52 protein-coding genes and 1 pseudogene (1 of these 53 only partly in view) are annotated in these 56,136 nt (G+C 70.2%); 28 read left to right on the top strand and 25 right to left on the bottom strand.

The features are described 5' to 3' along the window. A protein-coding gene (locus Adu01nite_RS22360) for an RNA polymerase sigma factor (RefSeq protein WP_203728885.1) crosses the window boundary here: on the top strand, positions 1 to 243 show its 3' portion. It extends 324 nt beyond the left edge of the window; the window shows 243 of its 567 coding nt (coding positions 325-567); the start codon falls outside the window, past its left edge; its stop codon occupies positions 241 to 243. Here Adu01nite_RS22360 and Adu01nite_RS22355 read toward each other — a convergent pair. Further along, positions 240 to 443: a hypothetical protein gene (locus Adu01nite_RS22355; RefSeq protein ID WP_203728884.1), complete on the bottom strand. Its 204-nt coding sequence runs from the start codon at positions 441 to 443 to the stop codon at positions 240 to 242. The two genes, Adu01nite_RS22360 and Adu01nite_RS22355, sit on opposite strands and share 4 nt — an antisense overlap. A gap of 178 nt (positions 444 to 621) precedes the next feature. Between Adu01nite_RS22355 and Adu01nite_RS22350 the strand changes: the two genes are divergently transcribed. Further along, positions 622 to 1,716, top strand: coding sequence for a hypothetical protein (locus tag Adu01nite_RS22350; RefSeq protein WP_239132619.1), 1,095 nt, complete (start codon positions 622 to 624; stop codon positions 1,714 to 1,716). 330 nt (positions 1,717 to 2,046) lie between these two features. Here the strand turns inward: Adu01nite_RS22350 and Adu01nite_RS22345 are convergent, their stop codons facing one another. Both Adu01nite_RS22345 and Adu01nite_RS22340 read right to left on the bottom strand, forming a co-directional pair. Then, complete coding sequence (locus Adu01nite_RS22345) at positions 2,047 to 2,667, bottom strand: hypothetical protein (RefSeq protein ID WP_203728883.1); 621 nt, start codon at positions 2,665 to 2,667, stop codon at positions 2,047 to 2,049. Then, a complete protein-coding gene (locus Adu01nite_RS22340) occupies positions 2,664 to 2,840 on the bottom strand; it encodes a hypothetical protein (RefSeq protein WP_203728882.1) in 177 nt (58 codons plus the stop codon). The genes Adu01nite_RS22345 and Adu01nite_RS22340 overlap by 4 nt, the downstream gene beginning before the upstream one ends. Before the next feature lie 110 nt (positions 2,841 to 2,950). On the opposite strand from Adu01nite_RS22340, the gene Adu01nite_RS22335 reads away from it, so the two are divergent. Next, a complete protein-coding gene (locus tag Adu01nite_RS22335) occupies positions 2,951 to 3,688 on the top strand; it encodes an IucA/IucC family C-terminal-domain containing protein (RefSeq protein ID WP_203728881.1) in 738 nt (245 codons plus the stop codon). 1 nt (position 3,689) lies between these two features. Here the strand turns inward: Adu01nite_RS22335 and Adu01nite_RS22330 are convergent, their stop codons facing one another. Beyond that, positions 3,690 to 3,827 carry a hypothetical protein gene (locus tag Adu01nite_RS22330; protein ID WP_203728880.1) on the bottom strand — a complete coding sequence of 46 codons (138 nt, stop codon included), beginning with the start codon at positions 3,825 to 3,827 and terminating at the stop codon, positions 3,690 to 3,692. Between the two features lie 83 nt (positions 3,828 to 3,910). Between Adu01nite_RS22330 and Adu01nite_RS22325 the strand changes: the two genes are divergently transcribed. Continuing rightward, the gene (locus Adu01nite_RS22325; RefSeq protein WP_203728879.1) at positions 3,911 to 4,519 is read left to right on the top strand and encodes a hypothetical protein; all 609 of its coding nucleotides are present in this window, start codon (positions 3,911 to 3,913) and stop codon (positions 4,517 to 4,519) included. Here Adu01nite_RS22325 and Adu01nite_RS22320 read toward each other — a convergent pair. Further along, complete coding sequence (locus Adu01nite_RS22320) at positions 4,475 to 4,852, bottom strand: NUDIX hydrolase (RefSeq protein ID WP_239132618.1); 378 nt, start codon at positions 4,850 to 4,852, stop codon at positions 4,475 to 4,477. The two genes, Adu01nite_RS22325 and Adu01nite_RS22320, sit on opposite strands and share 45 nt — an antisense overlap. Positions 4,853 to 4,954: 102 nt before the next feature. On the opposite strand from Adu01nite_RS22320, the gene Adu01nite_RS22315 reads away from it, so the two are divergent. After that, positions 4,955 to 5,551: a DUF4291 domain-containing protein gene (locus tag Adu01nite_RS22315; protein ID WP_203728878.1), complete on the top strand. Its 597-nt coding sequence runs from the start codon at positions 4,955 to 4,957 to the stop codon at positions 5,549 to 5,551. A 149-nt stretch (positions 5,552 to 5,700) separates the two neighbouring features. Here the strand turns inward: Adu01nite_RS22315 and Adu01nite_RS22310 are convergent, their stop codons facing one another. The 6 genes from Adu01nite_RS22310 to Adu01nite_RS22285 form a co-directional block, all read right to left on the bottom strand. Further along, entirely contained in the window at positions 5,701 to 5,997 is a 297-nt protein-coding gene (locus Adu01nite_RS22310; RefSeq protein WP_203728877.1) for a hypothetical protein, read from the bottom strand. A gap of 441 nt (positions 5,998 to 6,438) precedes the next feature. Next, positions 6,439 to 8,667: a TIR domain-containing protein gene (locus Adu01nite_RS22305; RefSeq protein WP_203728876.1), complete on the bottom strand. Its 2,229-nt coding sequence runs from the start codon at positions 8,665 to 8,667 to the stop codon at positions 6,439 to 6,441. Further along, on the bottom strand, positions 8,648 to 9,268 hold the full coding sequence (locus Adu01nite_RS22300; RefSeq protein WP_203728875.1) for an HD domain-containing protein: 621 nt from the start codon (positions 9,266 to 9,268) through the stop codon (positions 8,648 to 8,650). Before Adu01nite_RS22300 ends, Adu01nite_RS22305 begins: the two co-directional genes overlap by 20 nt. Positions 9,269 to 9,293: 25 nt before the next feature. After that, positions 9,294 to 11,000, bottom strand: a complete 1,707-nt coding sequence (locus Adu01nite_RS22295; protein WP_203728874.1) for a B12-binding domain-containing radical SAM protein — start codon at positions 10,998 to 11,000, stop codon at positions 9,294 to 9,296. 736 nt (positions 11,001 to 11,736) lie between these two features. Beyond that, entirely contained in the window at positions 11,737 to 13,551 is a 1,815-nt protein-coding gene (locus Adu01nite_RS22290; protein WP_203728873.1) for an anthranilate synthase family protein, read from the bottom strand. Between the two features lie 175 nt (positions 13,552 to 13,726). Next, on the bottom strand, positions 13,727 to 13,957 hold the full coding sequence (locus Adu01nite_RS22285) for a hypothetical protein (RefSeq protein WP_203728872.1): 231 nt from the start codon (positions 13,955 to 13,957) through the stop codon (positions 13,727 to 13,729). 208 nt (positions 13,958 to 14,165) lie between these two features. Here Adu01nite_RS22285 and Adu01nite_RS22280 point away from each other — a divergent pair, with 208 nt between their 5' ends. Together Adu01nite_RS22280 and Adu01nite_RS22275 are read left to right on the top strand one after the other, a co-directional pair. Continuing rightward, positions 14,166 to 14,540, top strand: coding sequence for a response regulator transcription factor (locus Adu01nite_RS22280; RefSeq protein WP_203728871.1), 375 nt, complete (start codon positions 14,166 to 14,168; stop codon positions 14,538 to 14,540). 26 nt (positions 14,541 to 14,566) lie between these two features. After that, a complete protein-coding gene (locus tag Adu01nite_RS22275) occupies positions 14,567 to 15,445 on the top strand; it encodes a sensor histidine kinase (RefSeq protein WP_203728870.1) in 879 nt (292 codons plus the stop codon). Here Adu01nite_RS22275 and Adu01nite_RS22270 read toward each other — a convergent pair. Genes Adu01nite_RS22270 through Adu01nite_RS22260 form a run of 3 tightly spaced genes read right to left on the bottom strand, consistent with a single transcriptional unit; the run spans position 15,420 to position 17,767 of the window. Continuing rightward, positions 15,420 to 16,064, bottom strand: a complete 645-nt coding sequence (locus tag Adu01nite_RS22270) for a DUF3159 domain-containing protein (RefSeq protein WP_203728869.1) — start codon at positions 16,062 to 16,064, stop codon at positions 15,420 to 15,422. The two genes, Adu01nite_RS22275 and Adu01nite_RS22270, sit on opposite strands and share 26 nt — an antisense overlap. 32 nt (positions 16,065 to 16,096) lie before the next feature. Next, entirely contained in the window at positions 16,097 to 17,554 is a 1,458-nt protein-coding gene (locus Adu01nite_RS22265; protein WP_203728868.1) for a GGDEF domain-containing protein, read from the bottom strand. A 12-nt stretch (positions 17,555 to 17,566) separates the two neighbouring features. Next, positions 17,567 to 17,767 carry a hypothetical protein gene (locus Adu01nite_RS22260; RefSeq protein WP_203728867.1) on the bottom strand — a complete coding sequence of 67 codons (201 nt, stop codon included), beginning with the start codon at positions 17,765 to 17,767 and terminating at the stop codon, positions 17,567 to 17,569. A 103-nt stretch (positions 17,768 to 17,870) separates the two neighbouring features. On the opposite strand from Adu01nite_RS22260, the gene Adu01nite_RS22255 reads away from it, so the two are divergent. The 3 genes from Adu01nite_RS22255 (at position 17,871) to Adu01nite_RS22245 (ending at position 23,247) form a co-directional block, all read left to right on the top strand. Next, a complete protein-coding gene (locus Adu01nite_RS22255) occupies positions 17,871 to 19,472 on the top strand; it encodes a methyl-accepting chemotaxis protein (protein ID WP_203728866.1) in 1,602 nt (533 codons plus the stop codon). 111 nt (positions 19,473 to 19,583) lie between these two features. Then, positions 19,584 to 21,611 (top strand): endo-1,4-beta-xylanase, encoded by a 2,028-nt coding sequence (locus Adu01nite_RS22250; protein WP_203728865.1) that lies wholly within the window; start codon positions 19,584 to 19,586, stop codon positions 21,609 to 21,611. Between the two features lie 88 nt (positions 21,612 to 21,699). Further along, entirely contained in the window at positions 21,700 to 23,247 is a 1,548-nt protein-coding gene (locus Adu01nite_RS22245; protein ID WP_239132617.1) for a M20/M25/M40 family metallo-hydrolase, read from the top strand. Here the strand turns inward: Adu01nite_RS22245 and Adu01nite_RS22240 are convergent. Further along, entirely contained in the window at positions 23,237 to 24,802 is a 1,566-nt protein-coding gene (locus Adu01nite_RS22240) for a methyl-accepting chemotaxis protein (RefSeq protein WP_203728863.1), read from the bottom strand. The two genes, Adu01nite_RS22245 and Adu01nite_RS22240, sit on opposite strands and share 11 nt — an antisense overlap. 98 nt (positions 24,803 to 24,900) lie before the next feature. Here Adu01nite_RS22240 and Adu01nite_RS22235 point away from each other — a divergent pair, with 98 nt between their 5' ends. The 10 genes from Adu01nite_RS22235 to Adu01nite_RS22190 all read left to right on the top strand — a co-directional run bounded on the left by Adu01nite_RS22235 (position 24,901) and on the right by Adu01nite_RS22190 (position 35,393). Next, entirely contained in the window at positions 24,901 to 25,962 is a 1,062-nt protein-coding gene (locus tag Adu01nite_RS22235) for an NAD(P)/FAD-dependent oxidoreductase (protein WP_203728862.1), read from the top strand. A 305-nt stretch (positions 25,963 to 26,267) separates the two neighbouring features. Continuing rightward, positions 26,268 to 26,714 (top strand): DUF6918 family protein, encoded by a 447-nt coding sequence (locus tag Adu01nite_RS22230; RefSeq protein ID WP_203728861.1) that lies wholly within the window; start codon positions 26,268 to 26,270, stop codon positions 26,712 to 26,714. Between the two features lie 182 nt (positions 26,715 to 26,896). Beyond that, a complete protein-coding gene (locus tag Adu01nite_RS22225) occupies positions 26,897 to 27,889 on the top strand; it encodes a LacI family DNA-binding transcriptional regulator (protein ID WP_203728860.1) in 993 nt (330 codons plus the stop codon). A gap of 1 nt (position 27,890) precedes the next feature. After that, a complete protein-coding gene (locus Adu01nite_RS22220; RefSeq protein WP_203728859.1) occupies positions 27,891 to 29,087 on the top strand; it encodes an extracellular solute-binding protein in 1,197 nt (398 codons plus the stop codon). Further along, positions 29,084 to 30,121: an ABC transporter ATP-binding protein gene (locus tag Adu01nite_RS22215; RefSeq protein WP_203728858.1), complete on the top strand. Its 1,038-nt coding sequence runs from the start codon at positions 29,084 to 29,086 to the stop codon at positions 30,119 to 30,121. Before Adu01nite_RS22220 ends, Adu01nite_RS22215 begins: the two co-directional genes overlap by 4 nt. Next, a complete protein-coding gene (locus Adu01nite_RS22210) occupies positions 30,118 to 31,017 on the top strand; it encodes an ABC transporter permease (RefSeq protein ID WP_203728857.1) in 900 nt (299 codons plus the stop codon). The genes Adu01nite_RS22215 and Adu01nite_RS22210 overlap by 4 nt, the downstream gene beginning before the upstream one ends. Beyond that, complete coding sequence (locus Adu01nite_RS22205) at positions 31,014 to 31,847, top strand: ABC transporter permease (RefSeq protein ID WP_203728856.1); 834 nt, start codon at positions 31,014 to 31,016, stop codon at positions 31,845 to 31,847. The genes Adu01nite_RS22210 and Adu01nite_RS22205 overlap by 4 nt, the downstream gene beginning before the upstream one ends. Next, entirely contained in the window at positions 31,844 to 33,049 is a 1,206-nt protein-coding gene (gene manD / locus Adu01nite_RS22200; protein ID WP_203728855.1) for a D-mannonate dehydratase ManD, read from the top strand. The genes Adu01nite_RS22205 and manD overlap by 4 nt, the downstream gene beginning before the upstream one ends. 98 nt (positions 33,050 to 33,147) lie before the next feature. Then, positions 33,148 to 34,320, top strand: coding sequence for a GAF domain-containing sensor histidine kinase (locus tag Adu01nite_RS22195; protein ID WP_203728854.1), 1,173 nt, complete (start codon positions 33,148 to 33,150; stop codon positions 34,318 to 34,320). A 119-nt stretch (positions 34,321 to 34,439) separates the two neighbouring features. Continuing rightward, positions 34,440 to 35,393 (top strand): ABC transporter substrate-binding protein, encoded by a 954-nt coding sequence (locus Adu01nite_RS22190; RefSeq protein WP_203728853.1) that lies wholly within the window; start codon positions 34,440 to 34,442, stop codon positions 35,391 to 35,393. Here the strand turns inward: Adu01nite_RS22190 and Adu01nite_RS22185 are convergent. Next, complete coding sequence (locus Adu01nite_RS22185) at positions 35,390 to 36,010, bottom strand: TetR/AcrR family transcriptional regulator (RefSeq protein WP_203728852.1); 621 nt, start codon at positions 36,008 to 36,010, stop codon at positions 35,390 to 35,392. The genes Adu01nite_RS22190 and Adu01nite_RS22185 overlap by 4 nt on opposite strands. Beyond that, complete coding sequence (locus Adu01nite_RS22180) at positions 36,003 to 36,812, bottom strand: alpha/beta fold hydrolase (protein ID WP_203728851.1); 810 nt, start codon at positions 36,810 to 36,812, stop codon at positions 36,003 to 36,005. The genes Adu01nite_RS22185 and Adu01nite_RS22180 overlap by 8 nt, the downstream gene beginning before the upstream one ends. Before the next feature lie 124 nt (positions 36,813 to 36,936). Between Adu01nite_RS22180 and Adu01nite_RS22175 the strand changes: the two genes are divergently transcribed. Both Adu01nite_RS22175 and Adu01nite_RS22170 read left to right on the top strand, forming a co-directional pair. After that, positions 36,937 to 38,415, top strand: a complete 1,479-nt coding sequence (locus Adu01nite_RS22175) for a tetratricopeptide repeat protein (protein WP_203728850.1) — start codon at positions 36,937 to 36,939, stop codon at positions 38,413 to 38,415. 131 nt (positions 38,416 to 38,546) lie between these two features. Beyond that, positions 38,547 to 39,077 carry a DUF5134 domain-containing protein gene (locus tag Adu01nite_RS22170; protein ID WP_203728849.1) on the top strand — a complete coding sequence of 177 codons (531 nt, stop codon included), beginning with the start codon at positions 38,547 to 38,549 and terminating at the stop codon, positions 39,075 to 39,077. 471 nt (positions 39,078 to 39,548) lie between these two features. Here the strand turns inward: Adu01nite_RS22170 and Adu01nite_RS22165 are convergent. From Adu01nite_RS22165 to Adu01nite_RS22145, 5 genes and pseudogenes are all read right to left on the bottom strand, one after another. Further along, a pseudogene (locus Adu01nite_RS22165) lies at positions 39,549 to 39,836 on the bottom strand (methyl-accepting chemotaxis protein); the annotation flags it as partial. Between the two features lie 5 nt (positions 39,837 to 39,841). Then, positions 39,842 to 40,873: an MBL fold metallo-hydrolase gene (locus tag Adu01nite_RS22160; RefSeq protein WP_203728848.1), complete on the bottom strand. Its 1,032-nt coding sequence runs from the start codon at positions 40,871 to 40,873 to the stop codon at positions 39,842 to 39,844. 192 nt (positions 40,874 to 41,065) lie between these two features. Next, entirely contained in the window at positions 41,066 to 42,904 is a 1,839-nt protein-coding gene (locus Adu01nite_RS22155) for a protein-arginine deiminase family protein (protein ID WP_203728847.1), read from the bottom strand. Positions 42,905 to 42,967: 63 nt separating this feature from the next. Further along, a complete protein-coding gene (locus tag Adu01nite_RS22150; protein WP_203728846.1) occupies positions 42,968 to 44,155 on the bottom strand; it encodes a zinc-dependent alcohol dehydrogenase in 1,188 nt (395 codons plus the stop codon). Then, positions 44,136 to 45,062 carry a LysR family transcriptional regulator gene (locus Adu01nite_RS22145; RefSeq protein ID WP_203728845.1) on the bottom strand — a complete coding sequence of 309 codons (927 nt, stop codon included), beginning with the start codon at positions 45,060 to 45,062 and terminating at the stop codon, positions 44,136 to 44,138. Before Adu01nite_RS22145 ends, Adu01nite_RS22150 begins: the two co-directional genes overlap by 20 nt. A gap of 15 nt (positions 45,063 to 45,077) precedes the next feature. On the opposite strand from Adu01nite_RS22145, the gene Adu01nite_RS22140 reads away from it, so the two are divergent. The 4 genes from Adu01nite_RS22140 to Adu01nite_RS22125 all read left to right on the top strand — a co-directional run bounded on the left by Adu01nite_RS22140 (position 45,078) and on the right by Adu01nite_RS22125 (position 49,690). Continuing rightward, positions 45,078 to 45,983: a LysR family transcriptional regulator gene (locus Adu01nite_RS22140; RefSeq protein ID WP_203728844.1), complete on the top strand. Its 906-nt coding sequence runs from the start codon at positions 45,078 to 45,080 to the stop codon at positions 45,981 to 45,983. A 95-nt stretch (positions 45,984 to 46,078) separates the two neighbouring features. Further along, a complete protein-coding gene (locus tag Adu01nite_RS22135) occupies positions 46,079 to 47,941 on the top strand; it encodes an autotransporter outer membrane beta-barrel domain-containing protein (RefSeq protein WP_203728843.1) in 1,863 nt (620 codons plus the stop codon). 40 nt (positions 47,942 to 47,981) lie between these two features. Continuing rightward, entirely contained in the window at positions 47,982 to 49,025 is a 1,044-nt protein-coding gene (locus Adu01nite_RS22130) for a hypothetical protein (RefSeq protein ID WP_203728842.1), read from the top strand. 41 nt (positions 49,026 to 49,066) lie between these two features. Further along, positions 49,067 to 49,690 carry a maleylpyruvate isomerase N-terminal domain-containing protein gene (locus Adu01nite_RS22125; RefSeq protein ID WP_203728841.1) on the top strand — a complete coding sequence of 208 codons (624 nt, stop codon included), beginning with the start codon at positions 49,067 to 49,069 and terminating at the stop codon, positions 49,688 to 49,690. A 9-nt stretch (positions 49,691 to 49,699) separates the two neighbouring features. On the opposite strand, the gene Adu01nite_RS22120 is transcribed toward Adu01nite_RS22125, so the two are convergent. The 3 genes from Adu01nite_RS22120 to glpK (Adu01nite_RS22110) are packed head-to-tail and all read right to left on the bottom strand — an operon-like array spanning position 49,700 to position 53,666. Next, on the bottom strand, positions 49,700 to 50,473 hold the full coding sequence (locus tag Adu01nite_RS22120) for a DeoR/GlpR family DNA-binding transcription regulator (protein ID WP_203728840.1): 774 nt from the start codon (positions 50,471 to 50,473) through the stop codon (positions 49,700 to 49,702). A 2-nt stretch (positions 50,474 to 50,475) separates the two neighbouring features. After that, entirely contained in the window at positions 50,476 to 52,173 is a 1,698-nt protein-coding gene (locus Adu01nite_RS22115) for a glycerol-3-phosphate dehydrogenase/oxidase (RefSeq protein ID WP_203728839.1), read from the bottom strand. A gap of 14 nt (positions 52,174 to 52,187) precedes the next feature. Continuing rightward, positions 52,188 to 53,666 (bottom strand): glycerol kinase GlpK, encoded by a 1,479-nt coding sequence (gene glpK, locus Adu01nite_RS22110; RefSeq protein ID WP_203728838.1) that lies wholly within the window; start codon positions 53,664 to 53,666, stop codon positions 52,188 to 52,190. A gap of 118 nt (positions 53,667 to 53,784) precedes the next feature. Between glpK (Adu01nite_RS22110) and Adu01nite_RS22105 the strand changes: the two genes are divergently transcribed. After that, positions 53,785 to 54,552: an IclR family transcriptional regulator gene (locus Adu01nite_RS22105; protein WP_203728837.1), complete on the top strand. Its 768-nt coding sequence runs from the start codon at positions 53,785 to 53,787 to the stop codon at positions 54,550 to 54,552. Continuing rightward, positions 54,549 to 56,042: a glycerol kinase GlpK gene (gene glpK, locus Adu01nite_RS22100; RefSeq protein WP_203728836.1), complete on the top strand. Its 1,494-nt coding sequence runs from the start codon at positions 54,549 to 54,551 to the stop codon at positions 56,040 to 56,042. Before Adu01nite_RS22105 ends, glpK (Adu01nite_RS22100) begins: the two co-directional genes overlap by 4 nt. Positions 56,043 to 56,136: the final 94 nt, after the last annotated feature.

Genomic DNA, 56,136 nt, shown 5'->3' with positions numbered 1-56,136 from the left:
CCGACCGAGCCCACCCTGGAGGACGACGTGGTCGGCGCCGCCCAGGCGAAGGCGGTCCGCGAGTGCGTCCGCGACCTGCCCCAGCTCTACCGCGACGCGATCGCCCTGGCCTACTACTACGGCCTTTCCTACCGCCAGGTAGCGATCGAGCTGGGCGTCCCCGAGGGCACCGCGAAGTCCCGCTTACGAAGCGGCCTGCGCCTGCTGGCCGAGCGCATGGAAGCGGCCGGCTACCCGAGCTAGAAGGTCAGCCCGCGCGCCTGCATCTCGCCTTCGACGGCTTCCCGCCGGAGCCGCCAGTCCCGCCTCGCCTTGGGGTTGCGCGGCGGCTGCATCGAGGACCGCTCCCGCACCCGGGCCAGCTCGAGCCGCTCGGTCAGCTGCGCCGCGGTAAGCCCGGGCAGATCCCGATCCCAGGTCTCCAACATCTTCCACCGCGACACACCGCGGACCTTACTGACCACCCGACGCTCTCGCTTCGGGTTTCTCGGGAGCTCAGCGGCCATGTTGCTCACCGCATATGGAACACGGAGCTCTCGCATATGTAACACGGGGCCGTCGCAGATCGAACATGGCGCACAAGAATCGAGGCCGCGCCGTGGCCGACGGGGTTGAGCGGGCGTGCTCGAATGGGAACCGATGATTCTTCGCGGGGTTTCGGTGCTGGCGGCGGTGGTGCTGGCGGTCGGTGTGCCGGGGGTGGCGTTCGGGGCTGAGGCCGCGGCCGGCGCGCAGCAGGTCTGCAAGGCCGGGGACAAACGGCTGACCGAGCTGTCCGGGCTGGCCGCCACCGGCACCGGCTATGTGGTGGTCAACGACGGCTCCGACGAGGGGTCGCACCGGAAGATCTTCTACCTGGACCGGAAGTGCAAGGTGGTCCGGACCCTCTCCTACCCGTCCCGGCCGCGCGACACCGAGGACCTCGGGCTCGCCACCGACGGCACGCTGTGGGTAGCCGACATCGGCGACAACGGGGAGAACCGCGAGACGATCGGCCTGTGGCGCCTGGCGGCCGGCGCGAAGACCCCGAAGCTCTACCGGCTGACCTATCCGGACGGCGCGCACAACGCCGAGGCGCTGCTGCTCACCCGTTCCGGCACGCCGATCGTGGTGACCAAGACGGTGGGCGCGGCGAGCCTGTACGAGCCGGACGGCGAGTTGCGGGCCGACCGGACCACCCCGTTGCGCGAGGTCGGCACGGTCTCGCTGCCGGTGACCAACACGGCCAACCCGTTCGGCCTGGCCGGCCGGCTGGTGATCACCGGCGGCGCGGTGAGCCCCGACGGCAAGCACGCGGTCCTGCGGACATACGCCGACGCGTTCGAGTTCGAGGTGCCCGGCGACGACCTGGCCAAGGCGATCACCGACGGCACACCGACCCCGATAGAGCTGCCGGACGAGCCCCAGGGCGAGTCGATCAGCTACACGACGGACGGCACCGCCTTGCTGACGGTTTCCGAGGAATCCGGCGGCAAGCCTGCGGTCCTGCAGCGCTACGCCCTGCCGAACCGCCCGGCCGTGACCACCCCGGCGACGTCCACCGCGCCGTCCGCGACGTCGGCCGCTCCGGCGAGGGCGCAGAGCAGCGCCCAGGCGGCCATCGTCCCCACGGTAACGATGGCCCACGACCTCCCGGCCGGCTTGCTGGTGACGGGCGGCGTGCTGGTCCTGTCCGCCACAATCCTCGGCGCCTTCCTACTGCGCCGCCGCGGCTGACCACCGCGGTTGACCCGCCGCACGCCGGTCGCCGGTGCCGTGCTGCCACAGCGCTTTGCCGGCGGTGTTGCCGTAGCGCCGTGGATCTCCCAGGGGTCCGGTCGCGGTCGCGCGTCGCCGTCCCGCGTCGCCGTCTCGCGTCGCGGGCACGCTCCAGCTAATGGACGCAGCCTCCGCGCGGCGAAAGTGTTCGCACCTCAAGGGTCATGACATGCCGTATATATCGGTCGGCTTTTCCCCGCTTCCACTGGACCTAGAGGAATTTCGGTCATCGCTGAGCAGGAGATCTACAAGATTGCTCAGGGGCGGCGGTGACTGGCCCGGGCTGCGTCAGCTCTGGGCGGCGGCTCGGGCTTTGGCGGTCAGGTCTGTCAGCCACGCGGCCTCTGATGACGGCACCAGCTCCGTTGTTGCCCAGAAACGGCGGGCCTCGTCGGCTGCGGTCAAGGCGGCCTGGCTGTCCGCGGTGAAGTAGGCGGTGCGGTGCCGGGCCGTCGGGTCGGTGGTGGTGGGGAGGTGCTCGTCTCGTACGCAGAGGGCGTTTGTCATGCCTTTGGTGTCGGTGCAGGTGGATGTTGGCTCGGTGGCGATCTCGACCACCGCGAACAGGCGGGTGTTGCCGGCGGTGAAGTGGTAGCCGTCGATTGTTCGGCCCTCGGTGGACGGTAGGAGGGTGTCGCCGTTCAGTGGTGGCGGGTTTCCTGGGTCCATGCCGGTCAGGCCGGGTGGGCGGGTCTTCGGCACGTAGGCGAAGCCCGCGGGTTTGCCGAACTCTCGCCACTGGTCCAGGTAGAGCACGCTGGTCAGCAGCTTGGCCTCGGGGACCGATGGGTCGATGGTCTTGAACTCGGGGGCGGTCGCCGCCTCATGCCTGTCGAGGCGGATGAAAGGGACCGTTGCCGCCGCTGCCAGGGCGATCGCCGACGTCGCCGCCCACCGTTTCTTGATCATCGATGACGGAGATTACCGGAGGCATTGCGGCGGGCGCGGGCCGCGCGGAAGGCGGCGCCGCCGAAGCCGAAGCCGCTGCCGGCGAGGGCCAAGGTCACCAACTGGGGCAGGTAGCCGGCGACGCTGTGCCGGCCCAACCGCACGTCGACCACCGTCTCGATGGTGACGCTCATGGGGCCGTACGGTACGCCGGGGCGCGGCCACGTGGTGCTCGAAGAAGCGGGCGGCGGCGTCGATGCGTTTGTGGTGCGGTCCACCGCGTACAAAAAGATGCTTTCGGGGTATGAAGGTGGGGGTGAGTGATGCGCATCCGCTGGGGCCGGTCCTCAGCGTGCTGCGCTCGATCTTCGGGACCGTTGATCGCCTGCCGGGCGTGGCTCCCGGGCTGTTCGTGCCGGATGACACCCGCTGGACGCCGGCCGCGCGGCTCGCCGATGATCTTCTGCCGATGCTGCTGGAGCGGGCGGCCCGGCGCTGGCAGGCGCAGCCGCACGCCGCCGCCTCGCTCGCCTGGAAGGCCTACACCTACTGGCTGGCGCTGCCGGGGGTGCTCGGGTTCGCGGTGGCCCGGAGGGTGCCGCTGCTGACCGGGTACGACGTACTGGTCAACTTCGACGATCCCCGGCCGCTGGTCACACTCGGGCTGCGACCCGGGATCGGGGTGGCCGTCCTGCCGGCCGATCCGCTGGCCGGGAGGCCGGGGACCGTGGTCGTAGCCGATGAGGACGAACTGCTTCGCGCGCTGCGCCGGTCGCTGCTCGACGAGCATCTGACGCCACTGCTCAACGCGATGCACGGGTCGGTCCGGATCGGGCGGCGAGTGCTGCTGGGTTCGCTGGCCTCCGGAATCGCGTACGGGTTGTTGCGCACGCCGGAGCCACCCGGCCGGGTTTTGCACGCCCTCGGCCTCGACGATCTTGTCGAGTTGGTGCCGCCGGCCGGGGTGCGGCGGCGGACCTGTTGTCTCGCCTTCACCCTGCCGGCGCCGAAGATCTGCACCGACTGTTGCATTCGCCTGTAGTTCAACCGGCTCGGATGGGCCGAGAGTCGTGGCGGACGTATGCGCTGCCCTTGGGCCAGCGGGTCACGAACTGGTCGCCGGCCCGGTCGGTGATCACGCTGTGCACCAGGATCCGGGGGTCCCGGTCCAGCCAGCGCATGAACTTAAACCTACTCGCGGGTATTGCGGTGGACCTCCTGGTAGCTACGATGCTGGTCAATTCTGGGAATTAGGTGGGGGTCGATGCGGACCGTACTCGTCCGGCTGGTTCAGGTGGCACTCGCCGTGGTGGTGGCGTTCGCCGGTTACCACCTCTATCAGGACACGACGTCGGCGCAGACCCATCACCGGGCGGCGATGGCCGTGATGGCCGCCAGCATCAGCGACTACTCGGTGCTCGGGCCGACCGGTCTCGGCCGGCTGAAGCTGGGGATGAGCCCGGCCGACGCCGGCGCCGCCAAGCTGGTCACCATCGACCCCGACTGGACGAAGACCGGCACCGCGAAGTGCCTCGCCGTCAGCTCGCACGGCAACCGCGCGCACTTCGCCCGCGACCACGGGCTGGCCGCGATCACCGCCGCCAGCACGGTCCGGACGCCGGAGGGCATCGGCGTGGGCGCGAGCGTCGCCGACGTGAGCAGGGCCTACCCGAAGCTCAGCCTGCCCGGCACCACCACGGCCGAGCAGCAGGAACAACTTGTCGGCTACCTGGTGGCGTCGGCCCCGGGCAACCCGGCGGCCAACTACGTCTTCGTCTTCCACGCCGGCGGGGGCGGCCCGAAGCCGGCCAAGGTGCAGACGGTCGCACTAGCCCTGGCCGCCCAGGACGACCAGTGCACGGTGGCGCACTAAAACCGGCGCCCGGCCACGGTGTCGGCGTGGTCGGGCACAACGAGGAGCGCACGCCGCGTCCTCGCCGGGGTCGATCAGGCCGCCAGGCAGTTCCCAGGCCCACTGCGCCGGCACGAAACGGTATCTACGAAGTAGCAGGACCCTGTCGTCGTGGTCGACCACCGCGGCCACCGCGGCGGCGTTAAGCCGAACCACATGATGTTCGAACCGTTCGAGGCCGGGGGGCTCCACGTCCACGGACACCAGCCGCACCCAGCGGCTGTCGTAGATGCTGCGTTCGCCGTGGACCCGCCACGGCTCGGTGGCATGCGCGCCCTCGGTCAGGTCCCCCACGGTGTCAACGTAGCGGAATGGATCTCCCGCGCCGCTCGTCCTCGCGTCGCGACGGCCTGAAATCAGGTGCGTGACACACTCCCGGCGGTCATCATCCGGTGCGTGCACATTCCGCTTCGACAGGTACGCGCCAGTTACACCGAGCGCACGATCACGGTTTATCAGGCGTACTCGGCCGCGATCGCCGGGCCGGCGCTGGCCGCCGGGACCTTCGTCGCGCCGTTCAAGCGGGAGCGGATGACCTGGATCAAGCCGTCGTTCCTCTGGATGATGTATCGCTGCGGGTGGGCGGCCAAGCCCGGCCAGGAGCATGTGCTTGCCGTCGAGATCACCCGGGACGGCTTCGAGTGGGCGCTCGCCAACGCGGCGCTCAGCCATTTCGACCGGAAGCTCCACTCGGACAGCAAGGCCTGGGCGCAGCAGGTCAAGAGCACGCCGGTGCGGGTGCAGTGGGATCCGGAGCGGTCGTTGCGGCTGGCGCCGCTTCCGTACCGGTCGCTGCAGGTCGGGCTTTCCGGCAAGGCAGTCGACCGGTACGTCGATGAGTGGCTGGTCGGGATCACCGATGTGACCGACCTGGCCCGCACGATCCATGCCCGACTGACCGACGGCGACCATGAGGCCGCCGCCGAAATGCTGCCGGCGGAGCGCCCGTACCCGCTCCCGCCGGAGGTGGCCCACCGGCTCGGCGCCGAGTAGGCCGGCGGCACCTGCGTGCCCTGAAATCTGGAAGTTCAGCCCATCGATGGTTTCTTATCGAAACTCCCTGGCAGGGTGAGTTTATGGTAGGGCAGACCGTAGGCGCGCGGCCCGCTGGCGCTTGCGGACCGGGTGATGCGAGACGAGATCTAGCGCGGGCGGGGGAGGTCTCGGGTGTCGGCGTTGGCGACGATTTGTTCGGCCACGTGGCGCAGCTGGGACAGGTCGGGGCGGAAGCCGTCGGCTATGTCGTGGTGCAGGCCTGATTTTGTGCGTTCCAGCAACGTTTCGGTCACCTGGTCGAGATCCTCGCCGGCGTACGTCTTTCTGGTCTGCTCGGCTGCGGCCTGCAGGGCCGATGTCAGCTGCTCCTGCAGTGGGCCGCGCAGCTTCTCCTCGACCGGGTTCAAGCTGTTCGGGTCAAGTGTGACCTGTGGCTCTGCCATGTGTCCCCCTTGGATGTGACGCCGCGCGACGCTGATACCCGATGGTGGTGTGCGGCAAAACCTGTCGCGGACGCCGGCCTCGTCGAGGACCGCCTGCGGGCCAAGGGCTTCGCGTTCACCGCCCGGTCGACCTGGTCGAGTCGATGGGCTCCGACAAGTACGTCTACCTCACCATCGAGGGCGACGAGGCTGTCGGCCAAGTCCAGGGTGCGAGACGGCGCCGACGCAAAGATCTGGATGAACCTCGACAAGATCTACCTCTTCGACCCCCGAGACGGCCGAGACATCACGGTGGCCGACGAGAAGACCGGAGCCCACGCGGCCTGATCCCAACGCTGCTTTCAGGCACCCGCCCTTGCTGGGCGGGTGCCATTAGCGTCGTGTAGCCGGATCTCCGCGAGACTCGTGTCGGCCGCTCGAAACAGGGCATCGAATACTTGGTCAGGCAATGCTTGGGTCCCGTGGAAGCTGCAATATCTGCATTACCTCACGTCGAATCTCTTCGTCCCGTGCTGTGCTGACCTTGCTGTCGACAAGTCCGTGGAGCACATGCAACTCTCGGGCATCGAGACCGGTGTCTTCGCGCGTGGTCAGGAATGACTTCAGGGTCTTCAGATCCCAGAGCCGTAGACGTCGATCGCGGACGGAATTCTGGGACAGTCTTCCAAGGATCGCCCTACGGGACTTCGGCCAGTCCTCCCCGCCGTCGCGGAAGGTGTGGAGGTCTCCGTGCACATCTCCGAAGTAGACCATCTGAACTGAACGGTTCAGGATTGCTTCTTCGGGTTGCTCCAACATCAGCATGTATTCGGACTCGACATCCTCGCGGCCGTGAAGAATCGCTCCGAGCGCAGCGGATCTTCGCAATAGTGGGTTCGTTTCCCTGTGGAATGCTGACACAAGAATTTGTGCTGCGTCTGCGACGGGAAGACGGCCAACGTAGTACAAAATCTGCTCGCGCAGCCGCTCGGCAGCGTTCGTCGAGCGAAACGCATCATCTTGCTCGATCGATTCGAAGCGTTGGGCTAAATTCGCTAGGATCGCAGCAAGGCGGTGCTGACCAAGCTGGTTTATCGCGCTTCTGACATAGATGTTTACATCGTCCCTGACTGTCACAGTCAAAACGTCATCGATGGCTGAACCGCCCAGGAGAAATGCAGCAACGATAGACTTGGCAATCAAGAATTCGCCAATAGTCTCATGCCTGAAACCGCGCACTATCGCGAGGTCTTCACGGCGCCCGTGATCTATGTCGAGGAGCTCGGCGAAGGCGCTGTCCGTGCTGAGTTCGGTCCAAGAATTTGCGCCAATTACGTCTTGCGGGTGCGGCCGCTCGCCCGGTCGCGTGTAAAACCAGCGCGCTAGTAAAACGTGTGAGCTATGCACGAGAGGGGGGTCGCCCCCTCCCGTTCCACGATGGCGTTCAGTGGAAATCCATTCGCGATAGAACATGTCATAGAGTGCGTACGGTTCGGTGAGGTGCACCACGTCGATCGAAGGGTCCGACGCGAGGAGGTATAGAAGCAGAGTCAAGCGCATAGGATTCGACGCCATACTCAGTGCGCCGGGCACACTGTCTATGATCGATTCCAGCCGGGCCGATAGTGATGGATCACTGAGCCGGTCGGCGTACCTGTTTCCGAAATCGAGTACATCCTGGCGCGTCCAAGACTTGACTTCGAGAACATCGCGTGGCAGCCCGGACAGCCGACCGAGCGTGTCCCCGTTCCGCTCGAAGAAGTCGGTCCTTGCGGCATAGAAAATGGTGACGCCATTGGCCGCTAATGCACCAAGATGTTGGGCGATAACCTCGGTAAGGTCTTCGCCGGCCTCGTCCAGTCCATCGACGAGTACGGCGAGCTTGGATGTCCGCTTGGCGCGGACGTTGAGTTCGTCCGCTCGGCTCGGAAGATCGCGTGCGTGCAGAAATACGCGTTGAGAAGGCAGAGTGCCTCCACCGGTGAGCAACAATGACCGGAGGGCGGTTGTTTTTCCCGCGCCGGCCGGGCCGACGACCGCAAAGCTGCCCGATTCCGTGTGTGCCGACTTCAGCCAGCGGGACAACTTGTTGTCGCTGCCGGGATGACGGCGTGGCGAGATGCTTGGATCGATGATCATCTCAGGCCACAAGAAATCGAAGCTTGGACTTCCCAGACCAAGCCACGGCAGTATGGGCGCCGATAGTACCTTTCGGGTCTCGGCAGAGGACTGCCTCCGCGCTTCTTCCTCGGCGACCGACCAGCGGATTGCGGACAGCAACTCGGGCAGGAACTTCTCGATATCGCTTTTTCGACGCAGATCGAGGTACTTGAGTCGGCTGATCGTGTTGGGCAGGTCAGACGGCTTGAGGAGCAATGGCAGGATGAGTCGATGATTCGCGGCCGGATCCCGCCAAACGGCAACTTCTGCTTCGAGGCTGGTCCACTCGGATGCCAGCCAGCTAGGGGTGACGACGGCCACCAGGCAGCTTGAGTGTTCCAACGCGCGTGCGATCGCAGACGGGATCGATTCACCGATACCGACGGCTGCCGGCGCGAAGAAGACCTTAAGCCTCCTGCGCCGGAGGGTGCTATGGCGCAGTGCTTCATAAAGCGCCTGAGCGAAATCGCGGTCATCATCACTGTAGCTGAGGAAGACGTCGTACCGGGAATCAGCCCTTTGCACGGTCATCAGCGACGGAGTGGCGGCTGTACCCCAACTCCCAGTACGGCTTCTCGCCGAGGTACTCGCCGAGGCGGCGCTTGACTACCTCGGCTACTGCTGCCGCGGGGCCGATGCCGAGAGGGTCGTACTTCTCGGCGTCGCGCCGGTACTCGCTCATATCGCCGCGATTTTCCTTCGCGTAGTACATTGCTGCGGCAATGATTTGTAGCTCTTCGGCTGCTTCGACCAGTCGCGCTTCAAGCGTCTCCAGTTCGTGCATCTCCTCCAGCAGGGGAAGTACCGATTCCGCGACCCCACCCAAGATGTCTACCGACGCATCCTGCTCGGCTTTGCGTTTGAACTGCTTCACATAAGGTGCGGACCGTCGAGGTAGGTCGGTGAGGCGCACTTCGCCGGTCTCGTGGAACAGTGCCATAGCAAGCACTTTTCCCATATCGACTGGTTCGGCAATTTGTTGCGCCAGCATGTACGCGATGATTGCGGTCTCGAAGCAGTGGTCGGAGACTGATTCTGGATCAGGCACACCGGCCATGATCCATCCAATTCTCGGAAGTCTCGTCAAGGTATGCATTTCGGCCATGCATTCGAGAATTCGATCCGGGTTCATCTTCCATCCTTCCGAGAAGTGGCAATTAGTTGGCTATTAGTTCATCTATGTCTCGCGCAGCAGTGAAGACTCTTCGTATTACTGGATGCGAATCTTTCATGTTTTCATGTTCAAGCGTCTTTACTACCGCGTGAGCCAAATGATACGCCGCTGCAGTGAGTGCGTAGTCTAGCGTCTCTCGTGGATCGTCGCCGTCTCGCCCCCTTCGAATCGCATATATGATCGCGTCGCAGGTCTCATCTCGAAAGGTGTTGGTGGCGGTCCGCATACTTCGGACGGACGAGCCCAGGGCTCCGTGAACTCCGAACCTGGATAGGCTCTTTGCTGGATAGTAGAGCGGATGCAGTTTACGGTTCCAATGCTGCACAATGCCGTGGAGTGATTGCACCTCTGGGCTTCTGAATCTGTAAGAATGAGTCAGCGTGTCCGGATCGAAGTCCCGATCGTGCAGAGCGTTTCCGCTGGATATTTCGTACTTCCTCAGCATGTGCAGATAGGTGGAACCGGTCTGTAGACGCAGTTCGCTGCTTATGCCGGATGCGACCGAGGCCAGGTCGTTCGCTCGCATGAACTGCAGGCTGTCCTCGATCTCGGCAAGACTGCACAGGGGGTCGAAGAGAATCACGCCGATTTCGACTCGAACGCCCAGGGAACGCAGGAGTTCCGCGGCCTGTACTGCTTCAGTCCGGGTATGTCCTTTTGCGTATCGCTTCAGCTGAGTGTCGGAGCACGATTCGATTCCGAGGAAGACCTTCTGGAGCCCGCTGTCGACGAGCGCTTGAAGAAGCGCTCGACGTCTGGTGGCCATTTCCGGCGAGTCTCGCCGGGAAAATACTGAGTGCACGGTCGCGCTGGCGTCGAAGCGGAAGGGCGACCTCAGCTGGTCGAGCAGGCGATATACAAATTTCTCCGTCTCCTCGAGTTTGCCGCCGAGGAAGTCTTCGTCGGCGACCGTTATGTCGGTCACGCCGAGCGTATTCAGATCCTGTAGATCTTGTGCTACCAGTTCGGGTGACTTGCGCCTGAACTCATGGGACCGACCGTGGATGTCCGTCAGTCCACGTAGGCAGAATGTGCACGCTGCCCACGAGCAGCCTCTGCTGGTTTCGACGAATATCTCTCCGCCCAATTCTGCGATAATTTTGAGGTGTTGGCGGCTTGGAATCGATAGGCGGTTGAGGTCTACCAGCTTCCGGCGCGACGAGATGGCCAGGCCGGAAATTTTGTCGCGGTAGCGAATATTCGGTACCTGGGGCCAGCTCTTGCTGCCGGTCTTCCAGGCCTGTAGCAGGAGTGGCAGAGCCTCGTCGGCTTCACCAAGTATGACGACCGATTCGGGTTCCACTTCGTCAAGCAGGCGGTCGCTCAGGTAGGTGGCGAGCGGCCCGCCGAAAACGATAAGGGCGTTGCTCTCGGTAACTGCCTGACGGAGCCGGGAGTAGTGCTTGCTCAAGAAGGAGTAGGTCCCATATTGAAGTCCGATGGCCAGGACGTGAGGCTCGGCTTGGCGAATCGACGAAGCTAATCTCTCGGCGTCCTCTTCGCCCCACTCGACCATGTCCAGCAAAGTCAACTGTAAGGCGCTTTCGCTGAAAGACGCACGGACAGCGCCTCCAATTGCGGACAGGCCGTGGTTCTCACCGATTGCGGGATATCTCTCGGAATAGAGCGAGACCGCCATCATGCGTATAGGCGTGCCCTCGGCGTTTCGTTCTCCGTAGCCCGCGGCCATCGCTTCTCCCGTCTCGATGCCCCTTTGTGGACTCGACGCTACCGGGGAGTGCTCGGGCAGTCAGCTCTTGTCGCTTGCCCATGCGTGGGGAGCGCGGTGAGAGGTATCGCCCCATCTTGCGTCGCAGAGACGGTCCCCTGCGGTCTCAGATTTCCGAAAATCGTGCGTGAGATGGCACCTTGCTGGCTCTTTGAACATTTCGCAAATTGGGCTTTATGTCCTTGAGCTGACTGGAGCCCCGGGCGAGCCTCTCAACGGCGTCGCTGTGGAGAGACGGCATGCTGGGCTGCCCGGATGATGATCGACTTCGGGGGGTGCCAGACGGCTCGGTGCTCGTATGGCCAGGCGTAGGTCGGGGCGCCGTCGCGGGGAGGACGGGGTGCCGGGGAGGTCGCCGCTCAGGGCGACCGCCTCGCAGCCGTCGCGGAGGATGCGTTCGTTCACCGCGCGCCACCATGGACTCCCGGAATCTGGGTGCAGCAGGCCGCGGCGGAGCTGCCAGCGCATGAACGAACTCGCGGCCCGGCGGAACGGCAGGTGATGCGGGGCCCGGCCGTACGGGCCGTGGTAGCAGCGCTGCATGAGGGCGATCCGCGCGGCCGGGTCGTCGCGGACCGCGCTCGTCTGCTCGTCGGCCCAGGCTGCCGCCGCATTCATGCCGCACATGGTGGCATCGAGGGGCCGGTGGTCCAAGCGGAGGCTCTCGATCCCCTTGAACCACCGGCCTGCCCCTGTGCTACCCGTTCGTGGCCGGGCTAACCACGCCGGACATCAATGGCGGCAGCAGCTCGGCCAGGATCGCCACGCCGTCGCGGCTCAGCACCGACTCGGGGTGGAACTGGACGCCGGCGAAGCCGCGGCCGCGGATCGCGTGCACCGCCGCGTCGTCCGGGTCGCGGGCGATCTCGACCGGGCCGTACGGGGAAACCAGCAGGTCGGTGGGGGAGACGGCGGCGAAGCTGGAGTAGAAGCCGACCCGGCGGGTGCGGCCGAACATCTCGATGTCGCGGGCCAGGCCCTGGTAGGGCGAGGCGCGCCGGGCCAGTTGCAGGCCGAGCAGGACGGCCAGGATCTCGTGGCCCAGGCAGACGCCCAGCATCGGGATGTCCGCCGCGAGCAGGCCGGCCACCAGGTCGCGCATCGCGGCCATCTTCGGGTCGGTCAGGTCGTCGGGGTCGCCGGGGCCGGGGCCGACCACCACCAGGTCGGCGGGGACGATGCCGGCCACCGCCGCGTGCCACGGCATCACGGTCACCGTCAGGCCCAGGGCTTTCAGCTGGTGGGCGAGCATCGCGGTGAACGTGTCCTCGCCGTCGACGATCAGCGCGCTCTTGCCGTCGAGGGCGGGGATGGTCAGGGCGCCGGGGGCGCGGGAATCGAGCCAGAACCGCGCGAGGCCGGTGTTGCGGGCGGCGAGAGCGGCGCGTACCTCCGCGGTCTCGGCCTCCGGGCGTACGCAGGAAACAGCGGGAGTGATCGCACCCAGCGCGGCCAAGATCCCCGCCGCCTTGGTGTGGGTTTCCGCCACCTCGCCGGCCGCCGTCGAATGCCGCACCAGGGTGGCCCCGACCGGAACCCGCAGGGTGCCGTCGGGGGAGATCTCCGCCGAACGGATCAGAATCGGCGCGTCCAGCGTCTGGCGGCCCTGGTCGTCGTGGCCGAGCAGGGCGAGCACGCCGGCGTAGTAGCCGCGGCCCCGGCGTTCGTGGCGGGCGATCACCCGGCAGGCGTTCTCGATCGGGCTGCCGGTGACCGTGGGCGCGAACATCGTCTCCCGCAGCACCTCGCGCACGTCCAGCGAACCGCGCCCGGCCAGCAGATATTCGGTGTGGGTGAGGTGCGCCATCTGCTTGAGGTACGGGCCGGCGACCTGACCGCCGTGCTCGGCGACGGTCGCCATCATCTTCAGCTCCTCGTCGAGGACCATGTAGAGCTCCTCGATCTCCTTCGGGTCGGCCAGGAACTCCGCGAGCGAGCCGGAGCCGTGCCGGAAGGTGCCGCTGATCGGGTTCATCATGGTGATCCCGTCGGCGACGCTGACGTGCCGCTCGGGCGTCGCCCCGACGAGCGTGCGGGCGCCGGTGTGCACCAGGAACGTCCAGTAGGTGCCCTGCTCATTCGCGAGGAGCCGGCCGAAGGCGGCGCGGGCGGCGGCGACCGGATCCCCCTCGACCGAGGCGGTCCAGACCCGGTGGATGACGAAGTTGGCGCCCTCGCCGTGGCCGATCTCGTCGCGCAGCACCGTCTCGACGATCTCGCCGTACTCGTCGTCGGAGAGATCGAACCCGCCCGGCCCGAGCTTCAACTCAGCCGCCGGGAAAGCCGACAAAGGCTCCTTGTGTACGCCGGTGACGAGCAGACATTCCAGGGGTGCCTGATCGTCGACGCAGTCGAAGCCGCGCTCGGCGATCTGCCGGTACGGGATCACGGCGAGGGTGGGCAAGGTGTCCCGGATCGGGATGCCGGCGAGCGTCTCGACCGTGATCACGTCGCCGGTGAGCACCTCGACGTGGTCGGCGCCGTCCCGGTGGAGCAGGGCGAAAGGCTGCATGGTGGTCCTCCGTTGTGCCTGGGCGGTGCCGGCCGAGGCGGAGGGCCACAACGAACAACGGCCGCCTCGGGGAGGCGGCCGCGGTGGTGGTTACGCGCGGGTGGGTGTGGCCGCCGGTCTGGCGGGCCACCACATGCTCAATCGCGCGTGCATGGCGACGAGCATAAGGGCACGGTCAGTGGAAAGCCAGGCGCACCGCGGTGCGGGCCCACCGCATCCGGTCGGGGGCGCAGTCCGGGTGCTCGCCGAACTCCTGGGCGACCAGCTCGGCGCAGCGGTCCTCGCCGAGCCGGTGCACGGTGTCGGTGACCGCCTCGCGGATGATGTCGGCGCTCGGCTGTTGCGAGCGCTGCACGTACGAGAGGAAGAGGGCCTCGGTACGTACGGCGTCGATCATGGCGTTCATCGGATCCTCCTGCCGGGCGGGAGCAGCGGGTGTCGTGCACTCAGAAGACCGCCCGTGAGCTGCAGGCTCGATGCACGGCGGTTGCAGCTGGGTTGCAAGGTACGCCCACCGATGTGATCCGTCATTCCCCAGAGCACCCGTCACATCATGAAATAACGGGATATGGTGCCGAATGGTAGCGAAAGACGGTGCAACCTAGGAGTAAGCCGTGACGGTGGTTCTGGTCGCCGACGACGACGCCGACATCCGCGACCTGGTGGCGTTCAAGCTGGAACAGGCCGGGTTCGAGGTGATCGCCGTCGAGGACGGTCAAACCGCCCTCGAACAGGCTCGCAGCCGCCAACCTACGCTCGCCGTCCTCGATGTCTCGATGCCCGGACTGTCGGGCATCGACGTCTGCCGGATGCTGCGCGCCGATCCGGCCACCGCCGGAATACTGATCATCATGCTGACCGCCCGCGTCCAGGAGCAGGACGTCGAGGGCGGCTTCAGCGCCGGCGCCGACGACTACGTGACCAAGCCGTTCAGCCCGCGCGAACTCGTCTCCCGCATCCAGGCGCTGCTGAGCCGGGCCCGGGCCTGAGACGCGGACCGGACGGGTCCCGGCCGATGCGCCCCTCGCGATTCGGTGGCCGGACCTGCGCCGCGTCGTTCCTGGTCGGCCTGGCCGCCGGCGGTGCGCTGGGCGCTCTCGCGGTGGCCCAGCTGGCCAGCCGGATGCGCGCGGACGGTCTGGTCAAGGACGCCGAGACCGATCACCTGCGGCGCACCGAGGAGCAGTTGCTGGCCCGGCTGGCCGCCCTGGACGCCGCCAAGACCGACTTCATGGCGACCGTCTCGCACGAGCTGCGTACCCCGCTGACCAGCATCTCCGGCTATGTCGAGCTGCTGCGTGACAGCGGGCCGGAGGAGCTGACCGACGCGCAGCGGCGGATGCTCGAGGTGATCGCCCGCAACGCCCGCCGGCTCCGCGAGCTGATCGAGGACATCCTCACCCTGTCCCGGATCGAGGCGGGCGGCTTCGCCAGCGAGCCCGGCGAGGTGGATCTGGCCGAGGTGATCGGGCGGGCCGTCGCGGCGATCGGCCCGGCGGCGGAGAAGGCGTCGGTCGGGCTGCACACCGACGTCGGCGGCCCGCTGCTGCTGCAGGCCGACGGCGTCCAGCTGGACCGGGTGCTGGCCAACCTGCTCGGCAACGCGGTGAAGTTCACCCCGGCCGAGGGCACCGTGACGATCCGCGGCGAGCAGGCCGAGGGGCACACCGTGTTGGTGGTCTCGGACACCGGCATGGGCATCCCGCCGGAGGAGCAGAACGCGCTGTTCGTGCGCTTCTTCCGGGCGACCAACGCGATCCGTCAGGCGATCCCGGGCACCGGGCTGGGCCTGGCGATCTGCCGGAAGATCGTGGACAACCACGGCGGTTCGATCGAGGTCGAGTCGACCGAGAACGTCGGCACCACGATCACCGTTCGGCTACCGCATCGGTGACCGGGTGCCGCAGGCCCGGGTGGCCGGGCGGCAGGGTCCTGCGGATCACCCACCAGCTCACCGCCAGGCACGCCGCGATCAGGGGCCAGGTCAGCACGATCCGGGCGGCGCCGAGCGCGACCACCTGGCCGGCCTCGTAGAGCGGGACGAACACCGCCAGCCGGATCAGGTACTGCGGCACCCAGACCCAGCTGGCCAGGCTGTACGACCGCAGCAGCGCCGGGTCGCGCCGCCACCGGGTCTTCTGCCCGAGCACGCCGCCGACGATCACGCCGAGCAGCGGCCAGCGCAGCACGATGCTGATCACCCAGACCAGCGCGGACGCCGCGTTGCTCAGCAGTTGGAGCAGGAAGAAGTCTTCGGCGTTGCCGGTGACGAGCGCGATCGTCGCGGCCACGCACACGCCGAGCAGGCCGATCAGCACCGCGCGGGGCTTGTCGCCGTGGCGCAGCCGCCACCAGCAGACGGCCAGCGCGCAGGCCACCGCGATCGCCGCGCCGGCCCAGATCGAGCGGCCGGTGACCAGCCAGCCGATCACGAAGCCGGCGGCCGGGAGGGTGGCGTCGATCGCCGACCGCCGCCCGTTGAGCAACTCCGCCAGCGACTCCGGCTGCGTCATCCCGATCACGCCCCTCGAAAAGTTAGGACAGCCTAACGGAGGGCGGGGGCACGCTCTCTCCGGTGGGCGGCCTTCTCGGCGTACATCGCCGCGTCGGCCCGGCCGATCAGGGTGTCCCGGTCGAGGTTCGCGCCGCGGATCGCGGTCGCCGCGCCCGCCGAGACCCCCACCCGCACGCTCGCCCCGCCCACCTCGACCGGCCGGCCGATCAGGTTGGACACCCGGGTCGAGAGGTCGGGCTTGGCCGGGCCGCGAAGCAGCACCACGAACTCGTCGCCGCCGATCCGGCCGACCACCGCGCCGGGGCAGGCCGAGCCGGTCAGCCGCTCGGCGACCGCCCGCAGCACGATGTCGCCGGCCTGGTGGCCGAACCGGTCGTTGATCGGCTTGAACCCGTCCAGGTCGAGCAGGACCACGGTCACCTCGTCGATGGCGGAGCGGTCGAGCTCGGCCAGGGCCAGGTCGATCTCGGCGACCATGTGCCGGCGGTTGGCCAGGCCGGTCAGCTCGTCGTGCAGGGCGTGGTGGGCCAGGGTCCGCTCGGCCCGGCTGCGCAGCAGCGACATCTGCCGCAGCCGCAGCAGCACCAGCGGCACCGCCAGCATCGAGCAGACCGGCAGCACCACGCTCGCCGCGTCGTCGCCGCGCACCCCCTGGATCATCGCGATCAGCGGGTTGGCGCACAGCGCGATGCCGAGGCCGAGCAGCGGCGGCCGGCCGCTCGGCACCTCGGCCGGCCCGTCCGGGTCGGTGACCAGCGGCGCGGCCGGGTGCACCGCCGATGCCGCGATGGTCAGGTAGGCCAGCATCAGCACGATCACGGTCCAGGTGGAGGAGCCGTGCTGGGCGGTGAGCGTCGAGGCGACGTGCGCGCCGAGGGTGGCCGCGCAGCACAGCAGCAGGTAGGCGATCGGCGCGCGGGCGGCGCGGGCCCGCCGGCCGATCCGGGCCAGGCAGGCGAGCACGGCGGCCAGCACCGCGATGTCGGTGAGGGCCAGCATCTCGCCGAGCGGGGTGGCGGAATCGGTCAGCCGGGGCGCGATCAGCCACGCCCAGGCCGGGCCGGCCACGCACACCCCGAAGAGCGCGGCGTCGAGCAGGCCGGCCAGGTCACCGACGCCGCGTTTACGCAGCCCGGTGGCCGCGCCGGCGAGGAAGATCAGATGGGCGGTGGCGATGCCGAAGTCGGCGATCCGGCCCTCGGCCCGGCCGAAGTGGTGACCGGTGACCCAGTCCGACCAGAAGGCCATGCAGCCGGCCAGCATCACCATGCCGGCCGCCGAGGTGACCCAGGTGCGCAGATCGGTGAGGAAGCCGCTGATCAGGGCCCACCCGAAGGTGACCACGGGGACCAGGGTGACCAGCGAGAAGATCAGCACCCGCAGGTGCGGACCGGCGTAGAGATACGCCGTCCCGGCCGTCGCCGTGGCGACGACCACCCCGGCGTGCACCGGCCACGCCGGCGCGGTCGCCCGCGGCCACCTCGACATGCAATCCCCCCGTCACGTTCTCTGCCGTTCATCGGCGGGGACGGGCCGACCCTGAGAGCTCTGCCGCGCCGCGGCGGCGCCGGCCGCGATGACGAGGTTGTCCCAGCAGAGGGCGGCGGCCACCACGGCCAGGGCGAAGAGGCGGGCGCGGAGCGCGATCACGCCGGCGGCCAGCAGGCCGGCCGTCAGCGCCCAATACACGAAGGGAATCACCTGATCGTTCCACTCTCGCAAACGGCGTTTCCCTCAGAGTCAACCGTGCTCAGTCTTCGCGCGCAATGGTCGATAGGTCAGAAGGATGGGCAAAACGTGACTGTTGGGGGCTTCGGTGGGCAACTGGTCGGTTCGATGGAAGATCAGCAGCCTGATCCTGGTGGGCATCCTGCTGGCCGCGGCGCTCGGCGTCACCGCGCTGGTCAGCATCGGCAAGCTGACCGCCAGCGCCGCCGAGCAGGACAACTTCCGGCAGGTCAGCCTCCTGCTCGAGAAGCTGGACACGAACGCGGCCAACGTCGACAGCTTCGTCAACGCCAACCTCGCGTTCCCCAGCCAGACCCAGGTCTTCATCGACGGGTCCGCCGGGTTCATCACGGCCGGTGACAAGGTGCTGGCCGAGCTGCAGAAGAAGTCGCTCAGCAAGGGCGACGCGGCGACCGTCGACACGCTGGACGAGTCGTGGAACTCGTTCACCGACTCGGCCGAGTCCATGCAGCAGCAGCTGCTCAAGACCGTCCCGGCGGCCACCGTCTACAAGATCGGCAGTGACCTCTACACGGCGTACGCCGCCTTCTCGGCCTCGCTCACCAAGGCCAGCAACACCATCGACGCCGAGGCCGCGGCGGCCGCGAAATACCGCACCGGGCTGATCAAGCGGGTGAAGTGGATCTGCGCCGGCGTGCTGGCGGCCGGCGTCCTGGCCCTCGCCGTGTTCGGCTACGCGGTCGGCCGCAACATCATCCGGCCGCTGAACGTCGCCGTCGACGCGCTGAACCGGGTCGCCCGGCGCGACTACACCGTCGACGTGCCGGTGCACGGCCGGGACGAGATCGCCCAGATGTCCGGGGCGCTCAACAACGCGGTCGGCGACATCCGCTCGGCCATCCACACCATCGCCGACGGCGCCCGCTCGCTGACCTCGGCATCCGAGCGGCTCACCGTGATCAGCCAGGACGTCGACTCCTCCTCGGAGCAGACCTCGGGGCAGGCCGGCACGGTCTCCGACTCCAGCATCCTGGTCAGCGAGCGGGTCCGGGAGGCCGCGCAGGGCGCCGAGCAGATGACCGCCGCGATCCGCGAGATCTCCGGCAACACCACCACGGTCGCCCAGATCGCGCAGACCGCGGTCACCACCGCCCAGGAGACCACCGACGCGATGTCGAAGCTGTCCACCTCGACCGACGAGATCGGCAACGTGATCAAGCTGATCACCGCGATCGCCGAGCAGACCAACCTGCTCGCGCTGAACGCGACCATCGAGGCGGCCCGGGCCGGCGAGCTCGGCAAGGGCTTCGCGGTGGTGGCCAGCGAGGTCAAGGACCTGGCCCAGAACACCACCCGGGCCACCGAGGACATCGGCAACCGGATCCTGGCCATCCAGGGCGACACCACCAACGCGATCGCGGCGATCGGCCGGATCGCCGACGTGATCAACGAGATCAACCAGTACCAGTCGAGCATCGCCGGCGCGGTCGAGGAACAGACCGCGACCACCAACGAGCTGAGCCGGCTCTTCGACGACGCCGCGCACGGCGCCGACGCGATCAACGAGTCGATCGGGCGGGTGGCGGCCACCGCGGCGCAGACCGCGGGCGGCGCGAACTCGACCCGCCAGGCAGCGGCCGAGCTGACCGGCCTGGCCGCCAGCCTCAACGACGTGGTGTCCCGCTTCAAGATCGACGCGGTCGGCGCTCGGAGGTAGCGCCGCGGGTGACGGGGGCCGGAATTCATCGGCATTGTCTTGGGAGCGCTCCCATGTAACGATGACCGTCACTCCGTCCTCTGCGTACACCCACCCAGAAGGAGCCCGCACATGCGCGCTCTCGCGCGGCTTTCCGTCGCCACCACCCTGATCGCGGTCTCCGCCGCCGCGATCGCCGTCGCGACCCATGCGGACGCGGCCGACGCCCCCGCCCCCATCACCGTCATCAGCAAGGACTTCGAGGACAACACGGTCAGCGGTTTCACCGGCCGCAACGCCGAGGTCCTCGCCGCCAGCACCGCGCAGGCGCACGGCGGCACGCACAGTCTCAGCGTCACCGGCCGCACCGCCACCTGGAACGGCCCGGCGCTGAACGTGCTGTCCACCTTCGTCAAGGGCACCTCCTACACCATCTCGGTGTGGGTGCGGATGGCCGACACCTCGGACAGCGCCCGGCTCAGCATCGAGCGGCAGACCGGCGGCGTCGCCTCCTACGAGACCGTGGTCGGCAACACCGCCGTGACCAGCGGCGGCTGGGTCAATCTGAGCGGGCGCTACACGCTGTCCACCGACGTCGACGTCCTGAAGTTCTACGTCGAGACCGCGTCCACCACCGGGTCGCTGTTCATCGACGACGTCGCGGTCAGCTACGTCCCGGCCGTGCCGATCCAGACCGACATCCCCAACGTGAAGAGCGTCGTCACCGAGTTCCCGGTCGGCGCCGCGATCACCGGCGCCGAGATCCTGGGCGAGCACGGGCAGCTGCTGAGCAAGCACTTCAACTCGGTGACCCCCGGCAACGCGCTCAAGTGGGACGCCACCGAACCCACCGAGAACACGTTCAACTACACCCAGGCCGACCCCCTTATTGCGTACGCCACGGCAAACGGTCTCGCCATCCGGGGTCACACGCTGGTGTGGCACAACCAGACACCGTCCTGGGTGTTCCTGCGGGCCGACGGCACCGCGATGACCGGCACCGCCGACGACAAGACGCTGCTGCTCGCCCGCCTGACCAACCACATCCGCAACGTGGCCGGGCACTACGGCACCTCGATCGGCACCTGGGACGTGGTCAACGAGGTGATCGACGAGTCCCAGTCGGACGGCATGCGCCGCAGCTCCTGGTTCACCATCACCGGGCTCGACTACATCCGGACCGCGTTCAAGGTCGCCCGGGAGGTGCTGCCCAGCGCGAAGCTGTGCATCAACGACTACAACACCAACGTGGCCGCCAAGCGCGACGCCCTCTACAACCTGGTCTCCACGCTCAAGGGCGAGGGCATCCCGATCGACTGCGTCGGGCACCAGATGCACATCAACGTGAGCTGGCCGACCACCGCCGACACCGAGGCGATGATCCAGAAGTTCGTCCCGCTCGGCGTCACCCAGCAGATCACCGAGATGGACGTGAGCATCTACACGTCGAGCTCGGAGACCTTCCCGACGCCGCCGGCCGACCGGCTGCTCTCCCAGGCGTACAAGTACCGCGACATGTTCGCCCTGTTCCGCAAGTACGCGTCGGCGATCTCGTCGGTGACACTGTGGGGCCTGGCCGACGACAACACCTGGCTGGACACCTACCCGGTGAGCCGCAAGGACGCGCCGCTGCTGTTCGACACGACGCTGCAGGCCAAGTCGGCGTACTGGGGTGTGGTCGACCCCACCAAGATCGGCACGACGACCACCACGGCTCCGACGACGGCGCCGACCACGGTCCCGACCACGGCCACCACCACGTCGCCCACGGTCGCGCCGACCAGCTCCGGCACCGGCAATCCGACCGACTACCCCAGCCCGAGCCAGTCGTCCGGCGCCAATTCCTGTGCGGTCACCTACAAGGTCACCGGTAGCTGGCAGGGCGGCTTCCAGGGCGACGTGAAGATCACCAACACCGGCACCGCGGCGTACTCCTCCTGGCGGGTGAACTGGCAGTTCGCCGCCGGTCAGACGATTACCCAGTTGTGGAACGGCTCGGTCACCCAGAATGGAAACGCGGTGGCGGTCTTCAACGCGGCATGGAACGGCGTGGTGCCGGCCGGCGGCTCGGCGTCCTTCGGCTTCCTCGGCTCATGGACCGGCAGCAACCCGGCGCCGACCGGCTTCTCGGTGAACGGGAACGTCTGCACCGTCGCGTAGTTCGACCAACATCGATATGGTGCGTGAACGGTCCTCCGCCACAGCGGGGGACCGTTCCCTCGTCTGGTTCATCGATGCAGGAGGACTCGTGCGTTTCGTTCGCAAGGCCGCGATACCCGCGGCGGCACTGTTGCTCACCGGCCTCGCGGCCACCCCCGCGAACGCCGTCGACAAGGTCAACAGCAAGAAGCTCCGGGACGCCGTGACGGTCAACGGCATCCTCGGCCACGAGCGGGTCCTGCAGCGCATCGCCAATCAGAACGGCGGCACCCGGGCGTCCGGCACCGCCGGGCACGTCGCCTCCGCCACCTACGTGAAGGACACCCTGCGCGCCGCCGGCTACCGGGTCAGCGAGCAGGAGTTCACCTTCCCGTTCTTCCGCGACCTGGCCCCGGCCACCCTCACCGCGGGGTCGGCGAGCTACCCGACGGACACCTTCACCTACTCCGGCAGCGGCACCGTGACCGGCACGCTGGTGCCGACCACCGACGTCCAGGTGCCGCCGCCGGCCACCCCCGGCGTCACCTCCGGCTGCGAGGCCGCCGACTTCCCGGCGGCCGGCGACGCCCCCGCGGTCGCCCTGATCCAGCGCGGCACCTGCACGTTCGCGGTCAAGGCGCACAACGCCGTCGCGGCCGGGTACGACGCGGTGATCATCTTCAACGAGGGCCAGACCGGCCGGACCGCGCTGGTCACCGGCGACCTCGGCGAGGTCTTCGACATCCCGATCGTCGGGCTCGGCTACGCCGACGGCGCCGCCCTGGTGACCGCGGCCCAGGCCGGGCCGGTCACCGTGAAGGTCAGCACCTCGACCGAGACCGACCTCGACGCCACCACCACCAACGTGCTGGCCGAGACGCCCGGCGGCGACCCGGACAGGGTCCTCGTGGTCGGCGCGCACCTCGACTCGGTCGTGGACGGGCCGGGCATCAACGACAACGGCAGCGGGGTGTCCACCATCCTGGAGGTCGCCAAGCAGCTCTCGGCGCTGAAGGTCAAGCCGCGGCAGAAGATCCGGTTCGCGTTCTGGGGCGCCGAGGAGGGCGGCCTGCTCGGCTCGGAGCACTACGTCGACACGCTGCCGGACGCCGACCTCGCCAAGATCTTCGCGAACCTGAACTTCGACATGGTCGGCTCGCCCAACTACGTGCGCTTCGCCTACGACGGCGACGGCTCGGCCTACCCGGGCACGTCCGGGCCGCCCGGCTCCGGCGAGATCGAGACGATCTTCCACGACTACTTCACGTCGCAGGGCCTGGCCAGCGGCGAGAAGGAGTTCAACGGCCGCTCCGACTACGGCCCGTTCATCGCGGTCGGCATCCCGGCCGGCGGCGTGTCCAGCGGCTCGGACGGTGTGAAGACCGAGGCCGAGGCCGCGACCTACGGCGGGACGGCCGGGGTGATCTACGACCCCTGCTACCACAAGGCCTGCGACACGATCGGCAACGTGAGCACCAAGGCCCTGGCCGAGCTGGGCGACGGTGCCGCGCACGGCATCTACACCCTGGCGATGACCAGGACCGGCCTGTTCCCGGACGGCTCACTGCGCGCCGCCCGGGCCGCCGTGGCGAAGGCGCCGGCTAGCGAAAGCCCGTCCAACCGCCCCGCCACCGCCCTTGACCGGATTAAAAGCTGAACCTTCCGACCAGCTTCTGCAGATCGCCGGCCAGCGTCGCCAGGTCCGCCGCGGCCCGCTGGCCGGCGATCACGCTCTGATTGCTGTCCGCGGCCGCGCCGGACACGTGCGCCACGTTGCCGGCGATCTGCGCGGCGCCGGTCGCGGCGGTGGCCACGTTCCGGTTCATCTCGGCGGTCGTCGCGGTCTGCTCCTCGACCGCCGAGGCGATCGTGGTCTGCAGGTGGTTGATCTGCTCGATCACGTCGCTGATCCGGGTGATCGCCTCGACCGCGTTCCGGCTGTCGGCCTGGATGGCCTGCACCCGGGCCGCGATGTCGCCGGTCGCCTTGGCCGTCTCCTGAGCCAGGTCCTTCACCTCGCCGGCCACCACCGCGAAGCCCTTGCCCATGTCGCCGGCCCGGGCCGCCTCGATCGTCGCGTTCAGCGCGAGCAGGTTGGTCTGCTCGGCGATCGCGGTGATCACCTTGACCACCTCGCCGATCTCCTGCGAGCTGGCGCCGAGCTTGCTCACCGTGTCGGCGGTGGCCGCCACCACCGCCACCGCCTGCGTGGTGACCTGGGCGCCCGCGGAGGTGCTGCGGGAGATCTCCTGGATCGACAGGGCCATCTCGTCGGCGCCGGCCGCCACCGTCTGCAGGTTGCGGGACACCTCCTCGGCCGAGCCGTTGGCCGCGCTCGCGCCGTCCGAGACCACCGCCGCGCTCGCCGCCACCCCGGTGGTCACCTTCGACAGGTCGGCCGAGCTGAGCGCGAGCGTCGCGGCGCCCTCGGCCAGCGCGGTGACCGTCTCCCGGACCGAGGTGGTCGCCCGGTCGACCGAGCGGGCCATCTGGCCCAGCTCGTCGCGGCCGGTCACGTCGATCCGGCCGGTCAGGTCGCCGGTGGCGACCGCCTCCATCGCCTCGGCCACCCGCCGCAGCCGCCCGGTGATCGACCGGGCCACCAGCAGCGCGACCCCGACCCCGAGCAGCAGCGCGACGCCGAGCGTCAGGAGCACCTCGAGACGGGCCGCGGTGAAGCGCTCGCGGGCGGCCTTGACCGCCCGGTCGGCGCTCGCTTCCTCCTCGTCGGCGAGCTGCCCGACGGTGGACTCCATGCCGGCCAGCACGGCGGTCAGGTCGGCGGTCGGGGTGCGACCGGCCTTCGCGTCGTCGAGCGCCGCGGTGAACTGCTCCCAGTAGTCGATGAAGGCGGCGAAGGTGGTCTCGGCCGTGTCGCTCTTGGGCTGGGAACGGTAGATCTCGAGCGCGTCGCCGAGGTCGGCCACCGCGGCGGCCTGCACCTTGGCGGCGGCCGCCCGGGCCGCGGCGCTCGACGCGTTCTGCGTGGCGGTGGCCGCCCAGCGGCTCATCTGCGACTGGGCGCCGCGCATGTCGCCGAGCAGGTTGAGGTTGGTGACGTTGGTCTCGCGGATCTCCACGAGCCGCTCGTCCATCTCGCCCATCCGCTGCACGGCCAGGACCGTGGCCACCGCGACGACGACCGACGCGAGCAGCACCGCCGTGAGGATCTTGCTACGTACCCGGAGGTTGGTGAACCACCGTGACACCACGAGGCCGCTCCCGAAGCGTGGAGAAAAAGCTCTGACCATCAGTTCATCGGAAGAACGGCGGGAGTGGCTGAGAATCCGGAACGCCGCAGAATATGGCCATGGTGATCGAAGCGGATGTCGCGGTGATCGGGGCCGGCATGGCCGGGGTGTCGGTGGCCTACGAGCTGGCCGGCGAGCACACGGTGGTGCTGCTCGAGCAGGAGAGCCAGCCCGCCTACCACACCACCGGCCGGTCGGCCGCGATGTTCCTGGAGAGCTACGGCGGGCCGGAGGTGCGGGCGCTGACCGCGGCCAGCCGGCCCCTCTTCGACTCGGCCGGCTCCCTGCTCAGCCCGCGGCCGCTGCTCTGGGTGGCGCCCGAGGAGCAGATGGACCGGCTCGCCACGCTGGCCGCGGCCCAGCCGGAGCTGCGCCGGCTCGACCCGGCCGAGGCGGCCGCGCACTGCTCGGCGCTGCGCACCGACTGGGTGGCCGGGGCGCTGCTGGAGGAGAACGCGTCCGAGATCGACGTGCTCGGGCTGCACCAGTTCTACCTGGGCGGCGCCCGGCGGCGCGGCACCACCGTGCTGGTCGGCGCGGCCGTCCGGGCCGGCCGGCACGACGGCTCCCGGTGGCTGCTCGACACCGCGGCCGGGCCGGTCGCCGCGGCCGCCGTGGTGAACGCGGCCGGGGCCTGGGCCGACGTGGTCGCGGTCGCGCTCGGCGTGCCCCCGCTCGGGATGACGCCGCTGCGCCGCACCGCCGCGGTGGCCCGGACCGGCCGCGTCGATCGCGCCTGGCCGCTGGTCGCCGACGTGGGGGAGACGTTCTACTTCCGGCCGGAAGGGGCCGGCGTGCTGGTGTCGCCGGCCGACGAGACGCCGAGCGAGCCGTGCGACGCCCGCCCCGACGACCTGGACGTGGCCCTCGCCGTCGAGCGGGTGAACGAGGCGACCGACCTCGGGCTGCGCTCGGTGCGTACCGCATGGGCCGGGCTGCGCACGTTCGCGCCCGACCGCAAGCCGGTGACCGGGCCCGACCCGGCCGCGCCCGGCCTGTGGTGGCTGGCCGGGCAGGGCGGCTACGGCATCCAGATCGGCCCGGCCCTGGGCCGGATGGCGGCGGCCGCGGTCACCGGCGGCGCGGTGCCCGAGGCGCTGTCGGTAGCGCGGTTCCGGTGAACGCAGCTCCGGTCGACGCGGCGGGCCGCGGTGGCCGGCGCGCTGCCCGCGACCGTGCGCTGGGTGGCACCCCTGCTACCGGTTGTGTTCCTCGGCTCCGCCGTTCTGCTGGGCGGGCCGCGCGGGCGTAGCCGAGAAACGGATGTCCGGTCGCACTCTTCCGCCGACACGGGCCATCAGACCGGACGGACGGCCACCGAGGACCGGCACCCCAGCTGAAGATCATGAGGGGAAAGCGGACTACTGTCCCAGCCGAGCTAAAACCCGGCGACGCTCAAGAACGGCACTAAGGAGCCCTCACCCCTATGTACTCCAACCTCTCCGATCTTCTTACCGTTGACGGCAACCTCGACAAGATCGTGGCCGACGCCCAGGCCCTCGTCGAGCAGGAGCTGGCCAACAAGTCCGGCGTCTCCGCCGCCGCCGTGAAGCTGGCCTACAAGGCGGTCACCTCCTTCGCGCCCGGCTACTACGCCACGACCGTCGGCCTGATGATCCCGGACATGCTGTACCAGCTGAACCCGTTCTGGACCGACTTCCAGGCGGCCGGCGGCGGCAGCTTCGGCGACTACCTGGCCAAGCGCAGCGACGAGGTCGGCCCGGCCCTGCTCAAGGTCACCGACAGCATGGCCGCGGCGTCCGACAAGGCCGTCGTCACCAAGGCCTACGGCGCGGTGCGCGGCAGCGCCCAGAAGCACATGGAGGCGTCCCTGCCGGCGCTCGGCGTGCTGGTGGAGAAGTACGCCGCCTGATCGCGGCCCGGAATCAAGGCCATGCCCCCTGGGGGCATGGCCTTTTTCTATGCCCAGCGAAGATCGCCAACGTTTTCATAGATTCGGAAATGATCTTAAAGAGACTGCCGTCTATGTCTTGACATGAGTCCGAAATGGATTTCAAACTTGCCGTTAACCCGACTCCCGGAATGAGGTCGGCAATGGCGGTGACGATCAAGGACGTGGCCCGCGTGGCCGGCGTCTCGGCGTCCACCGTCACCCGCGCGCTCACCATGCCGGAGCTGGTTCATCCGGAGACCCGCGAGCGCGTGAAGCGCGTCGCGGCCGACCTCGGCTATCACCCCAACCGCGCCGCCCGGGGCCTGATCACCGGCCGCACCGGCAACATCGGCCTGCTCGTGCCCGACCTGGCCAACCCGTTCTTCCCCAGCGTGGTCAAGGGCGTGCAGGCCCGCGCGCACGAGGCCGACTACGCGGTCTTCCTGGCCGACACCGACGAGGACGCGACCGCCGAGATCGGCCTGGTGCGCAAGCTCTCCAAGCAGGTCGACGGTCTGCTGCTGTGCTCACCGCGGATGTCCGACGACGAGCTGCGCACGATCGTCGGCGACACCCCGGTCGTGCTGGTCAACCGGAGGCTGGCCCGGGTGCCGTCGGTGACCCCGGAGCTGCTCGACGGCATGCGCCAGGCGATCAGCCACCTCACCGCGCTGGGTCACCGCCGGGTCGCCTACGTGGCCGGCCCGCGCAGCTCGTGGGCCAACCGCGAGCGGGTCCGGTCGCTGCGCACGGTCGCCGCCGCGGCCGGCGCCGAGCTGGTCGAGACCGGCAACGTGACGCCCCAGTTCGAGGGCGGCGTGGCCGCGGCCGACCAGGTGCTCGCGACCGGCGTGACCGCGGTGATCGCCTACAACGACCTGGTCGCGCTCGGCCTGCTCAACCGCTTCACGGCCCGCGGGGTCGCGGTGCCGGGCGAGGTGAGCGTGCTCGGCTTCGACGACATCCCGCTGTCCGCCATGGTCCATCCCGCCCTCACCACCGTCGACCTGCCCAAGGAGCAGTCCGGCCGTGCCGGTGTTGACCTGCTCCTGCAACTGCTGGCCGAGCCGGACCGCTCCCCGGCGGCCCGGCGCGAGCTACCCACCCAGCTGATCGTGCGCGCCTCCACCGGCATCGCTCCCCGAAGGGTGTGACATGTCCCGAAAAATCGCCCTAGCCGCCGTCGTCCTCCTCCTTGCCTCCTGCGGTGCGCCGGACAAGCCGGGCGGAGCAGGCAAAACCGATGGTCCCGTCCCCGACAAACCATCCAAGGCAGTAACCCTCAACATCCTCGACGTGGCCGGCGACCTTCAGCTCACCCAGGGCATGATCGACGAGTTCGTGGCCAAGAACGGCGACCAGATCGCCAAGGTGACCTACTCCAAGGCCACCGCCCCCGAGCTGGTCGGCAAGGTCAAGGCCCAGCAGAACGCCGGCCGGGTCGACATCGACCTGGTGCTGACCGGCGTGGACGGCCTGGCCGCCGGCATCGACCAGGGCCTGTGGACGCCGCTGCTCCCGGCCTACGCGAGCCGGCTGCCCGGGATGACCGCCTACCTGCCCGGCGCCGCCGCCATGCAGAAGCTGGCCGGCGACTTCGGGGTCACGGTCACCTACTACCCGTCCGGGCCGCTGATCGAATACCTTCCGGCCAAGGTGGCGACGCCGCCGAAGACCGCCGAGGAGCTGCTGGCCTACGCCAAGGCCAACCCGGGTGCGGTTCAGTACGCCCGGCCCGCCAACTCCGGCCCCGGCCGTACGTTCCTGATGGGTCTGCCCTATCTTCTCGGCGACTCGGACCCGAAGGACCCGGTGAACGGCTGGGCGAAGACCTGGGCCTATCTCGCCGAGCTCAACAAATACGTCACGCTCTACCCGTCGACCACCAGCGAGACGATGAAAAACCTGGCCAACGGCTCGGCGAAGGTGATCGCCAGCACCACCGGCTGGGACATCAACCCGCGGGTGCTCGGCACCGTGCCGAAGGAAGCGGCGGTCGGCACGCTGCAGGGCTTCCACTGGGTCACCGACGCGCACTACGCGGTGGTGCCGAAGGGCGTCGACGTCGAGAAGCAGGCCGCCGTGCTCAACCTGCTCAAGGACATGCTGACCCCGGCCCAGCAGGCCAAGGCGTACGACAAGGGCTACTTCTACCCGGGGCCGGCGGTCAAGGACGTGCCGCTCTCGATGGCGCCGCAGGAGAGCCAGCAGGCCATCGGCGAGTACGGCCGCCCGGAGTACGAGCAGCTCATCGCGAACAACCCGCTCGAGGTGCCGCTGGACGCGAAGGCCCTGGTCGCCGCGTTCGACAAGTGGGACCGCGAGATCGGCGGCGCGAAGGTGAAGAAGTGAGCTGGCTCCGCATCGACGGGGTCACCCGGCGCTTCGGCGGCAAAGCGGCCCTGGAACGGCTCGATCTGGACATCGAGCAGGGCGAGTTTATCGCCCTGCTCGGCCCCTCCGGCTGCGGCAAGTCGACCGCGCTCAACTGCCTGGCCGGCCTGCTCCCGCTGTCCGAGGGCAGCATCTGGCAGGACGACACGCGGCTCGACACGCTGCCGCCGGAGCGGCGCGGCTTCGGCATGGTGTTCCAGAGCTACGCGCTCTTCCCGCACCTGTCGGTCCGTAAGAACATCGCGTTCGGCCTGCAGATGCGGCGGCTGCCCCGGGCCGAGGTGCGCCGCCGCACCGACGAGGCGATCAAGCTGGTCCGCCTCGAGGAGCACGCGACGAAGCTGCCCGGCCAGCTCTCCGGCGGCCAGCAGCAACGGGTGGCGATCGCCCGCGCGGTCGTCCTCGAACCGTCGCTGGTGCTGATGGACGAGCCGCTGTCCAACCTGGACGCCAAGCTGCGCCTGGAGATGCGCACCGAGATCCGCCGCCTCCACCAGAGCCTGGGCCTGACCACCGTCTACGTCACGCACGACCAGGAGGAGGCGCTGTCCATGGCGGACCGCCTGGTGGTGCTGCGCGACGGCCGGGTCCAGCAGATCGGCACCCCGGAGGAGCTGCACACCCGTCCCGCCAACCGGCACGTGGCCGACTTCATGGGCTATCGCAATCTGCTGCCGCTGAAGGTCACCGCGGTGACCCCCGACGTGGTCACCGTCGAGGGATCCGGTCTGGCATTGAGGGGTACGGGGGTGGGCACGCTCGCCGCCGGCGATGAAGTGGTCGCCGCCGTCCGACCCGAGGACCTGGTTGTCGGGGAGGGCGGGGTGCCGGTCACCGTCGAGGTCGTCGAGTACCAGGGCCGGGAGCTGGCCGTCGAGGCCCGCACCGAGCAGGGGCTGCGGCTGCACCTGCGGGCCGTCGAGCGCCCGGCGCCGGGGGATCGGATCACGGTCGTCGCCGACCCGTCGCGGGTTCTGGTGTTCCCGGCATGACGGCGACGACACGAACGGCGCCGCGGACCGCCCTGCGGCATCGGCTCGCCGAGCGCGGCATCGACCGGCAACTCCTGCTCCTGGTGCCGGCGCTGCTGGCCGTGCTGATCCTGTTCATCTACCCCTTCGCGTACGGGATGGGGCTGTCCTTCCAGCCGGCCGAGGGTGGCGTGCTCGGCGCGTACCGAAATTTCTTCGGTGATGCCTATCAGCGCGACACCATCGGGACCACCCTGCAGCTCGCGTTGCCCGCGGCGTTCCTGAACGTCGCGGCGTCGGTGCCGATCGCCTACCGGATGCGGGGCCGTTTCCGCGGCAAGCGGCTGCTGACCACCCTGCTGGTCGTGCCGATCACGCTCGGCACCGTGCTCACCGCCGAGGGCCTGCTCAACTTCCTCGGGCCGACCGGATGGTTCAACCGCACGCTGCTGGAGGCCGGGCTGGTCGACGGGCCGCTGCGGCTCACCAACAACTACTGGGGAGTGTTCTTCTCCCTGGTCATCACCGGGTTCCCGTTCGCGTTCCTGCTGATCCTGTCGTATCTCTCCGGCATCGACCCGACCCTGGAACGCGCCGCCGCGACGCTCGGGGCGGGCTGGTGGCCGCGCTTCCACCGGATCACCCTGCCGCTGCTCGCCCCCGGACTGGCCACCACGTTCTGCCTGACCTTCGTGCTGGCGTTCAGCGTCTTCCCGTCCGCGGTGCTGGTCGGCGACCCGGCCGGCACCACCCGGGTCATCTCGATCGCCGCCTACCACGCCGCCTACGAGGCCTACGACTACTCGCTGGCCAGCGCGATCGCCGTGGTGATGGGCGTGGTCGAGCTGGCCGTGGTGGCGGCGGTGCTGGGCGTGCGGTCGTTGTTCTACACCGGCTCGACGGGAGGAAAGGGATGAGACGCCGCATCGTCGCCACGCCCGGGGCCTGGCTGGTCTGGGGTGCGGTCGGGTTCTTCTTCGTCCTGCTCGCCGGGGTGATCGGGTCGGTGCTGGTCAGCTCGTTCGGGCGGCGGTGGTTCGACACGTGGCTGCCGCAGAGCTGGACCACCCAGTGGTACGGCCAGGCCTGGCACGAGTTCACCCTGCTCGACGTGCTGATCGTGACGGTCGAGATCTCGGTGCTGGTGGTGGCGATCTCGGTGCTGGTCGGCGTGCCCGCCTCGTACGTCCTGGCTCGCAAGAATTTTCCCGGCCGGCGCCTGCTCTACCTGCTGTTCCTTCTCCCCATCCTGATGCCGCCGATCACCTACGGCATCCCGCTCGCCACCGTGCTCTACAAGTACGGCCTGGCCGGGCACATGGCCGGCGTCGTGCTCGCCAACCTGGTGCCGTCGATCCCGTTCGTCATCCTCACCATGACCCCGTTCATCGAGCAGGTCGACCCGGCGATCGAGCGGGCCGCCCGGATGTGCGGGGCCCGCACCGGCCAGGTCTTCGCCCGGATCCTCGCGCCGCTGCTGGTGCCGGGCATCCTGGCCGCGTCGATCCTGGTGCTGGTCCGCACGGTCGGGATGTTCGAGCTGACCTTCCTGACCGCCGGGCCGGACTCGCAGACCCTGGTGGTGGCGCTCTACTACACGATGTCGGCGGCCGGCATCCGGGCCCAGCAGTCGGTCGACGCGATGGCCGTCATCTACACCTCGATGATGCTGGTGCTGCTGGTGGTGGCGCTGCGCTTCGTCAACCCGACCCAGCTGGTCGCCCGCGTCAAAGAGGACGTCGAGTGAAGATCGTCGAAGCGCGGGTGATCGTCACCTGCCCCGGCCGCAACTTCGTCACCCTGAAGATCGTCTGCGACGACGGGACGACCGGGGTCGGCGACGCCACGCTCAACGGGCGGGAACTCGCGGTCGCCGCCTACCTGCGGGAGCACGTCGTGCCGGCGCTGATCGGGCGGGATCCGGCCCGGATCGAGGACACCTGGCAATACCTGTACAAGGGCTCCTACTGGCGGCGGGGGCCGGTCACGATGACCGCCATCGCGGCGGTCGACACCGCCCTCTGGGACATCAAGGGCAAGGTGGCCGGGCTTCCCGTCTACCAACTTCTGGGTGGGCGGTCCAGGTCCGGCGTGCTGGTGTACGGGCATGCCAGCGGCCCTGACGTCGAGTCGGTGCTGTCATCCGTCGCTTCCTACGTGTCGCGCGGCTACCGCGCCGTACGTGTGCAAGCAGTTGTTCCGGGAATTTCCGATATTTACGGTGTGTCGGCCGGGCCGCTCTACGAGCCGGCGACCGCGGGGGTGGCCGATGAGGCGGTCTGGTCCACGCCGCACTATCTCGCGCACATCCCGGCGGTCTTCGCCGCGGTGCGGGCGGAGTTCGGTCCGACTCTGCAACTGCTGCACGACGTGCACCACCGGCTGACCCCGCTCGAGGCCGGCCGACTCGGCAAGGCGCTGGAGCCCTACGCCCTGACCTGGATGGAAGACCCGACTCCCGCCGAGCTGCAGGATGCATTTCGCGTGATCCGGCAGCACACGACCACGCCGCTGGCGGTGGGGGAGGTCTTCAACACCATCTGGGACTGCACCCAGCTGATCCAGGAACGGCTGATCGACTACATCCGCACCACCGTCGTGCACGCCGGCGGGATCACCCACCTGCGCCGGATCTTCGACCTGGCCGCGCTCTACCAGGTGCGATCCGGCTCGCACGGCGCCACCGACCTGTCTCCGGTCTGCCTGTCCGCCGCCCTGCACCTCGATCTGGCCATCCCGAACTTCGGCCTGCAGGAATACATGCCGCACACGGCGGAGACCGACGCGGTCTTCCCGCACGGCTACCGCTTCGCCGACGGGATGCTGCACCCGGCCGAGGAGCCCGGCCTGGGCGTCGACATCGACGAGGAGTTGGCCGCCGCCTACCCCTACCGCCCGGCCGCGCTGCCGGTCAACCGTCTGACCGATGGGACCCTGCACGATTGGTGACCCACATGACTCCTGTCCTGCTCCTGCCGAAAGCCCCAACGTCGCCATGATCCTGCCGATCTTCGGTGCGTTGAAAAGCCGCGGGGGAGGAACAGAAAATGAGTACGACGGTGATCAGTAAAGCGCAATCCCAGAACGTCGCCGCTGCCCGTTACCGGGCCGCTGTCGCCGACGTTCCCGAGGTCCTGGAGATGGTGGCGGACTTCTGCCGGGCTCCGATGGCCGCGCTCAAGGTCGTCGGCGACACCGAGGCTCACGTGGCGCACGCCGTCGGGATGCCGTCGGTGGGCGACGTGCCCAAGTCCGCCTCGCTGTGCGACATGGTGTCCGAGGCCGACCACGCGGTCGCCGTCGACGACGCCGACCACGACCCGCGGATGTCGGCGCACCCGCTGGTGGCCGGCTCGGCGCACGTCCGGTTCCTGGCCGCGGCGCCGCTGCACTACGACGGGCACATCGTCGGCGCGCTGTGCGTCTTCGACCCGGGCCCCCGGCAGATCGACGCCGAGACCACCACCCGCTTCCTGGAGCGGATCGCCAAGCGGATCGACTCGGAGACCGCCCTGCGGCACCTGCTGACCGAGCAGCAGCCGCTGCCGGTGCCGATCGACCAGGACGAGGTCATCTCGACGATCTCGCACGAGGTCCGCACCCCGCTCACCGTCATCCGCGGTCAGCTGGAGATGCTCACCGAGACCCAGGGCGCCATCAGCCCGGAGTTCACCCGGCACGCCGAGGCCATCCGGCGCAACGCCGACCGGCTCTGCCGCACCGTCGACAACCTGCTGCGCGCCGCCAACCAGCAGCGCCACGCCCCGATCGGCGAACGCAGCGTGATTGATTTGCGTGACGCCATGCGTTCGGTGCTGGCCGAGCTCGGCCCGGTCGCCGGCCGGGTCCTGCTCGACCTTCCGGGCAAGCCGGTGTGGGTCACCGCCGACCAGCGACTGCTCGAGATCGCGGTCGCCCAGCTGGTCGGCAACGCCCTGCACCACGGTGGCCCGTCCGCCCCGGTGGTGCTCTCCGTCGCGGCCGGCCCGCAGCCGACCATCGAGGTCCGTGACCAGGGGCCGGGCCTGGACGAGACCGAGCTGAGCCGGCTCGGCACCGCCTTCTATCGATGCGACAACGCCCGCCGCGAGGAGAAGGCCGGCCTCGGCCTCGGCCTCACCATCAGCCGGCGCATCGTCGAGGCCCAGGGTGCTGCCCTGACCCTGCACAGTGTGCGGGGCTCCGGAGTGGTCGCCCAGGTCACTTTCCCGAGGCAATAAGGGTCACTTAGCGTCATTTCGTCACAACCATTAGCCAAATTGGTAGTTTCGCGGGAGCGAAGATCGGCATAGGGTTCGCCGGGCGCTTGATCGTGCGCCAGCGACATCCAGGAGTGGACATGCGTCGTACCATCGCCGTCTTCGCCGCGCTCGCGACGATGCTCGCATCGTCTGCCTGCACCTCGAAAGCCACCGGCGACAACCAGCCGGCCGGCACCAAGGTCGCCGTCGGGGTCATCGCCATCATCGACGTCGCCCCCATCTATCTGGGCAAGGCCAAGGGCTTCTTCAGCCGTCGCGGCATCGACCTGGAGCTCACCGCCGAACAGGGCGGCGGGCCGATCGTCAAAGGCGTGATCGCCGGCAAATACCAGTTCGGCTTCAGCAACGTGACGTCGCTGATGGCCGCGCAGGCCGACGGCGCGCCGCTCAAGGCCGTGGCCAGCGGCGTCGCCTCCACCGGCCGGTCCGGCCGGGACTTCTCCGCCGTCGTGGTCCGCGACGGCAGCCCGATCCACACCGCCAAAGATCTGGTCGGCAAGAAGATCGGGGTGAACATCCTGAAGAACATCGGCGACACCACCGTGCGGCAGTCGGTGCGCAAGGCCGGCGGCGACGCCACCGGGCTGAAGTTCGAGGCCATCCCGTTCCCGCAGATGGCGGGCGCGCTGCGCTCCGGCAAGGTCGACGCGGCCTGGGTGGTCGAGCCGCAGCTCTCCGAGATCCTCACCTCCGGCGGCAACGTGGTCGCGTCCAATTTCGTCGACACCGCCTCCGACCTGACCGTGGCCCTGTACTTCACCAGCCAGACGACGATCGGGCAGAATCCCAAGCTGGTCGCCGACTTCACCGCGGCGATCCGGGAGTCCCTCGACTACGCGGCCGGGCACCCCGAGGAGGTCCGCGACGTGGTCGGCACCTACACGCCGATCAACGACACGGTCCGGATCAGCATGATCCTGCCGAGCTGGCCCGAGGACATCAACCGGGCCTCGCTGGAGAAGGTCGCCCAGCTCGGCCACAAGGACGGCATCTTCAAGAAGACCCCGGAGATCGACCAGCTGCTGCCCTAGGTCGGGTGGGTGATCGGCCGGTCGTCCTGTTCGTCCTCGGTGGACGTGGGGTGCTCGGCCGATAAGCCGGTGATCAGGGTGTCCAGGAGGAAGCCGAAGCTGCGGTCCACGTCGCGCGGCAGGCCGAAGCCGCCGGCACTCTCCAGGGTGGCGAAACCGTGCAGGGCCGAGCGCAGGACCCGGGCGGCGTCGAGGGCACGGGTGCCGCGCAGGCCGAAGCCGGCCAGAACCGCATACATGATCTGCAGGCCCTCGTTCGCGGCCCGGCGGTCCTCCTCGTCGTCCTCGGCATTGGTCGGTGCCCGGACGGTGGCGGCGTAGCGGCCGGGGTGGTCGACCGCCCAGTGGCGCCAGGCCTCCGCGTACGCCCGGACCGCGTCCGGGCCGGACTTGCCGACGGCGGCCCGGGTCAGGGCGTCGCCGAGCTCGCGCCGGGCCTGGGTGGCGATGCCGCGCTGTAGGGCCTCCAGCGAGGCGACGTGCTTGTAGAGCGACGGCGCCTTCACCCCGACCCGCTCGGCCAGCAGGCCCATGGTCACGCCGGCGAAGCCGATCTCGTCGGCGAGCTCCGCCCCGGCCGCGACGACCGTGGCCGGCGCGAGACCGGCCCTAGGCACGGGCGTTCGCCTGCAGGAAGGCCACCACCAGGGCGGTCACCTCGGCCGGGTGCTGCACGTGCGGGTAGTGACCGGCGCCCTCGATGACCTCCAGGCGGGCCCGGCCGGCCGGCATCTCGGCCACGATCGCCTCGCCCTCCGCCCTCGGGTCGGCCCAGTCCGGGTCCATCGAGCCCTCCACGATCAGGGCCGGGCAGCGCACGTTGGCCAGTTGGGCGCCGGCGTCGGCCGGGGTCGATTTCATCATGCCCTGCAGTGCCTTCATCCGGCCGGGCTCGCGCAGCATGGCCTCGACGTCGGTGGGCGCGCCGGGCCAGCCGGCCAGCGCCAGGTAACTCGTCCAGGACGACAGGCTGCCCATCATCGTGCCGGCCAGCCGGATCGCGCCCTTGCGGTAGCCGGTGTTGCGCAGGTCGCCCAGCTTCACCGCCTGCTTGCGGGTGAACGGCGCCAGCTCCACGATGCCGGTGATCAGCTCGGGGGCCTGGGCGGCCGCGACGGTGGCGGCGCCGCCGGCGATCGAGTGGCCGACCAGCACGGCCGGGCCGCCCAGGTGGCGGATCACCGCGAGCAGGTCACCGGCGATGTCGGTGCGGGTGTAGGACGGCCACCCCACGCTCGACTCGCCGGCCCCGCGCAGGTCGACGGTGGCGACCCGGTAGCCCGCGGCGACCAGCTGCGGCGCGACGAACCGGTAGGCGTCGCGGCCGGTGCCCATGCCGGGGGCCAGGACGACCAGCGGGCCCTCGCCGGTCACGTCGTAGGCGATGGTGCCGGCGTCGACGGTCAGGTGCTCGGTCATGGTGTTCCTCCAGGCTTGGCTAACTCTGATAGCTAAAAGCTAATCCAATTAGCTTTGCTCGTCAAGAGCGTTCTTTTACCCACACGGGATGGCTTGATGAGCGGGCGGCAGGCAGCATGGCGGGGTGCTCGAGTCGCCCGCCTATCCGCAAGCCCGTCAGCAGGCCCAGGCCGCCGCCGATGCCGGTGACCTGGACGGCGCCCGCGTCCTGCTGGAGATCGCCGTCGACGCCGGGCGGCCGCGGCTCGCCGACGGTGACCCGGAGTTACTGGAGACCATGCGCCGGCTCGCCGGGCTGCACCTGCGGGCGGACGACCCGATGGCCGCCCGCCGGCTCCTCGAGGAGGCGCTGGCGGCCGGGCACCGGATGGGCGACACCGACCCGCTGGCCGTGATGCTCGCGCACGACCTGGGCGCGACCGCCGAGCAGCTGGCCAACCGGCACGAGGCGCGCACCCAGTTCGCCCGGGTGGCCGAATTCGGGCCGGCCGCGCTGGGGGAGGACCACTGGGCGGTCACCCGGGCCCGCTCCTACCTCTCCTCGGGCGAGTCGGTGCCGTCCGCGTCGGCGGTCACCGCCCCGGTGTTCACCGCCGCCTCGTTCGCCGAGCCGCCGCCCCTGCCGCCGCCGGCCGGGCCGCCCGTGGCGGTTCCGCCGCTGCCCGGGCCGCCCGTGGCGGTTCCGCCGCTGCCTGGACCGGCTGTTGCGGTTCCGCCGTTGCCCGGGCCGGCTGTTGCGGTGCCGCCGTTGCCCGGGCCGGCTTTTGCGGTGCCGCCGTTGCCCGGGCCGGTGGCGTCGCCGGCCGCCGAGTCTCCGTCGGGTGAGCCGTGGTCGGCGTCGGTGGATCCGGCCTGGTCCGTGTCGGGCGCGTCCTGGCCGGCCGCCGCGCCGCCGGTCGAGGGCGGGACGGCGGCGGGCGGCCGGGTCTGGCTGCCGTGGGTGCTTTCCGGGCTCGCCGTCGTCGTGGTGCTCGTGGTCATCGCGGTGGTGCTGCGGCCCGTGCTCTCGGACACGCCGGCCGCGCTGACCGCGACCTCGGCGCCGGGAGCCGCCGCGACGCTGCCTGCCTCGCGCGGTCTCGGCGCGGCGCCGGCGCCCTCCAGCGTGGCCGCTTCGGTCTCGGCGCCGGCCTCGAAAGCCGCGTCCGCCTCGCCGACACCGACGCCGGCCTCGCCCAAGCCGAGCCGGACCAGTGCGGCGGCCACGGTGCGGACCCGGATCGCCTCGCCCGCCAACGGCAGCACCGTGCCGTGGCCGTTCGACGCGAAGTTCACCGTGTCCACGGCGGACGTCGCCGCCACCTCGACCGTGGTCGCGCTGTCGGTCTGCGTGGCCGGCCTCTGCTACCTCGACGGCAAGCTCGACATCATCTCGGGGCAGGCCGCGCCGTACACGATCCATCTCGGCTCGACCAAGCCGGAAGGCACCGGCGTCGCCTGGCAGGTGCGGCTCGACCGGCTCGCCGAGTCGTCCTACGACAAGCTGGTCAAGGACCGCAACGCGGCGATCGCCGACGGCTCGTGGGGCGACACCGCAAGCACCCCGAAGAGTGCCCTCAACAGCACCCCGCTCAGCACGGTGACGGTCACGAAGCAGCCGTGATCCGGCCGTCCGTCATCGTGCCGTTCGTGGCGGGTTCCGCCGGGTGATCACCCGAATTCGGGAGTGACCGCTTGATCGCTTCTCGCCTAGCGTGAGGTGATCAAGCGGCGGCGCGGGAGGACATCCGACGAATGATCGGGCTCGAGTCACTGCGATGGATCTTGACGCTGGCGTTCGGCGGGGCGGCCGCCTTTCACCTGGTGCGGTGGCTGCGGCGGGCCGAACCCCGGCATGAGGACGCGTTGCACCTGCTCATGGGGCTGTCGATGATCGTGATGATCTGGCCCTGGGGCGATGCCGTGCCGGAGAGTGCGTGGATCACCATGTTCACCCTGTCGGCGGGGTGGTTCCTGGCCCGGGCGGTCGCGTCGGCCCGGCGGATGGTGCCGTTGTTCTTCGCCAGCGCGATGAGCGCGATGGTGTGGATGAGCGCGGCCGCCCCGACCGGCGGTCACGCACACCTGCATCCGATGGGCCGCAACTGGGTGAGCGCCGGTCTGGGCGGTTACCTGGTCGCCGCGTCGGTGTGGTGGCTGGTCCGCGGCATGCGCCTCGGCCGGCTGTCGCCGACCGGCGCCGACCTGCGCCCGGTCGATTGGCCGGCCCTGTGCCACGGAACGATGAGCGCCGGCATGGGCCTGGCCCTGCTGGCGATGGCCTGACCACAGAGCCGCTGACCAGGCCCGACGTGCCACGAAGCGACTCGGCGGCCGCTGGGCCCCGGGAGCGGAGGCCGCCGGCCGCCTGGCCCGATTTCCTTGATTGCGGGGTCTGCGCGCGGGTCAGGATTTCGAATTTCTTGATGTCGGGGCCTCGGGTGTGCGACGAGAGCCCGCTTCCCTGGATCTCGGCCGCCGCCGCCGGCTGCCGGGGCGAGGCCCCAACTTCCGCGAAGTCGATAGCTCCGGATCCGGCCGATCTTTTGAGCAACCGCCTGACCTGCGCGCCGCAGGCGCCCCGCCGGCCAACACCGTCGGGTCGACGTTCACCAACTCCCTCCACCGTGGAAGTCCAAGGTTGGTTGAAGCGGAAGCGGCAGGGCGTGCGGCGGGATGCGAAAGCGCGGCCGGCGGAGGTGGAAGCCGAGGGCTGGTGGGAAAGCGAGGCCTGGCGGCAGTGGAAGCGGGGGCTGGTCAGAAGCGGAAGCGGGCGACCAGGGTGCTCAGGTCGCCGGACATGCGGGCCAGCTCGCTCGACGCCTCCTGGGTGTCGGCCACGCCCTGGCTGGTGTCCTGGGCGGCCTGGGCCACGCCGGTGATCTTCTGGGCGATCTCGTTCGTGCCGGCGGCGGCCTCGTTGACGCTGCGGCTCATCTCGGCGGTGGTGGCGGTCTGTTCCTCGACGGCCGAGGCGATCGTCGTCTGGAAGTCGCTGATCCGGGCGATCACGTCGGAGATCTCCTCGATCGCGGTGACCGATCCTCAAATCATACTTTTTGCCATACGCCGGGAGTGCCGGGCAGGCACTTGAGGGTGCCGGTGGCGGCGAGATGGTGCAGGTGGGCGAGGGTTTCGGCGAGCGCCATCCGGCGCAGCATGCCGTGCAGCGCGTCCCAGCCCCGCGACCAGGTCAGGCACGCGGCCACCGCCCAGCCGGTCGGCTCGTCGAGCGACTCGACCGCCCGCAGGATCTCCGCCTCCCGCGCCTCGTGGTGCTCGACCAGCTCCCGGACCCGCGCGTCGATGCCGCGAAACCGGTACTCATGGGCCGGCAACGCCTCCTCCGCGCCGAAGCCGGCCGTCCGGGACAGCGACGCCAGGTAGTCGCCGAGCGGGTCACCCTCCGAGGTCGGCAGCACGGCAACGTTCGGGCTGATCCGCGGCAGCAGATGGTCGCCGGTCAGCAGAACCCCGGCCTCGGCGTCGTGCAGGCACAGGTGACCCGGCGTGTGCCCGGGCGTCCACACCGCCCGGACTCGCCGCCCGGCCAGCGGCAACAGGTCACCGTCGTTGATCTCCCGATCGGGCTCGGGCATCTCCAGCAGCGCGGCCAGCCGATCAGGGCGCACCCCCAAAAGATCAACTTCTTCCGGGGGTACGCCCTGGAAGCGCAACCAGTCCGGATCGATGCCCGGATGCCGGCCACGCCAGGCCCGGGTCGGCAGGGTGGCCGCCTCGGCCGGATGCATGCCGATCCAGGCGCCGGACTCGCCGCGCAGCCAGCCGGTCATCCCGTGGTGGTCGGGGTGCACGTGGGTGACCACGATGCCGGTCACGTCGGCGAGGTTCGCGCCGGCCGCGGCGAGCCCGGCGGTCAGTGCCGCCCGGGCCTCGCCGCTGTCCCAGCCCGGGTCGACGACGACCAGGCCGTCGTCGTCGGGGATGGCGTAGCTGAGCGTGTAGCGCATCGGGTTGTGCGGGATGGGCACCGGGATCGACCAGACGCCCGGGCGGGGTTCCTCGACCGGCGGCAGAACCCGCCGCCGCCAGGCTTCCGCCTGCGCGATACCGGTGATCATTCGCGCCCCACCCCCCTTGACGGGTCTGTCCTGTCGATCACGCGGGCCGCGGCGTGGCCCAGCCGCCGGCCGGACGCATGCCGGAATCACCCAGATCCGGGCAATGCCGGTGCATCCGGGCGACACCCGGACCTCGCCTCGCTCCTGTGCGGTCGGCAGGACAGACCTGTGCCAATTACTGAACGATGACCGTCAGGGTATCGCGCGGAACGTGTTGGTCGCGCAGTGGATTTCGCCCTCGGACACGTGTTCCGAGGTCAGATCGTCGACGAAGGTGACCCGGTAGCCGAGCCCGCCCAGCGCCGCGGTGGTGGCCGAGGCGAAGATGTCCCGCCCGCCGGCCCGCGGCCCGAACGGTTTCGGCGCCACATACCGGTTGCCTCCGGCCAGCAGGCCGTTGATCGGGTTCGGGGTCTCCGCACTGGCCTTGCGGCGGGCGGCCAGCCCGGCCAGCTCCGCGTCCTTGTCCGGGCCGGGCGGCATCTCGTCGATCTCGCCGACGACGAGGACGTAGTCCATCCCGCGGGCGGTGTAGAGCATCGGAACCCGGACGATGCGCGAGGCGGGCAGACCCAGCACGGCGAGCGCGGCGTCGATCTTCGCGGCGGCCTGCCGGTTGGTGTCGACGAACTGCTCATCGGCCCGGAACTCACCGACCGTGCGCTGGTCGACAAGGATGTCGGCGCCATCGAGCTCGGGCAGGCCGGGGTGCATCGGCGCCGACGCGGGCAGGCCCTTGAGCATGCCGAGCCCCGCCATCGGATCAGCCACGATCGCCTTCCAGTCGCCGGAAGAGCCGCCGCCGGAACTGCCGGACGTGCCGCCGGAAGTGCCGCCGGGGGAGCCGCCGGGGGAGCCGCCCGGAGAGCTGCCGGGAGAGCCGGCGGCGACCGGGACGAACTGGATGAACTCGTCGACGTGGCCGACCGAGAGCCAGGACGTGTCCACCGTGATCACCGGCTGCGCGCCCTGCGACCGGAAGAACGTCAGCAGCTCCGGTGACGGCGTTCCGCCGACCACGATCCGGCCGTCCGGCACCGTCTCCACGTTGCCCATCGAGTCGTACGTGTTGTTGTCGTCGATCCCGTCGACCGGCACCGCCGCGAGATGCACCACCCCGACGTCGCGCCCGCGCAGGTCGGTGAACGCGATCCGGGCCGACTGCCGGTGCGCCTGGTTGGCCGAGAGCACCAGCACTCGCATGGCATGCCCGGCCATCACCTGGTAGCCGGGCTCGAAGAAGTCCTGCACCCAGTCGTCGCCGACGGCGGTGTCGAACCGCGACAACGGCACCCCGGCCGGCAGCACCGCGGCGGTCGCGTCCCGCCAGGCCCGGCCGACGGCGTCGTCGGTGGCCGCGGTCAGCACCCGTTCGAGCCGCTGGGTGTTGAGCTGGGTGCGCACGGGCGCCGCGTGCAGGCGTACCTCAGCAACTCTGGTCCTGTCACCGGCCGTCACCCGCAGGGTGACCGACGCGGAGCCGTCCCAGACCGCCCGGTCCCGCACCACGTCCCGGCCCTCCAGACCCAGCTGGACGCCGTTGCGCAGCTCGGCCGCGGACAGCGTGGTCGCCACCTGCCACCGCGCGCGCTTCACGAACAGCCGCACGTTGCCGCTGGTGATCAGCTTCGCGGTGGCACCGGCCGGCACGCCGGGCCAGGACGCGGTCAGCCGGGCCAGGTCCTGCTCGTCGGCCGCGCCGTCGACCACCTCGTCGGCGGCGTCGTTGCAGGCCGCCATCTGCCGGTCGGCAAGATTCTGCTCGGCGCGGTGGGCCTGCCGCTGGGCCAGGGTCGGCTCGTCGATCTGGTGGAACTTCTGGTCGCTCACGTCCTCTCCGGCCACCGCGGCCGTGGTGATCTTTCGGGCCGATGCGGCGCACCGGCCCGTGTCGTCGTCGATGTTGGCCAGGAACACCCCGCCACCGGTCACCACCTTGAGGGCGGGCCCGGCCGTCTCCCCGGCGTAGGCGTTCAGCGGGACCACGGCGAGCAGAGCCGCGGCCGGGATCAGAAGAAGTCTTCGTCGCATGGCCGCCGATGCTCGCGGCCGCTTGTCAGGAACCGATCAGCTTGCCGTCGTCATCCAGTGTGGTCAGGCCACCAGTGGTAGGTCCGGGTTGGGCCGCAACGCCACCTTGACCGCGCCGGCCCGCGGCCCGGCCGCCGCCGTGTCCAGACCCGTCCGCCACTCCGGCAACCCGAAGGTGTGGGTGACCACCCCGTCCACCGGGTAGGCCGGATCGGCCAGCCACTCCACGATCTGCGCCATCGTGGTGCGCCCGCCCAGCGACTCCTCCGGGCCCGAGTTGACCGTTCCCTGCACGGTGAGCTGCCTGTTCCACACGAGTGACCAGTCGACTCGCTGTCTCCCCGCGCCGCCGACGAGGACCATCATGCCGGTCGGCCGCAGCAGATGAAGTGCCACATCGATGGTCTGTGGATAACCCACGCAGTCGAAGACCACGTCCACTCCCTGCTCCAGGATCGGGGTCCTGGTCAGCCGCGGGCGGATCACCCGGCCGCCGTGCAGCTCGGCCAGTTGCTCGACGACGTGCGGGCCGGAGTCGAGGGCCCGGTCGGCGCCGGTGCTCTCCCGCTGGGCGCCCGGCCCGATCACGGTGATGTCCAGGCCCGGGTGCAGCCGGCGGAGCGCGGCCACGGTGAGCAGCCCGATCGTGCCCGGCCCGATGACCACGGCCCGGTCGCCGGTGCGGCGCCAGCGCAGGGCCGCGTGCAGCGCGATCGACGCCGGTTCGGCCAGCACCGCCCGCCGGGACGGGGTCGCGCCGACCGGGTGCAGCTGGGAGCGGTGGGCGACGACGTACTCGCCCCAGCCGCCGCCGAGCGCGGCGTCGAAACCCTGCGTCGGTGACTGGCAGCCGGTCACGCCCGGCTGGTCGAAGCGTTCGCAGACGTACGGGTGACCGTCGCGGCACGACCGGCACGGGTCGAACCCGCGGTGCACGCAGGAGATCACCGGATCCAGCGCGAAACGGTCCCCGGTCGCGTCGTCGACCGCGACGATCTCGTGCCCGAGGATCTGCCGGCGGGCCGCGTAGAACGCGCTCAGCACCACCGACGACCTGGCCCGCGCGACCGCGACGTCGCTGCCGCAGATGCCGGCCAGCTCCGGCCGCAGCAGCAGCCAGCCGGGCGCGTCCGGCAGCGCCGGCTCCGGCACGTCGTCGCGCAGCGACAGCATCCGCGCCGCCCGGCGGGTGGCCGGCACCGCGCTGAGCAGGTAGCGCGGCACGGACAGATCAGCGAGAACGGCGCGCATCAGTCCCCCTAAGACTCACGATCAGATCGCGTAACCAGGTCAGGGCCGGGTCGTCGGCGCGGGCCGGATGCCAGTGCGCGGCCTCGATGAGTTCCGGCGGCGGGAACGGCACCTCGGCGATCGCCAGGCCGAGCTGGTCGCGGCAGCGCTGCGCCAGCCGGTGCGGCACGAACGCGCACAGGTCGGTGCCGGCCACCGCGACCGGCAGCGGCAGCAGCGCCTGCACGGTCACCTCGACGTGCCGGCGCACGCCCAGCTCGGTCAGCAGCCGGTCGGCCGGGGTGCCGTCCATGCCGCCGCTGCCCAGCGCCGCGTGGCTCATCTCGCCCAGGTCGGCCAGGGTGAGCCGGCCGTCGCGCAGCCGCGGATGCCCGGCCGCGACGATGCAGACGAAGTGGTCGCGGAACACCACCGTGCGCCGCCCGGGCAGGCCGTAGCCGAGCGGGCCCACCATCAGGTCGCAGCGGGCGAGATGGCTGGGCAGGTCGCTGCCGGCCGGCGGCAACGGTTCCAGGTCGACCACCACCCGCGGCGCCACCGCGGCCAGGGCGCCCAGCAGCGGTTCGGCGAGGACGGTGACCGCGTAGTCGGAGAGGGCCACGGTGAAGTGCCGGGAGCTGGTGGCCGGGTCGAAGTCGGTGCGATGGCCGAGGGCCACCTCGGCGGCGGCCAGAGCCTGGCGGACGGCCGGGAGCAGCTCGGCGCCGAGCGGCGTCAGGTCGTAGCCGCGGCCGGTGCGGTGCAGCAACTCGTCGCCGAAGTGACCGCGCAACCGGGCCAGCGCCGCGCTCATCGCGGGCTGGCTCATGTTGACCCGCTCGCCGGCCCGGGTCACGTTGCGCTCCTCAAGGAGGGCGGCCAGCGCCACGGCCAGGTTGAGATCGACACTCGTCCCGGTGAGGCGCATGGGACACACTAAGTCGTGGCTCTCGGCGCGGTCGACCTCAACCTGCTGGTCGCCCTGCGCGCCCTGCTCGAGGAGGAGAACGTCACCCGGGCCGGCGAGCGCGTCGACATGGGCCAGCCGGCGATGAGCGCGGCGCTGGCCCGGCTACGGCGGCACTTCGGCGACGAGCTGCTCGTGCGGGTGGGCCGGGATTTCGAGCTGACCCCGTTCGCCCGGTCGCTGCTGCCGCAGGTGCGCGCGTCGGTGCGGCTGCTCGGCGACGCGATGCGGGTCAACGACGGGTTCGACCCGGCCACCAGCACCCGGTCGTTCACCGTCACGCTCAGCGACTACGCCCTGGCCGTGCTGCACGAGCCGGTGCGGCGGCGGGTCAAGGCGGTCGCGCCCGGGGTGCGGCTCGCGTTCACCGAGCTCGCCGACGACCTGCTCGGCTCGGAGCGGGCACTGTTGCGACAGGACCTGCTGATCGGGCCGCCGGGCTACGGATTCGCCGGCCGGCATCTCGAGTTGTTCCGGGACCGTCTGGTGTGCGTGGCCGACGCCACCAACCCGTACCTTCTGGGAGGGTTTCTGAGTCTCGGCGCTTTTCGCCGGATGCCGCACGCCGTCGCGGTCTTCCGCGGCGGCATCCCGACCCCGGCCGACCGGGCCGTCGCCGAGCTGGGGATCGAGCGGCGGGTCAGCATCCGGGTGCACGGGTTCCTGCCGCTGCTGTTCGCGGTGCCCGGCACCGACGCGGTCGCGGTGGTGCCGGAGCGGATCGCCCGCCGGTTCGCCGGGCCCGATCTGCTCGTGGTGGAGCCGCCGTTCCCGCCGACCGAGATGACCGAGGCCGCGTGGTGGCACTCGGCCCGGCAGGACGATCCGGCGCACGCCTGGCTGCGGTCGCTGCTGCGCGAGGTGGCGGCCGAACTCGGGTAACCATCGGCGCGGCGCATCCCTGGTATGCCAACGGCGTATTTCCGCCGTGTTACGTGCCCTTGTTTAGCTGCCTGCAGCCACGCAAGGGAGCGTTCATGTCATTCAAGCAGCGCACTGCCGTCCTGGCCTTCGCCCTCGCCATACCCCTGGTCCTCACCACGGCCGGCCCGGCCGTCGCCGATTCCACCCGCAGGACCGTCGGCGCCGGCGAGACCTGGGTGGTCGCGTCCACCACCCGCCTCTCCGCGCTGACCCTCGCGGCCGGCGGGACGATCGCCGCGCCCGCCGGCGACGTCCTCACGTTGACCGTCAACGGCGTCGAGCAGGGCTCGAAGCTCACCGCCACCGGCGGCACCACCACCGCGATCGTGCCCGGCACCTACCGCGGCGACGTGGTCGTCTCGGTCACCGAGGCGCACGACGTGTCGTTCGGCGGGCTGACCTTCCCGTTCCGGCAGGCACTGTTCGTCGGGCCCACCGGGGTCGTCGAGGCCAGGTCGGTGCGGGCCGCCCTCCTGCCCGGCGGTCGCATCGTCTCCACCGGCGAGGCCTTCAACGGCGTCTACGTCGACGGCGCGACCTACACGCTGAAGAACCCGCGGATCAGTCTCAAGGGCAACGGCCGGAACGACTTCGTGGGGTACGGGGCGGCGGTCGTCGCCAACTCCGGGGCCCGTCTCACCGTCGACGGCGCGGTGATCGACAACCAGGGGGCGGTGCGCACCGGCGTCGTGGCCGACGGCGGCAGCACCGTGGTGGTCAAGAACTCCCGCATCCACACCGCCGACGGGGTGCTGCCCGCCGACTACGTGTCCACCGTCGACACCTCGCTGATGGAGGACGTGCCGTGGATGCTCGGGCTCTCCGGCAACGCCCGGGCCACCAACCTGCTCGGTAACGGGACCAGGGCCGCCTACGTCAACTCGGCGATCTCGTCGCAAGGGTGGGGCGTGCTGTCCACCGACAACGGGCAGAACACCCAGCTCGCGTCGATCAACAGCTCGGTCCGGATCACCGGCAAGGACGGCTACGGCTCGTACGCCATCGGCAACGCGACCGAGCGGTTCCTCGGGTCGGACCTGGACGTCGCCACCTACGCCGCGATCAACCGGGGCGGGTCGCTCTATTACGGCGACAGCTCCACGGCGGCCGTCTCGTCGGTCAACTCGTCACTCGCCCTCGGCCTGAGCGCGTCGGAGCTGGCCGGGCTGGCGCCGCGGCGGACGACCATCGACTCCGGCAAGTGGGGCATCATGTGGCACGGCGCCGGGACCGTGGACGTCAGCGGCGGCACCGTGATCAACACCAAGCGGGCCACCTTCCTCGACAAGGGCCAGCAGGTCGGCATCACCGTCGACGGGTCGCAGGGCGCGAAGCTCAACCCGGCCGACGGCGTACTCCTGCAAATGATCGAGGACGATGACCCGGGGCCGCAGATGGTCGACGGCAAACTGGTCAACAGCGGCGTCTACACCGAGCCCACCGGCGTGCCGGCCAAGGCCGCGACGTTCGACGTGGCCGCGGCGCACGGCACCGATGCGGTCGCCACGTTCACCGACATCGCGCTCAAGGGTGACTTCTACAACGCGATCCGGGGCAGCGCCGGCAACGGCAAGAACCTGGTGCTCAACCTCGACGGCGGCAGCCTGGCCGGTGCGGTCACCTCGGCCACCTCCCGGCACCGGGTCACCACCATCACCTCGGCGAACTACCAGGAGCTGGGTGTCGTCACCAACACGCCGGGTGCGGCGGTCAACAACGGGGTCATCGTGTCGCTGACCGGCGGCGCCGACTGGACCGTCACCGGGACGTCGTACCTCACGAAATTGACCCTGGGAGCCGGCTCGGCAATCACCGCGCCGCGCGGCAAACACCTGGTCGTGACGGTTGATGGCGTTCCCGCCGTGCCGACGGCCGGGGGCACCTACACCGGCGCGGTCGTTCTCGGCATCCGATAGCGCTCCGTCGTCGGCCAGGCATCGTTGTAGGCTCCGCGCCATGTTTTCGTCAGACCCGGATGCCGAACTGCGGAGCCTGGCCGACGACTCCGGCTTTCCGCACCGCGACGCCGCCCGGCACGCGGTGCGGTTCCGGGAGAGCGGTGACATCGCCGCCCTGGTCGCCGTGCTGGACGACCAGCACCCGTGCGGCACGACCGAGATGCTGTTCGCGATGGCCTGCTCGCAGCGGCCCTGGTTGAACTGGGTGCCGATGCCGACCGAGGCCCTCTGCAACGTGGCCAACGAGGTCGGCCGGCGGCGCGCCGAGGGGGAGGAGCTCACCCTCACCGGCCTGGCCGTCTCGGCGGCCGAACCGCCCAGCGCCACCGTCGCCTGCCGGCGTGTCGTCGGCCCGGTCGACGTCGCGATCGAGGAGTTCCCGTCGCCGGACATCCGGGTCGCGGTGCGCCCGGTCCGTTACCGTGCGTGGCGCTACGACGGGGTCCATCCGGTGCCGGTGGTCGCGGCGCCGTCCGCCGAGGCGGTCCGGGTGCTGCACGAGGTGGCCGGCGAGCCGTGGCCGTCCCCGCTCTCCGGCTTCCTGCAGGCCGAGCCGCTCGGCAAGCTGCCGATCGACGACCTGCTGGGGCTGCTCGCCCACCTGCCGCAGGCGCCGGACACGCCGCGCTGGGCGCACCTGGCCACGACCACCCCGACCTACTGGTTCCGGCTGATGCAGCCGTGGGTGTGCCTGGCCCTGCTCCGGCACGGCGACGAGGGCCGCGAGGCGCTCGCCGACCTGGCCTTCGGCGCCGAGGACTGGGTTTCCGACGCGGCCCTGTTCGCCCTGGTCACCACCGCCTACCGGGAGCCGGGGCGGCGGGCCGAGGTGCACGATCTGGTGCGGGCCCGGCTGGACGCCGCGATGGCGGCGCCGCGGGTGGTCACCATCGAGGAATCCCTCGCCCAGCTGATGCTGATCACCCCGGGGTGTACGCCCGGCGACCGCACCCTGGCCACGGCGGTCCTGACCCGCGCCGACGAGCCGCCGCCGGACGAGCCGGAACCCCCGAAGCGCCGCTGGTGGCAGCGCCGCCGCTGATGGGGGATTCGCCGGGGCCCATTCCCCGGTACAGTCGCGCGATGACGCTCGACGATCGCCTCGCGGCGCTGGATGAGCTGTGGTCGGTCTGGGCCGCCATCGGGGCGAACCTCACCGACGCGGAATGGCACTGCGACACCCGCCTCGACGGCTGGGACGTGCGTGCGCTGTGGGCACATGCGGCCGGCTGGCCGTTCGGCTTCTCGATGCTCGTCGGCCGGGTCACCGACGACAAACCGACCCACCCGGTGGCGGCCGACCTGCTGCGCGAGTTCAACGAACCGGGCGGCATCGCCAACTCGTCCCGTGACCAGGTGGCCGCCGCGGCCCGCGACGACGCCGCGAAATACACCATCGAGCAGCTGGTCGGGCAGTTCGCCGGCACCGGGCCGGAGGCGATCACCGCCGCCCGCTACCTCGGGCCGGTCACCGTCGACTACTTCGGGCGGGCGGTGCTGCCGCTGGCCGAGGCGGTGAGCATCGGCGTGGTCGAGGCGACCGTGCACCTGCTCGACGTCCAGCGCGCTCTGGGGCGTACCCCCGACGTGCCGGAAGCCGGACTCGCGCACACGGCCGAGGTGATCGCCCAGATCGCCTCGCCGATCGATTTCATCGAGGCCGCCACCGGGCGGGCCTCGACCGATCTGTTCCCGGTGATGTCCTGAGACCGGGTTTCACGTCACCTCGGTGATGATCAGGTGGCCGACCCGCTGCCGCAGTGCGGAGCGGCCCGGCTGGCTCAGGCCGGCGTCGGTGACCAGCACGTCCGCGCCGTCCAGCGGGGCGATCACGGCGGCGCTGTGCACGCCCCACTTGCCGTGGTCGGCCAGCACCACCACCCGGCGGGCGGTCGCGATCAGCGCGGCGCTGATGCGCGCCTCGGCCGGATCGGGCGTGGTGAAGCCGGAGCGGGCCGCCATGCCGTAGACGCTGAGGAACACCACGTCCAGGTTGAGCCCGGCCGCGGTCCGCTCGGCGACCGGGCCGGCCAGCGCGCCCGACCGGGTGCGGACCCCGCCGAGCAGCACCACCGTCTGATCGGGCAGGCCGTCGTGGTGGAACGCGTCGGCGATGCCGATCGTGTTGGTCACCACGGTCAGGCCGGGCACCTCCAGCAGCTCCCGGGCCAGCAGCATGGTGGTGCTGCCGGCCAGGATGCCGATCGCCTCGGCCGGCCGCACCAGGGCGGCGGCGGTGCGGGCGATCGCCGCCTTCTCCCGGCGACGGGCTTGACCCGGCCCGGCGGCGAGGGCCGGGCCGGGAGTCAGCGCCATCGCCCCGCCGCGCACCCGCGCGACGAGACCCCGCTCGGCCAGCGCCTCGACGTCGCGCCGCGCGGTCACCCCGGAGACGCCGAGGCGGGTGCCCAGATCGGTGATCCGGGCACCGCCGGTGCGGTTGATCTCCGCGAGGATCTCGGCCTGCCGCTGTTGCGCCTCGGCGTACATCTCTAGGACACCGTTGCGGCCAGTCGCGTCGCGTCCGCGCTCAGATCGTCCGGCTGCTCCTGGGCGGCCCGCTCGGCCGCCACCCGGGACTCGTAGTTGCCGATCTCCCGGGCCACGTCGGCGGCGGACCAGCCGAGCGGTCCGGCGATCAGCTGGGCGGCGCTCCGGGCGGCGGTCACCCCGCGGTCCGGGGTCTCGATGGAGATCCGGGTACGCCTCGTGAGCACGTCGTCCAGGTGCCGCGCGCCCTCGTGGCTCGCCGCGTAGACCACCTCGGCGCGCAGGTAGTCGGGGGCGCCGTCGAGCGGCTCGCGCAGCGACGGGTCGCTCTCGATCAGGGCGAGGACCTCGTCGATCAGCGTCCCGTACCGCTTGAGCAGGTGTTCGATGCGGCTCACGTGCAGCCCCGCCCGGCGGGCCAGCTGGGCGCGCCGGTTCCAGGCGGCCCGGTAGCCCTCCGCACCGAGCAGCGGCACCTGCTCGGTGCAGGAGGCCGGCACCCGCGTGTCCAGTTCGCGGACCGCGGCGTCGACGGCGTCCTTGGCCATCACCCGGTACGTCGTGTACTTACCGCCGGCCACCAGCACCAGACCGGGCGCGAGGGTGTCGACGGCGTGCTCGCGGGACAGCTTCGCGGTGATCGCGGCGTCGGCCGACAGCAGCGGCCGCAGCCCGGCGTAGACACCCTGCACGTCGTCCCTGGTCAGCGGGGTGGCCAGCGACTTGTTCACCTCGTCGAGCAGGTAGTCGACGTCGTGCGCGGACGCCGCCGGGTGCGCCTTGTCGAGGTTCCACGGGGTGTCGGTGGTGCCGATGATCCAGTGCCGGTCCCACGGGATCACGAACAGCACGCTGGTGGGGGTACGCAGGATCATGCCGGTCCGCCCGGCGATCTTCTCGCGCGGCACGACCAGGTGGATGCCCTTCGAAGCGGTGATCTTGAACTGGCCGCGCTCGCCCTTCATCAGCGACTGGATGTCGCTCGTCCACACCCCGGTCGCGTTGATCACCGTGCGGGCGCGGATCTCCAGCTCGGCGCCGGTCTCGGCGTCGCGGGCGCGGACCCCGACGACCCGGCGGCCCTCCCGGAGAAAACCGATGACCTCGGTACGGGCGGCGACCTGCGCGCCGTACGCGGCGGCCGTGCGGACCAGGAACATCGTGTGCCGGGCGTCGTCGACCTGGGCGTCGTAGTAGCGGATCGCGCCGACCAGCGACTCCGGCCGCAGCGCCGGGAACGCGCGCAGCGCCTCGGTGCGCGACAGGTGCCGATGGCGGGGGAGGCCCGCCCCCCAGCCGGAGAGCGCCAGGGTGTCGTAGAGGGCGACGCCGGCCCCGGCGTACAGCCGCTCCCAGGCGCGATGCCGCAAGGGATAAAGAAACGGCACCGGGCGTACGAGGTGCGGAGCGAGCCGCTGGACCAGCAGGCCCCGCTCCCGCAACGCCTCGCGGACCAGGCCGAAGTCGAGCATCTCCAGGTAGCGCAGGCCACCGTGGATCAGTTTGCTGGACCGGCTCGACGTGCCGCTGGCGAAGTCACGGGCCTCGACCAGGCCGACACTCAGCCCCCGGGTGGCGGCGTCGAGGGCCGCCCCCGCACCGACCACGCCCCCGCCCACCACCAGCACGTCGAGTTCGTCGGTGGTCATGGCGAGAAGGGCGGCGGCGCGCGACGACGATGAGATAACCCCGGTGTTCATGAGACGTCCTTTCGTCAGCCGACGCTGACCCAGTCGAGGGTGCGGTCGATGGCCGCTCGCCAGCGGGTGGTTCCTTCGGTGCGCCGCTCGTCGGACCAGGACGGCTGCCAGCGCCGGTCCTCCCGCCAGTTGGCGCGCAGCTCGTCCTGCGACGTCCAGAAGCCGACCGCCAGCCCGGCCGCGTAGGCGGCGCCGAGCGCGGTGGTCTCGGCGACCGCGGGCCGGCTCACCGGCACGCCGAGGATGTCGGCCTGCAGCTGCATGCAGAGCGCGTTCGAGGTGACCCCGCCGTCCACCTTCAGGCAGTCGAGGTCGGTGCCGGAGTCCTTGGCCATCGCGACCATGACGTCGCGGGTCTGGTAGCAGATCGCCTCGAGCGCGGCCCGGGTGATGTGCGCCGCGGTGTGGTAGCGGGACAGCCCGACGATGGCGGCCCGCGCGTCCGGCCGCCAGTACGGCGCGAACAGCCCGGAGAACGCCGGTACGAAGCAGACGCCCTCGCTGTCGTCGACCTGCGCGGCCAGCTCCTCGCTCGCGCCGGCCGAGTCGATCACGCCGAGCTGGTCGCGCAGCCACTGCACGGCCGAGCCGGTGGCCGCGACCGAGCCCTCCAGGGCGTAGATCGGTGCGCCGGTGCCGAATCGGTAGGCGACCGTGGTGAGCAGGCCGTGCGTCGAGCGGACCGGCGTCGTACCCGTATTGAGCAGGACGAAGTTGCCGGTGCCGTAGGTGCACTTGGCCTCGCCGGGCGCGAAACACGTCTGCCCGAACAGGGCGGCCTGCTGGTCGCCGATCGCCGCGGCGATCGGCACGCCCGGCAGGACCGCCTCGGCGTGGCCGTAGATCTCGGCCGACGACCGGATCTCCGGCAGCATCGGCCGCGGGATCCGGAACAGCGCCAGCAGCTCGTCGTCCCAGTCGAGGGTGGTGAGGTTCATCAGCATGGTGCGGCTGGCGTTGGTGACGTCGGTCAGGTGCCGGCCGCCGCTCAGGTTCCAGATCAGCCAGCTGTCCATCGTCCCGAACAGCACCTCGCCCTTCTCGGCGCGCTCGCGCAGGCCGGGGACGTTGTCGAGCATCCAGGTGACCTTGGTGGCGGAGAAGTAGGTGGCCGGCGGCAGGCCGGTCTTCTCGCTGATCAGGTCGGCGTCCAGCCGCGGGATCATCTGAGCGGTCCGGGTGTCCTGCCAGACGATCACGTGGTGGCAGGGCCGGCCGGTCTCCCGGTCCCAGATCAGCGCGCTCTCGCGCTGGTTGGTGATGCCGATGGCGGCCAGGTCGGCCGCGCCCAGCCCGGTGTCGGCGAGGGCCACGTCGATCGTCTTGAGGGTGTTCTCCCAGATCTCTTCCGCGTCGTGCTCGACCATCCCGGCGCCGGGCAGGATCTGCCGGTGCTCCATCTGGTGCCGGCCGATCTCGTGGCCGGCCCGGTCGAAGATCATGAATCGCGTACTGGTCGTGCCCTGGTCGATCGCCCCGACGTAGTCCGCCACATCGCCTCCCTTTAACTCGCGTCCGGAACGCTAGGAAGGGCCGAAGGTCCGGTCAACGCCGGGCGTGCGACAATGTCGCACGTTGTCCGAGTGCCAATAAGTGGGCTACTCTCGCGCGGTGCCCGGGATGATCCAGTCCATCGAGCGGTCGTCGGCCGTGTTACGGCTGCTCGCGGCCGGTCCCGACCGACTGCGCGTCAAGGAGATCGCCGACGCGCTGGGGCTGCCCAAGTCGACCGCGCACGGCATCCTGCGCACCCTCGAACACGTCGGCTTCGTCGAACAGGACCCGCGCACCACCCGGTACCGGCTCGGGCGCGGGCTGCTCGACCTCGGCGGCGCCGGGATGGACGTCAACGAGCTGCGCTCGCGGGCCCTCGACTGGGCGGATGCCCTGGCTGCCCGCAGCGTCGAAGCGGTCCGGATCGGGGTCCTCGACCCCAGCGGGGTCCGGGTGATCCACCACGTCTTCCGGCCCGACGACACCACCCAGGCGATGGACGTCGGGCTTGTCATTCCGGCGCACGCGACATCGATGGGCAAAGTCCTTCTTGCGTACGACGTACTGGCCGCCGACGCGGTGGGGCGGGGCGGGCTCGACGCGTACACCCGGAAGACCGTGACCACCCCGCGAGAGCTGGCCAGAGATCTCGCCGAGATCCGCGCTCAGGGCTGGGGTTGTGCGGTGGAGGAATGGGAGCCGGGGCGGGCCGGGATCGCGGCGCCGATGCGGATCTACGGCGGGCTCGTGGTCGGGGCGATCGGCGTCTACGGGCCGGTCGAGCGGATCTGCGACAGCCGCTTGCGGCCCCGGACGGCGCTCGTCGAGCAGGTGTGCGCGACCGCGCGGGCCGTTTCCCGTGATCTGACCGGGCCGCGCTCGTGACCTCTTCTCTCCGGGAGCGCTACGTCCTCGCCATCGATCAGGGCACCACGTCCACCCGGTGCATTCTCTTCGACCGGCGCGCGACCGTGGTGGCGGTGGCCCGGGCCGAGCACCCGCAGTCGTATCCGCGGCCCGGCTGGGTCGAGCACGACGCCGCCCGGATCTGGCGGGACACCCAGCGGCTGATCAAACGGGCGATCCGCGAGGCCGGGATCGAATCCTCGCAGGTGGCCGCGATCGGGATCGCCAACCAGCGGGAGACCGCGGTGGTGTGGGACCGGGAGACCGGGGTGCCGGTGGCGCCGGCGATCAACTGGCAGGACACCCGGACCGCCGCCTTCGTCGAGACCCTGGACGCCGCGTTCGTCCAGGAGCGGACCGGGCTGCCGCCGGCCACCTACTTCTCGGCCGGCAAGGTGAAGTGGCTGCTCGACAACGTGCCCGGGCTGCGCGCGCGGGCGGAGAAAGGCGAGGTGCTGTTCGGGACGATGGACAGCTGGCTGATCTGGAACCTGACCGGCCGGCGACACCACCTCACCGACGTCACCAACGCCAGCCGCACCATGCTGATGGACCTCACGAAGCTTGCCTGGGACCCCGCACTTCTGGATGTGTGCACGATCCCACAAGCCATGCTGCCGGAGATCCGTTCGTCGTCGGAGATCTACGGGACCGCCGAGGCCGTGCTGCCGGGCGTCCCGATCGCCGCCGCCATCGGCGATCAACAGGCCGCACTTTTCGGGCAGACCTGCTTCGCGCCCGGCGACGCCAAGTGCACCTACGGCACCGGCGGCTTCCTGCTCATGAACACCGGTTCCACCCCCGTGCGCTCGACCCACGGCCTGCTCACCACCGTCGGTTACCGGATCGGGTCGGAGCCGGTCGCCTACGCGCTCGAGGGTTCCATCGCCATCGCCGGTTCGCTCGTCCAGTGGGTCCGCGACGGCCTCGGCCTGATCGCGACCGCCTCCGAGATCGAGACGCTGGCCGGAACGGTCACCGACAACGGCGGCTGCTACATCGTGCCGGCTTTCTCCGGCCTGTTCGCCCCGCACTGGCGCAGCGAGGCGAGAGGCGTGATCGTCGGCCTGACCTCCTACATCACCAAGGGCCACCTGGCCCGCGCGGTGCTGGAGGCAACGGGTTGGCAGACCCGCGAGGTGGTGGACGCGATGAACGCCGACTCCGGCCTGGCCCTGACCGGCCTGAACGTGGACGGCGGCATGACCGCCGACAACATGCTGATGCAGATCGTCGCCGACGTGCTCGAGGTCCCGGTGGTCCGCCCGATGGTGGCCGAGACGGTTTCGCTGGGCGCGGCATACGCGGCAGGCCTTGCCGTCGGCTACTGGTCCGATTTGCAGGACCTACGCAACAACCGGCACCGGGCCGGCCGCTGGCTCCCAGCAATGAACGACGAACGACGCGCCACCGAATACCGAAAGTGGAAGCGCGCCGTCGACTGCGCCGTACTGTTCAGCACTGACTGACCGGCCTGCTTGCGCCCGGCCTGCTCGCGCCCGGCCTGCTCGCGCCCGGCCTGCTCGCGCCCGGCCTGCTCGCGCCCGGCCTGCTCGCGCCCGG

It is taken from the genome of Paractinoplanes durhamensis (assembly GCF_016862175.1).
Classification (GTDB): Bacteria; Actinomycetota; Actinomycetes; order Mycobacteriales; family Micromonosporaceae; genus Actinoplanes; species Actinoplanes durhamensis.
Note: the sequence above shows the minus strand (reverse complement) of the source record. Positions and strands in the feature narration are given on the sequence as shown.

Excerpts from the sequence above, each read along its gene's own strand:
- Adu01nite_RS22325 (WP_203728879.1), top strand. The coding sequence starts at position 3,911 with ATGCGGACCGTACTCGTCCGGCTGGTTCAGGTGGCACTCGCCGTGGTG.
- Adu01nite_RS22150 (WP_203728846.1), bottom strand. The coding sequence starts at position 44,155 with ATGCGCGCCGTTCTCGCTGATCTGTCCGTGCCGCGCTACCTGCTCAGC.
- Adu01nite_RS22170 (WP_203728849.1), top strand. The coding sequence starts at position 38,547 with ATGATCGGGCTCGAGTCACTGCGATGGATCTTGACGCTGGCGTTCGGC.
- Adu01nite_RS22250 (WP_203728865.1), top strand. The coding sequence starts at position 19,584 with ATGCGCGCTCTCGCGCGGCTTTCCGTCGCCACCACCCTGATCGCGGTC.
- Adu01nite_RS22290 (WP_203728873.1), bottom strand. The coding sequence starts at position 13,551 with ATGCAGCCTTTCGCCCTGCTCCACCGGGACGGCGCCGACCACGTCGAG.
- Adu01nite_RS22345 (WP_203728883.1), bottom strand. The coding sequence starts at position 2,667 with ATGATCAAGAAACGGTGGGCGGCGACGTCGGCGATCGCCCTGGCAGCG.
- Adu01nite_RS22220 (WP_203728859.1), top strand. The coding sequence starts at position 27,891 with ATGTCCCGAAAAATCGCCCTAGCCGCCGTCGTCCTCCTCCTTGCCTCC.
- Adu01nite_RS22330 (WP_203728880.1), bottom strand. The coding sequence starts at position 3,827 with ATGCGCTGGCTGGACCGGGACCCCCGGATCCTGGTGCACAGCGTGATC.
- Adu01nite_RS22210 (WP_203728857.1), top strand. The coding sequence starts at position 30,118 with ATGACGGCGACGACACGAACGGCGCCGCGGACCGCCCTGCGGCATCGG.
- Adu01nite_RS22285 (WP_203728872.1), bottom strand. The coding sequence starts at position 13,957 with ATGAACGCCATGATCGACGCCGTACGTACCGAGGCCCTCTTCCTCTCG.
- Adu01nite_RS22300 (WP_203728875.1), bottom strand. The coding sequence starts at position 9,268 with ATGAACCCGGATCGAATTCTCGAATGCATGGCCGAAATGCATACCTTG.
- Adu01nite_RS22305 (WP_203728876.1), bottom strand. The coding sequence starts at position 8,667 with ATGACCGTGCAAAGGGCTGATTCCCGGTACGACGTCTTCCTCAGCTAC.
- Adu01nite_RS22310 (WP_203728877.1), bottom strand. The coding sequence starts at position 5,997 with ATGGCAGAGCCACAGGTCACACTTGACCCGAACAGCTTGAACCCGGTC.
- Adu01nite_RS22275 (WP_203728870.1), top strand. The coding sequence starts at position 14,567 with ATGCGCCCCTCGCGATTCGGTGGCCGGACCTGCGCCGCGTCGTTCCTG.
- Adu01nite_RS22190 (WP_203728853.1), top strand. The coding sequence starts at position 34,440 with ATGCGTCGTACCATCGCCGTCTTCGCCGCGCTCGCGACGATGCTCGCA.
- Adu01nite_RS22230 (WP_203728861.1), top strand. The coding sequence starts at position 26,268 with ATGTACTCCAACCTCTCCGATCTTCTTACCGTTGACGGCAACCTCGAC.
- Adu01nite_RS22265 (WP_203728868.1), bottom strand. The coding sequence starts at position 17,554 with ATGTCGAGGTGGCCGCGGGCGACCGCGCCGGCGTGGCCGGTGCACGCC.
- Adu01nite_RS22115 (WP_203728839.1), bottom strand. The coding sequence starts at position 52,173 with ATGAACACCGGGGTTATCTCATCGTCGTCGCGCGCCGCCGCCCTTCTC.
- Adu01nite_RS22295 (WP_203728874.1), bottom strand. The coding sequence starts at position 11,000 with ATGGCCGCGGGCTACGGAGAACGAAACGCCGAGGGCACGCCTATACGC.
- Adu01nite_RS22270 (WP_203728869.1), bottom strand. The coding sequence starts at position 16,064 with ATGACGCAGCCGGAGTCGCTGGCGGAGTTGCTCAACGGGCGGCGGTCG.
- Adu01nite_RS22120 (WP_203728840.1), bottom strand. The coding sequence starts at position 50,473 with ATGTACGCCGAGGCGCAACAGCGGCAGGCCGAGATCCTCGCGGAGATC.
- Adu01nite_RS22235 (WP_203728862.1), top strand. The coding sequence starts at position 24,901 with ATGGTGATCGAAGCGGATGTCGCGGTGATCGGGGCCGGCATGGCCGGG.
- Adu01nite_RS22125 (WP_203728841.1), top strand. The coding sequence starts at position 49,067 with ATGACGCTCGACGATCGCCTCGCGGCGCTGGATGAGCTGTGGTCGGTC.
- Adu01nite_RS22160 (WP_203728848.1), bottom strand. The coding sequence starts at position 40,873 with ATGATCACCGGTATCGCGCAGGCGGAAGCCTGGCGGCGGCGGGTTCTG.
- Adu01nite_RS22195 (WP_203728854.1), top strand. The coding sequence starts at position 33,148 with ATGAGTACGACGGTGATCAGTAAAGCGCAATCCCAGAACGTCGCCGCT.
- Adu01nite_RS22135 (WP_203728843.1), top strand. The coding sequence starts at position 46,079 with ATGTCATTCAAGCAGCGCACTGCCGTCCTGGCCTTCGCCCTCGCCATA.
- Adu01nite_RS22155 (WP_203728847.1), bottom strand. The coding sequence starts at position 42,904 with ATGCGACGAAGACTTCTTCTGATCCCGGCCGCGGCTCTGCTCGCCGTG.
- Adu01nite_RS22145 (WP_203728845.1), bottom strand. The coding sequence starts at position 45,062 with ATGCGCCTCACCGGGACGAGTGTCGATCTCAACCTGGCCGTGGCGCTG.
- Adu01nite_RS22205 (WP_203728856.1), top strand. The coding sequence starts at position 31,014 with ATGAGACGCCGCATCGTCGCCACGCCCGGGGCCTGGCTGGTCTGGGGT.
- Adu01nite_RS22335 (WP_203728881.1), top strand. The coding sequence starts at position 2,951 with ATGAAGGTGGGGGTGAGTGATGCGCATCCGCTGGGGCCGGTCCTCAGC.
- Adu01nite_RS22130 (WP_203728842.1), top strand. The coding sequence starts at position 47,982 with ATGTTTTCGTCAGACCCGGATGCCGAACTGCGGAGCCTGGCCGACGAC.
- Adu01nite_RS22225 (WP_203728860.1), top strand. The coding sequence starts at position 26,897 with ATGGCGGTGACGATCAAGGACGTGGCCCGCGTGGCCGGCGTCTCGGCG.
- Adu01nite_RS22180 (WP_203728851.1), bottom strand. The coding sequence starts at position 36,812 with ATGACCGAGCACCTGACCGTCGACGCCGGCACCATCGCCTACGACGTG.
- Adu01nite_RS22340 (WP_203728882.1), bottom strand. The coding sequence starts at position 2,840 with ATGAGCGTCACCATCGAGACGGTGGTCGACGTGCGGTTGGGCCGGCAC.